The organism is Tessaracoccus caeni (genome assembly GCF_029211185.1).
Lineage (GTDB): Bacteria > Actinomycetota > Actinomycetes > Propionibacteriales > Propionibacteriaceae > Arachnia > Arachnia caeni.
Genome location: NZ_JARGDO010000016.1, coordinates 1 through 57,671, shown reverse-complemented (window position 1 = coordinate 57,671; position 57,671 = coordinate 1). Strand labels below are relative to the sequence as shown.

Here is a 57,671-nt window from a genome sequence, read left to right as displayed (position 1 = left end):
AGAAGGTGGCCCACACCGTCGCGGTGCGCAACGTCGACCGCACGGTGGGCACCACGCTGGGCCACGAGGTGACCAAGGCCACCGAGGGACGCGGTCTGGAGCCGGGCACCATCGAGTTCACCATGCACGGCACCGGCGGCCAGAGCTTCGGCGCCTTCCTGCCGCGCGGCGTCACGCTGCGCCTGATCGGCGACTCGAACGACTACTTCGGCAAGGGCCTCTCGGGCGGACGCCTGATCGTCGCCCCGCCGCCGGAGGCCTCGTTCGACGCGTCCGAGCAGATCGTGGCCGGAAACGTGATCGGCTACGGCGCGACGTCGGGGCAGCTGTTCCTGCGCGGTCGCGTCGGCGAGCGGTTCTGCGTGCGCAACTCGGGCGCCACCGCGGTGGTCGAGGGTGTGGGCGACCACGGCTGCGAGTACATGACCGGCGGCGAGGTGCTGGTGCTCGGACGCACCGGGCGCAACTTCGCGGCGGGCATGTCGGGCGGCACCGCCTGGGTGCTCGACCTCAACCCCAAGCGCCTCAACACCGAGCTGGTGGATGCGCTGCGTCCGACGGCCAAGGATCTCAACCGGATCCGCGAGCTGCTCACGGAGCACAGCTACGAGACCGGATCGCCGGTTGCGAGCAGCCTGCTGCAGCTGAGCGACGAGGAACTGGCCGTGCGGTTCACCTCCGTGGTGCCGCGCGACTACGCCCGGATCATGACGGTGGCCGCCCAGTCGGCCGCCGAGGGCCTGAGCGACGAAGAGATGACCAAGATGATGATGGAGGCGGCTCATGGCTGATCCGAAGGGCTTCATGACCACCCCTCGCAAGGTCGCCGACCGGCGGCCCGTCGAGGAGCGGGTGGAGGACTGGCGCGAGGTCTACCCCGGCACCCCCGGGCGCGCCCTGCTGCCGATCATCACCAAGCAGGCCGGACGCTGCATGGACTGCGGCATCCCGTTCTGCCATAACGGCTGCCCACTGGGCAACCTGATCCCCGAGTGGAACGACCTGGTGTGGCGCGACGAATGGCAGCCGGCGCTGGAGCGTCTGCACGCCACCAACAACTTCCCCGAGTTCACCGGGCGGCTGTGCCCGGCGCCCTGCGAGACGGCCTGCGTCGTCGGCATCAACCGGGATCCGGTGACCATCAAGAACGTCGAGGTGTCGATCATCGACAAGGCGTGGGATGACTCCCGCGTCGTGCCGCAGCAGCCGGCGTGGCATACCGCTAAGACGGTGGCCGTGATCGGCTCGGGTCCGTCGGGCCTGGCGGTGGCTCAGCAGCTCACGCGGGCCGGCCACACGGTTGTCGTCTACGAGCGGGCCGACGCCATCGGCGGCCTGCTGCGCTACGGCATCCCCGAGTTCAAGATGGAGAAGGCCGTTCTCAACCGCCGCCTGAAGCAGATGGTGCTGGAGGGAACCCAGTTCAAGACCGGCGTCAACATCGGCGTCGACATCACAGGCCCCGAGCTGTTGGACATGTACGAGGCCGTGGTGCTGGCCATCGGCTCGACGATGCCCCGCGACCTCCCGGCGCCCGGGCGTGACGAGCTGGGCGGCATCCATCAGGCCATGGAGTACCTGCCGCAGGCCAACCGCGTCGCCGTCGGCCAGGACGTCGAGAACCAGATCCTGGCGACCGACAAGGACGTCGTGATCATCGGCGGCGGCGACACCGGCGCCGACTGCCTGGGCACCGCGATCCGTCAGGGAGCGCGCTCGATCACCCAGCTCGAGATCATGCCGATGCCGCCGGAGGCTCGCCCCACCGGGCAGCCGTGGCCCACCTACCCGATGACCTTCAAGGTCACCTCGGCCCACGAGGAGGGCGGCGACCGCGTCTACGCGGTCTCGACCGTGCGCTTCGTCGGCGACGACGAGGGCAACGTCGCGGGCCTGGACATCGTCGAGGTGAAGTTCGACGCCGGCCGCTTCGTCCCCCAGGAGGGCACCGAGCGCTACATCCCCGCGCAGCTGGTGCTGCTGGCCATGGGCTTCACCGGCCCTCAGCAGGCCGGCTTGGTGGAGCAGCTGGGTGTTGAGCTCGACCCCCGCGGCAACATCGCGCGCGACGAGAACTACGCCACCAGTGTGCCGAAGGTCTTCGCCTGTGGCGACGCCGGCCGTGGTCAGTCGCTGATCGTGTGGGCCATCGCCGAGGGTCGCAGTTGCGGGAAGGGAGTCGACGAGTTCCTCTCCGGCTCCTCCAAGCTGCCGCGCCCGATCGGCCCGGAGGTCCGCCAACTCCTGGTGTGACGACGCTCCTCGGCTGGGCCGCACGTCGACGACCGTGAGTGTCAGCGGAGGCGTTCCACCTCGCGACGGTAGGCATCTGGGGCGACGCCGGCGATGGCGTGGAAGTCCTTCGTCAGGTGCGAGTGATCGGTGTAGCCGAGGTCGGCGGCGATGGAGGCCACGTCGGCGTCCATCCTGGTGACGAGCGTCCGGGCCACCTCCTGCAGTCGGATGCGCCGGCTGATCCACTTAGGACCATGGCCGAGGGTCGAGGCGAGGGCCCGCTGGATCGTGCGTTCGCTGCAGTGGAATCGCTGGGCGAGGGAGGGGCCGGTCTTGTGATGCAGCTGGGTTCTCATCTCATCCAGCACGTCGTTGGCGAGCAGGCCGGCGGGCGTGGGTGGGTGCTCCGCCAGCAGCCGTTCGATCAGCCTGTTGGCCGCGTCGGCCCTGTCGGAGGCACCCGACTCTGCTGCCACGGCGCTCATGAGGGCGTGCAGTCGAGCGTCCAGCGTGGTGGTCAACGGCATCGTGCGATTCGCGACCGAGGTGACGACGAGATCGCTGAGCACGGCCAGCCCTGCCGGTCGGAGGCGGATCGCGAACACGTCGCCGGTGCCTCGGATGGTGCGGCGCCAAGCCCGATCCTGCACACCAGTCACGACGAGCGGCGCCGGCACCGTGCCGGCTTCGGCGGTCAGTGTGACTGCGGGCAGGTCGATGATCCGCTGATCCAGCTGTTCGGAATCGTCGAGCGCCCACGACACGTGCCAGTACTGATCGACCACGGCGGACACCGTCGGGGCGGGGTCGATCCAGCCCGCCGCGAACCGGACCAGACGATCAGGGTGCAGCACGCCGGAGCGCTCGTCGACCGCGATCGGCCTCGCCTCGTCGGCTGAGTGCACATCGATCATGGGATCAGTCTTCCTGGCTTGTCGCCTTTTTCCTATCGTCGCTCATGGTCGGTCACAAGACTGGGCGCATGGAAAACCTGCACCACGTCGTCAGCGCCACAGGCGTCGAAAGAACTTGAGAGGCGCGGAACATGTTCGACGTCATCGCCCACGTCAGCTGGCTCGGGGTCGCCCTCGCGGCGCTGGCCTACTACATTCTCGGGGCCATCTGGTTCACGCCGCTGTTCGGCAAGACCTGGGATCGCGCCATCGGCCATGAGGTCTCCGGTGCTCGCCGGTTCGGTGCCGACTACTACATCGTCCCGCTGGTGAGCGCGGTGCTGGTCTCTGTCGCCCTCGGGGTGCTTCTCGCCGTCGCCGCTCCGGCCAGCATGAGCGAGGCCCTCATCGTCGGGGTCATCGTGGGCGGCGGCGTCGCGCTACCGGTGTCGATGAACAACGCGCTGACTCCTCATACCCCTCACCCTTACGTCTTCGGTGCCGTCACCGGCGGCTACCACATGGTCGGCATCGTCGTCGTGGCTGCGGTCCTCGGTGGGTTCATGACATAGAGATCCCGCGGATAGGTGGTACCTATGGCGGCACACCGAGCGGCGACCTGGCTTCGTCATTGAACTCATCGGCATATCCAGAGATCCCACTAGGATTCGGGTCATGAGCGAGTATCCGGAGCTGGAGGCCTACCGTCGTGGCCCGAAGGGCGACATCGACCGCTTCCTCGGTCTCTGGATCGAACTGATCGTCGCGGGTAAGCAGGCGCGGACGCGAGGCGGAATGAAAAGAGCAGGTCGTACGGTGTCCGGCTTCTTGGGGCAGAAGCCCGTGAAGGCCGTTCTCGACGCGGGTGCGCACGACGTGATCGACGAGCACCTCCGTGACTCCGCCCGCGTGTACTTCGAGACCTGCCAGAGCGACAGCCAGTACAGCGCCGTCCTCTTCGGCACCAAGCGGCTGAGCGCGGAACAGGTCCGTGCGAAGGCAGCGGCAGAGGCCGCCGGGGCGATCGGCCTCCTGGGGGACAGCGGCGTGCTCGAAGGCGTCGCCGCGCGCCTACCGCGACTGCTCGTCGACGGCTACCTCTCCGCCTTCGATTCCGACGACGCAGCATCCCTGCTCCGAGCTGCGATCAGCCGCTCGGACTCGGCCAGCAAGGTCGCCGACCTGCTCTGGTGAAGGTGTGTATCGCTGGAATGATCAACGCCAGATTCATTCGATGCGGAGCGGCAGGTGGATGCGAGAAAGGCGGCCAACGACTGCCGGACCTGAAGCCGTACTCCAGGCGATCGTGAAGTGAATCAGCCGGGCGTCCGACGGACGCTCGCGTGGGCATTCGCGATGACAGCGCGAGCCTCGTCGGGAACGAGGGGCTCATCCTGCAATTCGTCTAGCGGTAGCCAGCACGGCTGGTAGCTGTTTTCAGTGGACTGCTGGGCAGATTCCGGACCTCCAACGACCAGTTGGCCCGGCTGAGCCTGGACGAGGAAGTAGTGGGCGGTTCTGTCGGGGTGCTGGATGGTGGTCAGGTGTCGGGAGACGACTCCGGTGAGGCTGGTCTCTTCGTACAACTCGCGCACGACCGCCGCTGCGGGCAGTTCGCCGTTCTCGACCCCGCCACCGGGCAGCACGGTATACGTCCGGCCGTCCTTGTAACGTCGCATGACGAGGACCGAATCCCCAGCAAAACAGATAGCGACTGCGCGGTCTTTTGACATCTCTTGCCTCCTGTCGTGGGCCGGTGATCTTGAACCGTGTATACCCGCAGTGTCACGTGCAGGCCTTTTGCCTCCGGTTAGGCGGAGCCGGTGGCGTTGGGGCCGATTTTGGTCTGGGGCCGAGATTGCGTCGCGGCGGTTGGAACGCGGCCGGAAAGGAGATTACTCCGCAAGTGCAGCGCGAAGATCGACGGCGAGTTGGGCGGCTGCCTCGTTCTCGACGCGACGGGTGGAGACGCTCTCCACGTTCAGGGCCACCGGCATGCCGATCCGGCGACCGTACTGGATCATGTCGTGGGCGATCGTCTTCGCCTGTTCCACGGAGGTGTCGAGGGTGTCATCGGCGCGGCGAAGGTCGCGCTGCACCCAGTGCGGAACCTGCACGCCGAGCCAGTCGAGGAACTCGAGCGTCTTGACGGAGCCGCACACCGAATGCGTGAACACCACCGGCCTGGGCGCCACGTCGCGTCGTTCGCATTCGTCGATGTAGTCGGCCAGCAGGTTCTTGGCGGCATTGGCGTCGTAGAGGATCTGGCTGACGAAGAACGAGACCCCGGCGTCCTGTTTCGCGAGCATCCGGAGGTGCTCGTCGCCCTTGGCGGTGTGCCGCTCGGGGATCAGCACGGCCCCGGTGAGCAGATCTGGTCGCAGCTCGTTGCGCAGCTCGTAGGCGCGTCGCAGCGTCGTCGCTCCCACCTGCTGGCTCGACGATGCCCCCACCAGCACGGTCAAAACCCGGTCGGCGTCCTGCGACTGCAACCACGCGGTGAGTTCAGCCTCGGTGTACTTGCCGACGGCGCGGTAGATCACGGTCGGTTTCTGCCACTCGGTGAGGTGCCGGTCCAGGTAGTCGGAGGGGTCGAGCGTCGCCAGGAAGGGGAACGGGCGCGTCTCGGGATTCCGGTCCTGCTCCTCGGCGATGTCGTAGAGCACCACCCCGTCGGGATCGATGTTCCGAAGTCGGGCGAGCGTCGTCGCAGTGGTTCGGGCGAGACGGTCGGCGGGCGTCGACATCTTGGGCGGGGTGATGCCGAAGAGAAGGAAACCGCCTTGTCCCGCGCGAACTCGTTGCACCACATCCATGCGCAGGACTGTAGCGAGGCCGGCCAGCGGGGGCGAACCGTTGCCACTGCCGTTCGTGATCAGCGCAATCCAGAGCCGCGAAACCCCCTACATTCCGAGCCTTATCAGGACGATTCCACCGACCGTGACAAGGGTGGCGACGATGCCTACCGCTCCGGGTTTCTCGCGGAAGAAGATCATCCCGGCGATCCCGGCCATCAGCACCCCCGTCTCGCGCAGCGCCGACACCAAGGCCAGGGGAGCAACGGACTGCGCCCACACGACGATCGTGTAGGCGGCCAGAGACAACAGCCCGCCGACCATCCCGATGCGCGCGTGGCGTCGAATGCCACGGAGGTGTGCGCGACGGTCGCGCGCCAGCAGCAGGCAACTGAGGGGGATCGCGACGCCCTGCAGCAGAAACAGCCACGCGGCATAGCCGAGCGCCGTTCCCGCCACCCGCACGCCGACGCCGTCGACGAAGGAATAGCCGGTCACGCAGGCGCCCACGGCGAGCGCCAGCAGCAACCCTGTGCGCGTGCTGCGGGGGTGGCGGAGGAAGGCGAGCGCGAGGAGGGCGCCGATGACCAGCACCACTCCGATCATCTGAAGCGCGTGCAGCCGTTCCCCGAGCACGGTGAGGGAGAGCACGGTCACACCCAGGACGGCCAGCCCTCGGGTGAGGGGATAAGCGACGCTGAAGTCGGTGCGCGCGTAGGCGGCGGTGAGCAGCAAGAGATAGAGGCTCTGCAGGAAGGCCGAGGCGATCAGCGCGGGCCACGACGCCGGCTCCGGCACCGGCAGGATCACGCAGCCGATCGCTCCGGCGACCAGATAGGCCAGCCCGATGAGGGCCGACGACACCAGCCGATCAGGGATCGCCTTGGCGATCACGTTCCAGGCCGCGTGCATCAGGGCCGATGCGAGCACGGCCAAAAGGACTGCTCCGCTCATGTGCGACGGGGAAGCCGTGGCGCTGGATCAGTGGGATGCGGATGCGTCTCAGGCACCTGGCAAGAATAGACCTCACGCAGTGAGGTGGGCGTGAGCGACAGCCGTGGTCGACGACGTGCGACGGTTGTTGTGACGACCCTCGTGGTGTCAGGGTTCCGCAGCTGCGCCGACATCTTCACCTTCTTCGAACTCAACCGGTCGTTGATTGAGTAGGGCGTCGTTCATCTCGATTGACTCTGATGCGACCGGCTTCCGGGCCGTAACGAGTCGAGAACTCGTATCGGGCTAGGATCGAGAGGTGAAGACTCCCAGCAGGAAGCGCCCTCGCCCGCAGGCGCTGGCTGTTGCGCCGAGTTCCGAAGATCTGGCCGCCTGGGCCGCGACCGTCCGTTACGTCGGTTCACCAGAGCACAAAACCTATCCATCGTTTGCCGGACGTCCAAAGCTCCGCTCGGATGCCACTCCTTGTCCCACGGAGTACAAGGATGCGGACATGATCTGTGGCTGGCTACGAAACGCGATCCTTCAGGGCAACGTCAGCGCTTTTCGAGATCAAGAGTGCTTTCCTCGCTATGTCTGGGCGAAGCTGGATGGAACCTGGTTTGAGGCGCGACTGGTGAACGCTACGGCGGGTACTTACAAGGGCTATCCGGTCACGGAGGCCAGCATTCCTCGCGAACTACGGGAGCGGTTGTCATGACACTCACCATCACCTGCGATTGGGAGTCTGCCTCCGGTGTTCGTGCCCCTGAGCTACGGGCCACCTGGGGCAGGCTGCGGATCATGATCGGCGACGAGATCGTCACTCTCGTGAAAGAACTGGAGTCTCCTTCGCAGATCCGGGAGAGCATCGACGCTGCGGCCTATCCTCTGGCGGAATGGCTTGCTTTGAACTGGTGGGATCTAGAGACAGCCTCCCATCTGCCGACGTATGGCGGCCTGAACCTCAGTGGTGCGGGTGAGGGCTTCCCGTGGCCGTCCATGACCTTGCGGTCGGATAGACAGCAAATGTGGATTCAGTCGCCAAGACGAAACGATCCGAATCAGCGCGTGCGCGTGCTCGGTTCGGTCGACGCGGTGCTTGACGCTGATGAGGTTCGCCACGCGTTGAGCCGATTCATCGACGCCACCGTGCGTCGGCTTGAGGACTGCAACGTCACCGACACCCTCCTGCAAGAGGAATGGGCCTCGATCCAGTCAAGCGACACCGATGAGCGAGAGTTCGCGATTGTCGCTGCCTCGTGGGGTTTCGACCCTTACAACATCAGCGACGATGACGCGCGCGCCTTGCTTTCGGCGGCTGACACGTTGGGGGATGGCGCGTTGCTTGCCGATCTGTCGCGTGCCGTGCCGATCTCTGAGCTCGGTTCGGCAGACCGGTGGGTGAGAGACGCACTCGAGCGCACGGCCCCGACGCGCTTGCCGAAGGGTCTGGGAGTTCCACTCCTTGAGCCCCTGGCTGATGTGTCTGGCTCCGCCCCGTGGAGGGAAGGCTACGAGAGAGCACGTCGGCTCAGACACGCACTTGATCTCACACCGGAGCGTCCGGTCGCGATCGAAGAACTTGTCGGCCTCGCCAGTGCGACGACCGAGCCTCCGGTCAACGTCGAGGCGCTCGTCAGGATTGACGGAGATGCGATGGGAGCGGTTGTGGGACCGGGCATCGGGCCAGCCACCCCGAGAGGTCGGTTCGTCGGCGCGCGCACGCTGGCCCGCCGCATCACCGCACCGCAGACCAGCTCTTCTCTGCTGACGCGTGGTAGCCGGTATACCGACAAGTTTGAGCGGGCGTTCGCCGCCGAGTTCCTCGCTCCGGCCGAAGGCATCGAGAAGCTGCTCCGGGGCGACTACAGCGAATCAGCACAGGCGCAGGTTGCAGAAACCCTCGGCGTGAACCAGCTTGTCGTTGCACATCAAGTGGAGAACCAACTCGCCGCGTGACTCGAGGCGGGGCGACGCAGACACGTTCGTGATCGGCTGAGGCCGACATCGTGATCAGGGAGCGATCTGGCCCACGTGTGCGTAGCCGCGATTGAGGCCATTTTGCGGTTACGCTCGTGTCATGCCCATCACCAATCCGATGCCACTGAGGGACGTCGAGAACCAGCTGTCCGAGGTTGTCGATCAGGTTGCCCGGGAGCGGGATCGTGTCGTGATCACTCGCCATGGCCGACCTGCTGCGGTCGTCATGAGCGTCGACGAGTTGGAGTCGTTGGGAGAGACTCTCGACATCGCTGGGCCTGACGATCTCACGCAGCAGATCCAGGACAGCCTTCGAGAGTTGGCGGTTGGTGAGGCTGAGACCCTGAGCAAGGAAGAGTTGCTGGCCGAGTTTGCGCGATGAGCGACACCCCGCACGAGATCGCGTGGACCCCGACGGCGAAGCGCGCCTTGAGACGTCTGCCGGAAAGGGTGGCGGCAGCCGCGATCGAGTTCATCTACGGTCCGCTGGCCAGTAGTCAGCAGCGCGTGGGTAAACCGCTTCGACGTGAGTTCGAGGGCTTGCATAGTGCTCGACGTGGCGACTACCGCATTCTCTATCAAGTAGGCGACGACGTGACGATAGTCGCGATCGGATCACCGGGCGGACGCCTAGCGCTCATAGTGGTGATGGCCGCACCCTCTCGGCGGACGGGTGGATATCAGTTTCGCGTGTGCCACAAGTAGCGCGTCCCGTGACATGTTCCGAACCGGGCCACCCAAGAAGAACTGGTCCGCCTCGCCAGTGCGACAACGGAGTCTCCGGGTACCACTGAGGTGCTTGCGCGGATCGATGGAGACGCGATGGGAGTGGTTGTGGGACCGGGCATCGGGCCAGGCACTCCGCGCGGGCGACATCGTCGGCGCGCGAACCCTTGCCCGGCGGATCACCCCTTCCCATACCAGCTCTTGTCTGCTTGCGCGTGGCGGTCGATATACCGACAAGTTTGAGCGGGCCTTCGCCGCCGCGTTCCTCGCTCCGGCCGAAGATATAGAAAGGCTCCCGAAGGCAGACTTTAGGGAAGCATCGCGGGCGCGTGTCCCTGAACTCTCCGTCCGAACCGGCTTGTCATCGCGCCTCAGGCGGGAATGCAATTCGCCGCACCTGAGTTCACACCAGCGGCCGGGTTCTGGGTATTGATCCGGTGAAGGTGCTAGTCAAGGCTGTTTGTGTGGGGAGTTCGGGGCACTAAAAACCTCTGTAGGATCGGGGCCATGAGCCCGTTCCTGCGGAAGGTGAAGACCGCTTCCGGGGCCACGGCCGTGCAGATCGTGGAGAAGAAGCACGGTCAACGCAGGATCGTGGAGCACCTGGGCTCGGCCCATACCGATGCCCAGCTGGCGGCGCTGATGCATGCCGGTAGGGTCAAGCTGGCGGCCAACCAGCCGGAGCTGGACTTCGATGCCGGGACTGGTGGCCGTCCCCGGGCTGGTGTGGCGGTGGTGGAGGGCAAGTCCTCGCAGCTGCTGGTCGACGTGATCCGCGGCTCGTGGGAGCTGCTCGGGTTCGGTGTCGTGAAGGACGAGGCGTTCTTCCAGCTGGTGCTGGCACGGTTGGTGGAGCCGACCTCGAAACTCGACAGCCTGCGCGTGATCGAAGAGCTTGGCCTGGAGCCGTTGCATCACAACAGCTACTACAAAGCTTTGAAACGGTGTGTAACCAAGGACTACCGGGCCCTGGTCCAGACGGCCTGCTTCGAACACGTGTGGTCCGGTGCCGGTGGCGACGTGAGCCTGTTGATGTATGACGTGACCACCCTGTATTTCGAGGCCGAGCACGCCGACGACCTCCGTAAGGTCGGCTTCTCGAAGGAACGTCGCGTGGATCCACAGATCGTGGTTGGGCTGCTGGTGGACCGCACCGGGTTCCCGTTGGAGATCGCCTGCTTCGAAGGGTCCAAAGCGGAGACGTTGACGATCCTGCCGATCGTGACCGCCTTCCAGGAACGCAACCGGGTCGCTGACATGGTCGTGGTTGCTGACGCCGGGATGCTGTCGAACAAGAACCTGGAAGCCATCAACGGGGCCGGGTTGCGGTTCATCGTCGGCTCGAGGGTCACGAAAGCACCCCACGACCTAGCCAAACACTTCCACTGGCACGGCGACGCCTTTGCTGACGGACAAATCATCGACACCATCACGATGCGCCGCCAGAAGCCAGACCTGGAACGGGTCAAGACCCGCCGCGAGCCAGTCTGGAACCCTGCCCAACACCCCGACGCTTGGCGGGCCATCTGGCAATACTCTCGGAAACGAGCCGTCCGGGACGGACACACGCTCACAGCGCAGGAGAACCGGGCCCTGGACATCATCGAAGGCCGATCACCTGTCAAGAAGGCCCGGTTCGTGAAGACCAGCGGCCAGACCACCAGCCTCGATGTCGCTTCGTTGGAACGGGCCCGCGCCTTGGTCGGGTTGAAGGGCTACGTCACCAACATCACCGCCGAGGTCATGCCCGCAACTGAGGTGATCGCCAGCTATCACGACCTCTGGCACGTGGAGCAGTCGTTCCGGATGTCGAAGACCGATCTGGCAGCCAGGCCGATTTTCCACCGCACCCTGGATGCGATCGAGGCCCACCTCACGATCGTGTTCACCGCCCTGGCGATCGCCCGTGACCTCCAAGCCCGATCGGGGTGGAGCATCCGCAAGATCATCAAGACCCTCCGCCCGCTCCAACACGTCACCATCCGTATCGGCGACCAACACATACAAGCCGAACCCGCAATCCCCGACACGACCGCCAAGATGCTTAGAACTCTGGGGCACTAAAAGTGTGAAACTCAGGTTTGAGCGGGCCTTCGCCGCCGCGTTCCTCGCTCCGGCCGAAGATATAGAAAGGCTCCCGAAGGCAGACTTTAGGGAAGCATCGCGGGCGCGTGTCCCTGAACTCTCCGTCCGAACCGGCTTGTCATCGCGCCTCAGGCGGGAATGCAATTCGCCGCATGACAGGCTGCGGCCAGGTGGCAACTACGTCGCTTAGCGCACGCGCGGATTTGTGTCCTAAGGTATATCCGGACAACCCGGTCTCTCGATCGGGTCGTCCCTCTACATGGACGCTCGAATCTCAGCGACCAACACGCTTGGCCAGCGGATCATCGCCAACATCGTGCACTGATTCTTATAGCATCCATGCGGCTACGGAACTATACGAAAGTCGCGTTTGATCCTTGGGGAGAGGCGTGGCGACCGCGCGTGCACCGGGAATAGCCAGTAACAAACAATCCCATTATGCCCACTGTTGGCTAGTAGTCAGGCAAGACTATTGGGCGAGTTCTGACCCTGGGCGTAACGCCCACGACGTTGTCCATGAGTTTGCTTAACAGTCGCTTCGGCTTAGTTTAGTTGAGTGACGATCCGGATGATTCCGGGTAGCTCGGCGACGTGGCGTCGGTAGCCTTTGGAAATCCGGTTAATTCTCGTGTGAAACTGTCGATGTCTATTTGCGTTACGCACAGTTAGATATGAATGCTCGCCCGTGACGAGTGCCCTCGGTGTGCGGCTAGCGACTGGTAAAGCGTCAAGACATTCCGAGCTTTGGTCAGGAGTGGTGACAAACTAGGTCAGTTGCTGCGCGTGCCTAGAAGTTGCTAGGGGGTGGATTGATGAGAACTATCGTCTCGATGGATAAATGGTGCGATCAGGGTTGCCAGCTGTATAGTGACACCGACCCCCAACATTATCCATCCGCCGGTGAGCAGTCTGATCGTGGCATTCTCGTCGGTTAGATAATTCACGCCGAAACCGATTAGAACTGCTCCGATCATGTTGATTGCCGATGTGAAAACCTGCAGGCGGCGAACAGACTCAAGCCGTGTCCTTAACGCTACCTCGCGTTCGTTTGCAGCGGCTAAGTTGACTTTTATGACGAGGTGTTCAGCCCGCAGTCCATCGAGTTCTGAACTCATAGATGCCGCGACCTCTTGAAATAGCTGGGCGGTGTCGCGTGAGGGACGCGTGGTCATCATGTTGTAAGACGAGAGGGCCGCAGCCAGCGGCTTGGGCTCGGTGCGTCCTAGTGGTGGCACTCTTTGGTGAGGGTCACGACTCATGACCAGCTCCATAGCGCGCGGCTGCGGAGCGCGGCTCGGTAGATGTAGGGTGATTCGCTAGTACTGTCAGTGCTGCGACAGGGTCGCCCGCACGACTTAACCAATGGGCGAGTTCCTGGCGTGTAGAACGTACATCCGGGTGATCATTGCCAAGTATCTGTTGTTGGTCTTGAAGAACTTGCTTAAAAAGGTTGAGAGCAGTTCGCAAGTCGCCGCTTTCCGCCAACCAAGAAGCAAGCGCGCTTTGAGTTGCTAGCGTAGCTGGGTGTTTGGGGCCCCATGTCCTCTGTCGGGCTTGAAGGTTCTCTTTGAGTAGCCGCACCGCGGCAGGAGCGTTGCCGCCTAGTCCCTGCAGGTTGGCAAAGTTCGCGAGTGTTGTCAATGTGTCCGGGTGATCTGGGCCGAGGATCCGCAATTGTTGGGAAATCACTTGTTCGGTGAGGTCTGCTGCAGTGTTAACATCCCCCTTTTTGGCAAGAACCTGGGCAATATTGGCTTGGGTAGTAATTGTGTCAGAATGGTCTGGCCCGAGAATGGAAATCTGGTCTTCTAAAACCCGGGTGAATATGGCTTGGGCCTCGTCAAGTTGACCTAAGACTGCTTTCCATGATGCGATGTTGTTGAGAGTGGCGAGAGTTGCAGGGTTGCTTTGGCCAAGAAGTCTTTGCTGGGAATCAAGAACCTGTTCAAAAAGACTGAGTGCGGTGTCGATTTCGCCGATTTCGGCCATGAACTGCGCAAAATTACCCTGGGTTGCGAGAGTGTCGGTATGATCGTGTCCAAGTATTCGTTGTTGATTATCAAGGACGCTGATGAAGTGCTTTGAGGCGTTCCCAATGTCCCCTGTCTCTGCCTCAATACGGGCGATGTTGGCTCTAGTGATAAGAGTGTCTGGGTGATTGGGCCCTAAGAGCTTGGATTGTGTATCCAGAAGGCGCTTCAACTCGTCTAGCGCCTCTTTTGGGTGCCCGGTATAAATCATGTCTTGCGCGGACCGCGCCGGTGTCACTAATTGATCGAGAATTTCCTCTGGTGAGGAATCTCCTGATCTCAGGAGTGTTGCAACCGTGTTCATTGCGAGGGGGTGCCCCTGTGTTTCATAAGCAAGTGTTGTTAGGGTGCTGGGGTCAACTGTTCGTTCATCAGGTACCGCCTGCTGTAGAAACAAAAGGGCGTCTGAAATCGGTATCCTGCTGATGGATAGGCTGCGGACGTTTGGTTTGCCTTCGATATTTGGAATTTTTGACCTGGTAACTATGAGAATATGACCATGTTCGCTTGCTTCTGGTAGCCAACGTTCGTTATTTGGCTCAGATGCCCAAGGTGCAGTGTCGTCGAAAACCAGGAGCCAACTTTCCAGGGAGTCGTGATCGCGCAGTCGGTCAAGAAATTGTAAGGCCAGTTGCTCGCGGGTGGAATTGGTGCTGGCGATCTCAGTAGAGTGCGCATCGCCGCTTAAAGTCAACTCGGCCTTATAGTACGCATCTATTACCGAGTCGAGGCTGTGTGCGCTAATCCACAGGTTTAGAGCGAAATCTGGTGCTAACTCTTCGTATATGGTGGCGGCGATGGTGGTTTTTCCGATGCCGCCAGGTCCTGTAAGCACAACTATTGGTCTTATCATGGGCTGATGCTGGTCCTCTTGTGTCCAGATCTCAAGTATCTGACGTTGCTCTGAGCGATCAACAAGCGGGCGGGGCGGGGAAGGTGCGTAACCCATTCGAATGGGTTTCTGAATCTGGTCCAACGGACGCTCCTTCATTAGAGTGATCATGATCTTATTACTGGCCGACGAAGGGGGCGATCGGGTCAGTAGGTGCGATATAGTTAGAATTCCAGAAAGGTAGAGTTAGTCGAGTGTTGGAGAGTTGCGTTCTGTCGAGAGTGCGCCAGTAGTGTGTTGATTAGGATGATGAGCGCCAGGTTTTGTTGGTTTGCTGCAGGAGACCCCTGGTTGATTTAGGGAAGTTGCGCCATGGTGGCGGACGCGAGGGCAGTCGGCGACACGGTCGGCCCGCAGTGCGGCGCGAGAAATTCTCGTCCATGGCTAGAGAGTAGTGGGGGCGAGGTGAACCGGGTGGTCGATCGGACAAGTCGGTGGGCGTCAACCAGTCTGCTCTCCGGGCGGGTAGAGTGGCCAGGCAGTTGACCGGACCTTAAGGAGTGGCGTTGTCGGACTCGTTCGTGCACCTTCACACTCACACCGAGTTCTCGATGCTCGACGGGGCTGCCCGCGTCGACGACCTCTTCAGAGGTGCCGAGAAGATGGGCATGCCGGCGATCGCGATGACCGACCACGGCAACCTGTTCGGCGCCTACGAGTTCTACAAGACGTCCAAGAAGTACGACGTCAAGCCGATCATTGGGCTGGAGGCCTACCTCACGCCGGGCACGCATCGCAGCGAGCGCAAGCGTGTCCAGTTCGGCGACGGCACCGGCGACGACGTGGCCTCCAAGGGCGCCTACACCCACATGACGATGTGGGCGGCCAACCCCGAGGGCATGCACAACCTGTTCCGGCTCTCCACCCGCAGCTCGCTGGAGGGGTTCTTCTACAAGCCGCGCGCCGACCGGGAGCTGCTGAACCAGTACGGCAACGGCCTGATCGCGACGACCGGGTGCCCGTCGGGCGAGGTGCAGACCTACCTGCGGCTCGGCCAATACGACAACGCGGTACGGGCGGCCGCCGAGTTCCAGGACATCTTCGGCAAGGGCAACTTCTACGTCGAACTGATGGATCACGACCTCGACATCGAGACCAAGGTCCGCAAGGATCTGCTGCGCCTGGCCAAGGATCTCAACCTCCCACTGGTGGCCACCAACGACCTGCACTACGTGCACGCGCACGACGCCGACTCCCACGACACGCTGCTGTGCGTCTCGGCGGGATCGCGCAAGGCCGAGACCAACCGGTTCAAGTTCAACGGCGCGGGCTACTACTTGAAGTCGCCCGAGGAGATGCGCTTCCTGTTCAAGGAGCTGCCCGAGGCCTGCGACAACACACTGGCGATCGCCGAGCGGATCGAAACCTCCTTCGAGGAGGGCATCGGCACCTACATGCCCCGGTTCGACTGCCCCGAGGGCGAGACCGAGGACTCCTGGTTCCACAAGGAGGTCGAGCGCGGCCTGGCGCAGCGCTACCCGGGCGGGCAGAGCCAAGAGGTACGCGACCGCGCCGAGTTCGAGACCGGCATCATCAGCCAGATGGGCTTCTCCGGCTACTTCCTGGTGGTCGCCGACTTCATCAACTGGGCCAAGCGCAACGGCATCCGCGTGGGCCCGGGCCGAGGCTCCGGCGCGGGCTCGATCTGCGCCTACGCGCTGCGCATCACCGACCTCGACCCCATCGAGCACGGCCTGCTTTTCGAGAGGTTCCTCAACCCCGAGCGCGTCTCGATGCCCGACTTCGACATCGACTTCGACGATCGTCGCCGTTCCGAGGTGATCGACTACGTCTCGCGCAAGTACGGCAACGACAAGGTGGCCCAGATCGTCACCTACGGCTCCATCAAGGCCAAGGCCGCCGTCAAGGACTCCGCCCGAGTCCTGGACATGCCGTTCGCGGTCGGCGAGCAGATCACCAAGGCGATGCCGCCGGACGTGATGGGCAAGGGCGTGCCGCTGCCGGAGCTGTTCAACCCCGAGCACAAGCGCTACGCCGAGGCCCAGGAGTTCCGCGAGCTCTACAACTCCAGCGCCGACGTGAAGACCGTCGTCGACACCGCCATGGGCATCGAGGGCCTGAAGCGCCAGTGGGGCGTGCACGCGGCCGGCGTGATCATGAGTTGGAAGCCCCTGGTCGACGTGATCCCGCTGATGAAGCGCGAGGCCGACGGCGCCATCATCACCCAGTTCGACTACCCGGGCTGCGAGTCGCTGGGCCTGATCAAGATGGACTTCCTGGGCCTGCGCAACCTCACCGTGATCGACGACGCGGTGCGCAACATCAAGGCCAACCAGGGCGTCGACGTCGACCTCGAGTCCCTGGAACTGACCGACCCCAAGACCTACGAGCTGCTGCAGGCCGGTGACACGCTGGGCGTGTTCCAGCTCGACGGCGGCCCCATGCGGGCGCTGCTGCGCTCGATGCAGCCCGACTGCTTCGACGACATCTCCGCCGTCGGCGCGCTCTACCGACCAGGACCGATGGGTGCCGACTCGCACAACAAGTACGCGCGCCGCAAGACCGGCCGAGAGCAGGTGGAGCCGATCCATCCCGAGCTGGCCGAGGCGCTGGAGCCCATCCTCGGCGAGACCTACGGCCTGATCGTCTACCAAGAGCAGGTGATGGCGATCGCCCAGCAGCTGGCCGGCTACTCGCTGGGCGGCGCAGACCTGCTGCGACGGGCCATGGGCAAGAAGAAGAAGTCGGAGCTCGACAAGCAGTACGAGTTGTTCTCCGGCGGCATGCTCGAGCGCGGTTACTCGAAGGCTGCCATCCAGACGCTCTGGGACATCCTGCTGCCCTTCGCCGACTACGCCTTCAACAAGGCGCACTCCGCGGCCTATGGCGTGGTTTCCTACTGGACGGCGTATCTCAAGGCCAACTACCCCGTCGAGTACATGGCGGCGCTGCTGCAGTCAGTGCGCGACGACAAGGACAAGTCCTCGATCTACCTGGCGGAATGCCGCCGGATGGGCATCCACGTGCTGCCGCCCGACGTGAACTCGTCGGCCACGGCGTTCACCCCCGTCGGTACCGACATCCGCTTCGGCATGGGCGCGGTGCGCAACGTGGGCGACAAGGTGGTGATCGCCTGGATCGAGGAGCGCGAGAAGAAGGGCCCCGCCAAGGACTTCAACGACTTCCTCGACAAGGCCCCGCTGCCGATCTGCAACAAGCGCGTCATCGAGTCGCTGATCAAGGCCGGCGGCTTCGACGAGCTGGGCCACACCCGGCGCTCGCTGATGGACGTCTTCGAGGGTGCTGTCGATTCGATCATCGACCTGAAGCGCAATGCCGAGAACGGGCAGGACGACCTGTTCGGCTTTGGGTTCGGCGACGAAGAGGAGTCGTCGTCGCACATCGAGATCCCCGAACTCGACGAGTGGGACAAGCGCACCAAGCTGGCGTTCGAGCGCGAGATGCTGGGCCTCTACGTCTCCGATCATCCGCTGAACGGCCTAGAGCATGTGCTCACCCAGCACGGCGAACGCCAGATCTCAGCCGTGGTGGCCGAGGACGGCTTCCGTGGCCAGACGACGGTGTGCGGGCTGATCACGTCGGTGAACCGGCGGGTGAACAAGAAGGGCGCCATCTACGCGCAGATCATGGTGGAGGATCTCACCAACTCGATCGAGGTGACGGTGTTCCCGCGCGTCTACGACCGGGTCGCCATGCACCTGGCGCCCGACACCATCGTGACCGTCGACGGCGTGGTCGAGGACGGCGACGGCCGCGGCCGGATGCGCGCGCAGAACGTCACCACCCCGCACCTGAGCGCCGAGGGCGCCGTCGGACCGGTCCTGGTGACGCTGCCGGAGGTGCGCTGCACCCCTGGAGTGGTGGACAAGCTGAAGAGCGTGCTGTCGCAGTACCCCGGAGCGGCTGAGGTGCATCTCCAGCTGCGCTCGCCCGAGCGTCTCACCACCTACCGGCTGGGCGCCGGCTACCGCGTGGAGCTGGGCTCGCCGCTGTTCGCCGACCTGAAGGCGCTGCTCGGGCCGTCCTGCGTCGGAATGGTGTCCAGCGAATGAGCACCGTCACCCCGGTGGTGCTGCCGTCGAGCAACCCGCGCGACGAGGTGTGGGGCCGCCTCAGCATCCGCGTGATCGTCTACCTCGCGAGCAGCGCGGTGGCGGGCATCGTCGCGGGCTTGGTGTGGTTCCTGCTGGCGCCGCGACCCACCTACTCGATCTCCGAGGCGCTGCGAGCCACGATTCCTGAGCGCGAGCTGGCCGCGATGGTGGGGGCCGACGTCTACTTCGTCGTCCTGTCCGCCGCCTTCGGCCTGGTGCTCGGGATCCAGGCCTGGGTGTGGTTCTCGCACGAACACCTGACAAGCGTGTTCATGGCGCTCGGCGGCGGGCTGATCGCCGCCCTGGTGGCGTGGCGGTTCGGCCTGTTGATCGACGGCGCGGGCTTCGCGTCCCGGCTGTCCGCCGCGGAGCCGGGCGACCTGGTGCGCACCGATCTTCAACTGCGCGCGCTCGCGGCGCTCGTCTGCGGTCCGTTCTTCGCGGTGCTGCCGGTGATGATCGCCTCCGCCTTCCTTCCCGAGAAGCCCGTGCGACGCGGACGCGCCGGTGAGGTACGGGATAGAGGTCTCGCTGAGAAGTAGACTCTTGCGACGTGCCTAGAGTTGTTGATCTGACAGGGGTGAGCGGCGACTACCGCCGTCACCTGCCGCGCGCCGCATTCGACGTCGAGGCCGCGCTCCATGCCGTGCGCCCGGTGGTCGAGGACGTGGCGGCTCGGGGCGAAGAAGCGGTCCGCGAGTACTGCGAGCGCTTCGACGGCGTGGTCCCGCAACATCTCCGGGTTCCGGCCGAGGTGCTGGAGCGCGCCGAAGCCCAGTTGGATCCGCAGCTGCGCGCGGCCTTCGAGGAGTCCATTCGCCGTCGCCGGCTGGTGGCCGAGACGCTGGAGCGCGACGTCGACCCGGCCGCCGCCCAGTTGGCCCCCGGTGCCCGCGTCGGGGTGCGCAACATCCCTGTCGAACGCGTCGGCTTGTATGTACCCGGCGGCCTGGCGCCGCTGGCCTCGTCGGTGATCATGAACGTGGTGCCGGCCCAGGTGGCGGGCGTGACGTCGATCGCCGTCGCTTCGCCTCCGCAGAAGGACTTCGGCGGCTACCCGCACCCCAGCATTCTCGCGCTGTGCCGGCTGCTCGGCGTCGACGAGGTGTACGCGGTGGGCGGCGCGCAGGCGATCGCCCTGTTCGCGCACGGTGCCGAGGGCCTGTGCGAGCCGGTGTCACTGATCACCGGTCCCGGCAACATCTACGTGGTGGCGGCCAAGCGCCTGGTCCGCGGTCTGGTGGGCATCGACTCCGAAGCCGGTCCCACCGAGATCGCGATCCTCGCCGACGGCACCGCCGATCCACGCTTCGTCGCCGCCGACCTGATCTCCCAGGCCGAGCACGACCCGATGGCGGCCTCTGTGCTGATCACCGACTCGACGGCGCTCGTCGCGGAGGTGGAGGCCGAGTTGGAGGCCCAGATCGCGGTCACCAAGCACGCCGACCGGATCCGCACGTCGCTGGGCGGCGAGCAGTCGGCCGTGGTGCTGGTGCGCGACGTGGAGCAGGGCATCGCCGTGGCCAACGCCTACGGTGCGGAGCACCTGGAGATCCAGACCGCCGACGCCCCGGCGGTCGCGGCGCGGATCCGCAATGCGGGCGCCATCTTCGTCGGCGACTACTCGCCGGTGTCGCTCGGCGACTACTCGGCCGGCTCCACCCACGTCCTGCCGACGGCGGGCTGCGCCTGCCACTCGTCGGGCCTGACGGTGCGCAGCTTCATCAAGACCGTGCACGTCATCGACTACACCGAACAGGGCCTGCTCGACCTGGCCGACTCCGTCGAGCGGTTCGCGCTCGCCGAAGACCTGCCCGGGCACGCCAACGCGATCACGGTGCGGAGGCCCCGATGAGCAAGATCACCCTCGACGAGCTGCCGCTGCGCACCGACCTGATCGGCGAGGAACCCTACGGCGCGCCGCAGCTCGACGTGCCCGTGACCCTCAACGTCAACGAGAACCCGTACCCGCCCAGCCCGGCGATCGCCGCGGAGATGGCCGAGGCGATCACGGGGGCGGCGGCCACCTTGAACCGTTACCCCGATCGCGAGGCGCTCAGCCTGCGCTCGGATCTCGCGGCCTACCTGGGGGAGGGGCTCACCGCCGACAACATCTGGGCGGCCAACGGCTCCAACGAGATCATGTCGCACCTGCTCACCGCCTTCGGCGGGCCGGGGCGCACGGTGCTGGCCTTCACGCCCACCTACTCGATGTACCCGGAGTACGCGCGCAACACCGTCACCGGCTACGTGACGGCGCCGCGCCGCGACGACTACACCGTCGACGCGGAGCTGGCGCTGGATGCGATCGCCGAGCACAAGCCGACGGTGGTGCTGATCACCACGCCCAACAACCCGACGGGCACCTCGACGTCGCTCGCGGTGATCGACGAGATCTGCACGCGGGCCGCCGATAGCGGCGCGCTGATCGTCGTCGACGAGGCCTACCAGGAGTTCTCCACCAAGCCCTCGGCCGTCACGCTGCTCGCGAAGCACCCGCGCTTGATCGTCTCGCGCACCATGTCCAAGGCCTTCGCCTTGGCGGGCGGACGCCTCGGCTACCTGGCTGCCGCGCCCGCCGTGGTGGACGCGTGCCGGATCGTCCGGTTGCCGTATCACCTGAGCGCCCAGACCCAGGCGGTGGCCAGGGTCGCGCTGCGGCATGCCGACGAACTGCTGGCCCGGGTGGCCGAACTGGGGGCCAGCGCCCGCGAGTTCCAGGCCTGGGCGCGTGATCGCGGCTACGACGTGGTGCCTTCGGACGCCAACTTCGTCCTCTTCGGCCGTTTCGACGACCGGCACGCCGTCTGGCAGGCGCTGCTCGACCGCGGCGTGCTGATCCGCGAGACCGGCCCCGCCGGATACCTGCGCGCCAGCGCCGGCACGCCCGCCGAAATGCAGGCCCTCAAGGACGCCCTCGACGAGATCGACCCTCTCAAGGAGAACAAGGCATGAACCGCACCGCCACCATCACCCGCTCCACCAGCGAGTCGACGATCACCGTCAGCCTCGACCTGGACGGCACCGGCACTTCGACCATCAACACCGGCGTGGGCTTCTACGACCACATGCTGACGGCTCTGTCGAAGCACTCCATGATCGATCTGACCGTGGAGGCCGACGGCGACCTGCACATCGACGGCCACCACACCGTCGAGGACACCATGATCGTGATCGGCCAGGCGCTGAAGCAGGCGCTGGGCGACAAGCGGGGCATCCGTCGCTACGGGTACGCCGTGGTGCCGCTCGACGAGGCGGTCGCGTCCTGCGTGGTGGACGTCGCCGGCCGGCCGTACGTGACCTGCCAGGGCGAGCCCGACGGGCAGGCCTACGCGCTGATCGGCGGCAGCGGGGTGCCCTACGCGGGCTCGATGACCTATCACGTGTTCGAGTCGCTGGCCCTCAACGCGGGGCTCTGCCTGCACGTGAATCTGCTGTCGGGGCGCGATCCGCACCACATCGTCGAGGCCGAGTTCAAGGCGCTGGCCCGGGCGCTGCGCGAAGCCGTCGAGATCGATCCCCGCCAGGCGGGGATCCCCAGCACGAAGGGCGCCCTGTGAGCCCGAAGGTCGGCCTGTTCGACTACGGATCGGGCAACCTGCACTCCGCGGCGCGCGCCTTTGAGAACGCAGGTGCCGATCTGGTGGTGACCGGCGACCTCGACGAGCTGCGCCGCCAGGACGCGCTCGTGGTGCCCGGCGTCGGCGCCTTCGCGGCCTGCATGACGGCGCTGCGCGAGGCCGGGGGAGAGGATCTGATCCGCGAGTGGGTGGACGGCGGGCGTCCGCTGTTCGGCATCTGCGTCGGCCATCAGGTGCTGTTCGAAGGCGGCAACGAGCACGGCCTGCACACCGACGGCGTGGGCCTGTATCCCGGCCAGGTGGACAAGCTGGGCATCGAACGACTGCCGCACATGGGCTGGAACACCGTCGAGGTGCCTCCGGGCTCGGCGCTCTTCGCCGGCCTGGACGGACGTCGGTTCTACTTCGTGCACAGCTACGCCGCGCGCCCGTGGGACGGCGACGCCCTCCAGGCCACCTGCACCGAGGAGGGCGAGACCTTTGTCGCCGCCGTCGAGTCAGGCCCCGTGGTCTCGACGCAGTTCCACCCGGAGAAGTCCGGCGCCTCCGGCGCCCGCCTGATCAGTAACTGGATCGCCACCCTCTGATCAGCACCGCTCCGGCGGTCACGCATACCAGGCCGATCGCCAGCAACAGGCCCGTGTGTTCGCCGGACCCCGTGGAGGGCAGATCCGGATCGGGCGTCTGGCTCGGCGAGGGGCTGGGGCTGGGGGTCGGATCCGGGCTGGATGTGGGCGTGGGAGATGGCTCAGGGCTCGGTGTGGGTTCTGGAGATGGTGTCGGCTCCGGCGAAGGCGTCGGCTCCGGAGAGGGTGTGGGCTCCGGCGTGGGGCTCGGCTCCTGGGTCACGATCCCCTTCGCGACGACCTGACAGGTGCGCTGCTCGCCCAGTGCCAGCGACACGTCGCCACCGAGGCAGGCCTCGCCGAGCGTGATGGTGTAGCCATCGGGACCGTCGACGGTGAAACCGTGCGTTCCCGCGGGGAGTACGACCGCGCGGCCGAACTCCGACGCGGTGCCGTTCACCACGAGGGAGAAGTCCGACTCGTCCGCAGGCTCGTCGGGGACGCCATCGCTATGGTCGATCGTCAAGAGTACGGTCAACGATCCTGGCTGATCGTCATAGGTGACGACGCAGGCTCGTTCGTCGCCGCTGCCGATGGCCACTGATCCATCGGCCGCGCAGTCGCCACTGAGCGTGCGGAGGTAGCCCGGGATGGCGGGCGCACCCACGGCGTAGTCACCCGGTTCCAGCTCGTGAGCGGTTCCGGACGTGTCGCCCTGATCGGAGGAGACCAGCAAAGAGCCCCGGGTGAGTTGGATCGTCACGTCGGAGGGCCGCGCGCTGCCGCCGTCGTCGTTGGTCACGACGGTACGGACGGTGAGCGCGCCCGGCTCGGCGACCGGCGGGATCGGCGTGGCCACGGCCTCACAGGTGACATGCTCGTCGAGGCCCAGTGCGACCTCGCCGGACGCGCACCGGCCCAGCAGAGCCACCCGGTAGTCGGCGCGCCCGGCGAGCGCGATGGTGTGCGCGCCGGCCGGCAGCGTGATCGCGGTTCCGAGGCTCGCCTCCACGCCGTTCACGGTCACCGCGAAGTCGTCGGGTGTGGCCGGATCGTCGGGTTCGTAGCCGCTGTGGTCGACGGTGAGCGAGACGGTCACCGATCCGGGGATGTCGTCGTAGGTGACGGTGCATGCGCGCTCGTCTCCGTCGGCCAACTCCACGCTGCCGTCTGCCACGCAGTCGCCGGCGATGCTGCGGGCGTAGCCGGGAAGGGCGGTTCCGCTCAGGGTGTAGCTGCCGGGGGCGAGCTCGTAGAGTTCGCCGGTCTCGTTTCCTGGCCCGCCCGCGATGACGCCCGTGGCGTCCGCGACCTGGATGGTGGTGTCGGCCACCGTCAGGGCGCCGCCGTCGTCATTGATCACGACGGCGCGTACCGTCAGCTCGGCGGTCGGCTCCGCGGCGGGCTGATCGTCGTAGACGACGGTGCAGCTGCGCTCGGCATCTTCCTCGACGGTCACCGCGCCGTCCATCGCGCAGTCGCCGCCGATCGTGCGGGAGTAGCCCGGAAGACCGGTGGCGCTGACGGCATAGCCGCCGGGCGCAAGGTCGTAGCTGGCCCCGGTCGCCGATCCCGGATCGCTCTCCACCGCTCCGGTGGCATCGGAGACGGTGATCGTGGCGTCCGAGGGCTGGGCGGTGCCGCCGTCATCGTTGATCACCGTGGTGACCACGGTGAGCGTGCCCTTCACCGGGGGCGCGACCGGGTCGTCGTCGTAGAGCACGGTGCAGGTGAGCTCGTCCTCCGCCTCCAGATCCACCGTGCCGTCGACGGCGCAGTCGCCGCCGATCGTGACGGTGTAGCCCGGCAGGGCGCTGCTCGTCACGGTGTAGCTGCCGGCCGAGAGGTCGTGGCTGGTGCCCGAGACGGTTCCCTGGGCGCTCGCGAGCACACCACCGCCGTCGGAGACGGTGATGGTGGCATCCGAAGGCTGGGCGATGCCGCCGTCGTCATTGGTGACGTTCGTGACCACCGTGAGTGATCCGGTACGGACCGGCGGGGCCACCACGGTATCGACGTCGGAGGCGACGTTGTTGGTGGGCGTGAGGTCGCTGCCGTTGGCACCGTCATCGAAGGCCTCGGCGGTCACCTCCAGGGTGTTGCCGACGTCGACCGATTCATCGACGCGCACCACGAACTCCCGCGTGGTGCTGCCCGCGCCGGCCACCTCGAACAGCGGCCAGGTGAGGGTGTCTCCCGACGCCGTGGCGTCGCCGGCGTCGACGACGGTCACGCCGGCCGGGAGGGTGACCTGCAGCTCCACTCCAGTGGCCTTGATCGGGCCGACGTTGTTGACGGTGACGGTGTAGGTCACCTCGTCGGCCGAGGACACCTCGGTCCGGCCGTCGTCGATGGCCACCGTGAGGTCAGGCCGCTCGACCAGCGCCGTGGCGCAGCTGTCCAGCAGGCTCTGCAACACGGGCTGCGGGTCGGCGGCGAACTCGCCGATCGGGAAGAAGGCCCCGCCGCTGTTCGTGGCCAGGTTCTGATAGGCCTGGGTGGAACTGTTCACGGTGATGATGGAGAACAGGATGGCGCCGTTGTCGGCCAACGCCTGCGCTGCGTCCTCGTTGCTGGCCTGATAGCGCTGATCGGGCTCGTCGCCCACCAGGACCACGCAGCGTCCGGCGCTGGCCCGCAGACCGACCTGGGGCCCGAGAGCATCGATGATGGCGTTGATGCCGGGCTCGGTGCCACCACCGGTGGTGAGGGCAGCGGCCGCGGCGGCGACATCGTCGAGATCATCGGTGGCGGGCACGATGATGCGGGGCAGGAAGCCGGGCCGGCCGTCGACCGTCGGGAAGCCGCCGCCGAAGCCCATCACGGCGATCTGGTAGTCGAGCTGCGTGGCCAGCTGGTTGGCGATGGTGACGACGTTGTCGCGGATCCGGGCCTGCACGCCACCCATCGAGCCGGACTCGTCGATGGTGAACACGATGTCGCCCGGCGGGCGCTGCACCGCGGGGATGGTCGCACTGTCGCTGCTGGGCAGGAAGGTGCCGGAGCCGGCGAACTCGGCGCTCAGCGCGCGTCCGCTGCCGATCGGAAGGGTGACCAGCGCCTGGCCGTTGCTGTCGGTGGTGACGGTGCGGGTTTCGCCGTCGAGGGCGATCGTGATGCGTTCGCCGGCGATCGCGCCGAAGGTCACAGCCTCCCAGAGCTTGACCTGCACGGCCACGGTGGAGCCGTTGTCCGAGCCGGGAACCCGGTAGGCGTTGAGGTAGGTGGGTGCCTTCTCCGCGACGATTGAGGCTGCATCGCTGGTGGAGCCCCCGTCCTTGTCGGAGACCGTCAACGTAGCGGTGTACTCGCCGACGGCGTACTCGTGGCTCACCCTGGCCGAACTGGAGGTGCACGGCTGGATCGTCTGGGTGGGGCTGCCGTCGCCGAAGTCCCACACGCAGGTCAGGCTCTGCCGGTCGACGGATCCGGGATCGCCGACCGAGGGGGCGGGCGTCCACACGGCTCCCACCTGGCCGGACGGGAGCGTGCGCACGTAGGCACGGAAGTCGGTGCCGGCGGCGACGGTGGGGGCAAGGTTGTCGACGGTCACGGTCTGGGTGCTGCTGCGTGTGAAGCCGAAGGAGTCGGTGAGGGTGAGCGTCACGTCGTAGCGACCGTCATCGGCGAAGGTATGACGGGGCGACAGCGTTCCGGCGGTGGTCTGCGAGTCGCCCCAATCCCATGTCCGATCCACGATCGCGCGGTCGTCAAGGGAGGCCGGCGTCAGATCGGAGAAGCTGAGGCTCTGGCCTTCGGCCCCGGTCGCGGGCGTGCTGAAGTCCGGTTCCTTGAGTTGCGGGACGACGCGCTGCAGCAGGGTCTTCGTGGCGGTCAGACCGTCGCCATCGGTCACGGTCAGGCGCACGGTGTAGTCGCCGGGGGCGGCGTAGGTATGCGTCGGATTCTGCTCGGCGGAGGTGGCGCCGTCGCCGAACTCCCACCGCCATGACGCGATGTCGCCGTCGGCGTCGGTGGAGCGATCCGTGAAGCGCACCTCGGCGCCGCCGATCTGCCCGGTCAGGGCCTGCAACCGGGTGGTCTCGGTGTAGCCGGCGTTGCCGCGGTTCGTGAGGATGTCGTAGCGCAGGTGGCGCGCGGCCGGCGTCGCCGGCATGTCCAACTGCTGCAGCGCGGCGTCGTTGGTGAGCTCGTGTTCGAGCACGGTCGTGAATCCACCCGGGCCGGCCCCGGTGTTCGAGATCCCGAATCGAACCTTCGCGGGCCGGGCGTTGCCGACGCTGGTCGGCTGGACGGCGACGGCTTCCAACTGCCATTGCCCGTGCAGGTCGATCACGGCCCACTGATTGGTGGGCGTGCCGGATGCGGTGCGCCACCCCCGCTCGCCGCTGGGGTAGTCCGTGTCGATCATCTCCTCCGGGGCCAGAGAACTCGTGTAGCTGCTCGACAGCACCGCTCGGCCGCCGTGCTCGACGCGCGCCACGTCGCCGAGCCCGGTGGCAGGGAGGGGGCTGAACGCCGCGATCGGCGGTCCGGAGGCGGCGAGGGTGACGCTGTGGACGTCGGAGACCACGCCGTGGAGGTCGGTCACTCGCAGCGCCACGACGCTCGCCGCGCCGAAGGCGTGCTGGGGGTTCCGCTGCGTCGAATCAACCGTGAAGCTCACGCCGTCGTAGTCGAAGTCCCACTCCCAGGAGGCGATGCCGTCGGCGTCGGTGGACGTGTCGGTGAAGGCGACGGGGTTGCCGATCACCACCGGGGTGGGCGCGTAGCCGAAGGAGGCCACTGGCCGGTCGGTGGCGGTGATGGTGCGCGTGACCGTATCGCTCAGGTCGTCGCCGTCGGTGACTGTGAGGCGCACCTGATGGGCGCCGCCGGCGGCGAAGGTGTGTGTGGTCTCGGCCTCGGTGGAGTCGATGGTGCCGTCGCCGTCGAAGTCCCAGCCCAGCGAGGCCAGCGGGCCGTCGGGGTCGGAGGAGGTGCTGGTGAATGTGACCTCCTCGCCGAGAATCGCCACCTCCGGGTCGACGTCGAAGCTGGCGGTGGGCGGGCCCGTGTCGGCAGTAGCGGGGTTGCAGTCGTCGTCGATGCCGTTGCCTGGAGTCTCGGTCCGCCCGGGGTGGACGTCGGGGTCGGCGTCGTTGCAGTCGACGTTGGCCCGCCAGCCGTCGCCGTCGGCATCCGGGTGCACCGGGAGCGCCACCCACCGGGTGGTGGCGGAGCGCGATTTCCCGTCCGAGGTGTGGGCGAAGATCGCGATCGCCCGTCCCTCGTCCGCGGGGGAGGCCGTATAGGTGTAGCTGGTTCCCGTGGCGACGGCCTTGTCCGCGGCGAACCATTGGGTGGTCAGGGTGTCGTTGTCGGGATCGGTGGGGGAGACGGTGAAGGTCCGGGACTGTCCGAACTCCACCTCCACCAGGGTGTCGGCGGCCGGATCCGGCACGCCGTTGGCCGGCGGACGGTTGTTCGTGGTGATCTGGGGCTGGGCGAAGGCCACCACATGGCGACCGGCGGCGTCGGTTCCTCGTACGCCGACGAGGGCGCGGCCCGGCGTGGTGAACGTGTGGTCGACAGGGGTGCCGGTGGCATCGTCGAAGGCCCCGTCGCCGTCGAGATCCCACTCGAGCGTCGCGCACCCGGTGCAGACCACGCTCAGCTGACGCTCCGCACCGGCGGGGATCGTGGCGGTGACGCGGAGCGAGGTCAGGCGTGGATACGCCGTCGCTCCTTCCCCGGCCACCACAGCGGTCAGCTCGGCGATGATCGCGTTCATCGCGTTGCCCAGATCCGCGTAGGCGGCGGCCATCTGGTTGTTCACATCCGTCTGCGTGGCGAAGTAGCTCGAGAAGGTGGTGGGGATCACGTCGGGGTCGATCTCCTCCAGCATGGCCTCGACGAAGGCGTCGAGTTGCGTCGGGGTGGCTCCGAGATTGCGCAGGACGCGCTCGTCGTCGGCGCTCATGCCGTTGGCCTCGACCTCCGACATCACCGCGCGCAACCGGGTGAGGCCGGTGTTGAGGTTGATGCCGCTGCTGCTCGCCGCCGAACTGACGGTATTGAGGGCGCTGCTCTCGTTGGCGAGTGCGCTGCTCAGCAGCCCGGCGTAGGACTGGATGTCGTAGGCGTGCATCAGGGCCGCGGCGGTGTCGTCGGCCAGTGCGGCGCCCTGATACTTCTCGAGGGAGCCGAGGAAGGCCGCCGAAAGGACGTTGACCTGGTCGACGTGCTCCGCCCACTCCGCCACCGCGTGCCACAGGGGACTGTCGCTGGGCGGGGGCGTGAAGGTGGTGCGTGCCGCGGGCACGCTGGGGTCGGCGAAGTTCGGATCTGGCGGATCGGCGGCGATCCCGCGGTAGTGGGAAGCCCTGTCCACGATCACCTTCACCACGTCGGCCTGCAGCTTGATCAGGTCGCGCGGACTCACCGTCGGGCACCAGGGACTGACGGGACTATCCGGAATCTCCGGGAGGAAGCTGCACACATAGGTGAGGTAGAAGCCTTGCAGGTTCGTGGCGTCGCTCGCCATCGAGTACGCGGTGGTGAGGGTGAAGAAGATGGCGTACGCCTTGGCTGCGTCGAGCCAGTGCTCGGCCTGGGCGGTGGCGCTCGACTTCAGCTGTTGGATCCGAGGATCAGGAAGAACGGGGACATCCGTCGGGATCACCACCTCGAAGGCATTCGGCAAGATGGTGTCGGAACCGTCGAAGACCCGGTTCTGGCAGGTGTCTTCGATGATGTCGTAGCTGCCAGGGCCGAGCGTGCCGCTGGGGGCGGTGATGCCGATCAACTCGCTGATCACGCCCGACCCGAGACCGGTTCCCTGCACGGTGTTGGGCGAACCCGAGACGTCGCTCAATGTGCCTCCCGCCCCCACGCTGCCGCTGGGCACCACGTAGATGTCGGAGGTGGTCCAGAACGTGTCGCAGTCGCGGGTGAGGGTGCCGAAGTCGATCACCACGTACTGATTGGGGCCGAAGGTGTGTCCGTTGAGGCCGAAGCTGGTCGCGTTGGCGTGCGCGGTCACGGTGGTGAGCAGCCCCGAGCTCAGCGCGAGGGCAAGACTGAGCACGATCGCCCATCCTCGGCGAATCCGGCTTCCGTGACGATCATTGGATGTCCTGGGCACGGTTGTTCCTCCCACACCCCGGGTTCCGCGTGAGTGCGATTCAGTGTCGGCCTCACTGCCCGCGGTTCCCGGCAGGCTAACCCGTCATGCGGCCCACCTGAGTCGGTCTCACGGAATGCTTGGCCAGCTTTGGTCACGAGGCGGAGAAACCTCTGGACCTTCCGCCACCTCGCCGCGGATCTGAGCGGGGGAGCACCTGCGTCATGCTCGACGGGGCGCCCGCGGAGGAGATCCGCGGGCGCCCCGTCTCGGCGCACCGGCAATCAGAAAAGCGGCTCCCTATCGGGACACGGCAGCCACGGCCTCGTCCAGGGCGCGTCGTCGTGCCAGCCACTCCTGGTTGGTCACCCAGCCGTCGGCGTAGTCCAGATCGCCGTCGGGGTCGATCAGGCGCAGCACGCGCTCGCGTCCCAGGATCTGCTCGGCCTGCTGTGCGGCCGCGATGTCGGCCATCGCGCCGGCCATCAGGCGGTGCCGCTGAGACTCCCAGGTGGTGAAGTCCGGTCCGGGGTACACGATGAAGGCGTCTCCGCCGGGGAAGGCGCCTCCGGCGGAGGTGTCGGCGAAGGGGTTGGCGGGACGGGAGGACAGCTCTGTGGCGTAGAAGTTGAACGCCCAGTGCAGCAGCCCCTCGGCGCCCGCCTTGTACATCTGCCAGCCGATCGCCCGGGTGCGCACCCCATCCTGGGCGATGAACCGGTTGGAGACGCCGACGCACTGCGCCACGCAGTAGTACACCCAGCTCGGCTCGATGCCGTGCTCCCGGAACGCAGGCACGGCGTCGTTGGCGACGACGGGAGTGCCGACCAGGTCGTTGTACTCGGGATGGGACAGCGCGTCGATCACGATGCAGCCCTCGAGCGACTCCCACACGGCGGTGCGCGCGGTGGAGTAGCCCTCCAGGTGTTCCAGGATCGGCTCATCCGAGAGGTGGTAGAGCGTGTTCTCCCTGCCCACCCGGGCGTCGAAATACTCCTTCAAGAAGGGCACCAGCTGAAGTAGGAATTCCTGGTAGGCCGGATCGGAGGCCGGCGTGTCCCACCCGAACATCTGGCGGCTCACACCGTCGACGCTCACATGGATCTGCGGTGCGGCCTTGGCCCCCCACTGCGTGAACAGGTGGGGCAGTTCCACCTGACGGATGCCGGCGCGCTCCAGGGTCTGCATCCACCGGTCGAGGCGCGGGGTCTCGAACCGGTAGACGCCATCCTCCAGCGAGATGTCCAGCAGCTGGGCCGTCGGACGGGTTGCTCCGACGGCGGTGTCCAGCGGCGGCGTGAACACCGGCGTCAGCAGCGCGGTGGTACCCATCCGGGCGGCGGAGACCATCTGGGACTCGATCGCAGTCCACAGCTCCTCGCTCCACATCTCGACGCCGTAGTACGCAGCGAGGAAATCGCTGTGGAACCACTGGGCGAAGCTGACGCGAGCCGGCTCGAGGGGGCGCGGGACGGTGAGCACGTCGAGCTCTTGATCCATCAGCAGCTCGTCGTTCACCCACGCCCGAAGCCGGACGTCAGAACAGGGGAGCGGCAGATCCACCCACACCGAGTGCCAGCCGATGTGATTGGGCATCACCTGGATCCGACCCGGAGCCGATGTGGCGAGAGGACGCAGCACGTCGGGGAGCATCGCCGCCTCCGTGGCGATGTAGCCCTCGCTCGCACCGTCGAAGCACGGCAGCTGGGTGGGGACCAGATCGACGGCGAAGAACTCGGCCTGGTCGCAGCCGTCGATCTCGATCCGCAAAGTGCTGCGCAGCCGGGTCGGCATGGTGCGCTGCGGACGCCAGGCCACCTGGAAGGAGACCGTCTCGCCCTGCCACCCGCTGAGACCGGACAGGGGAGCGGTGGGCTGCCACGACGGGGTGACCTTGGTGAGCGAGTCGACGAGGACAAGGCGGGGAGATTCGAGAGACACGGATCATCCTTTCATGCCGGAGGCGGTGACGCCCTCGACGAATTGACGCTGCAGGAACACGTAGACCAGGAACGGCACGAGGAAGGCGATCGTCGTGCCGGCCATCACCATCCCATACTGGGTCTGGAAAGAGCCCTTGAGCTGGGAGACGGCGAGGGTCAGGGTGACGTTCTCGCCCGACTGCTGGGAGACCAACGGCCACAGGAAGTCGTTCCAGGTGGTCAGGAAGGTGAACACCGTCAGCGCGATCAGGACCGGCTTGATCGCGGGCACGATGATCGACCAGAAGATCCGCAGGTCATGGGCACCGTCGATCCGTGCCGCCTCCAGCAGGCTCGGCGGGATGGACGTCATGAACTGGCGCATCAGGAACACCCCGAACGCGTTGACCACAGGCAGCGCCAGCGACAGATAGCCGCCGAGGATCCCCATCTCGCGGAACATGATGAACATCGGGATCATGGTCACCTGCGCGGGCACCATCATCGTCGCCAGGTAGAGGCTGAACACGGCCCCGCTGCCAGGGAACGGCTTGAACGCGAACGCGAAGGCCGCCAACGAGCAGACGACGTTGTTCAGCACCACCGCGATCACCACCACGACGATGGACGTCGTCAGCGCCGACCCGAAGTCATGCACCGTGAACAGCTTCACGAAGTTGGCCAGCGTCACCTTGTCGAAGTCGACGGTGAAGCGCAGCGTGGTGGTCTCCTGGATGGCTGTGATCACCATCAGCACGAACGGCAGCACCGCCAGTGCGAGCAGGACCGCGATCACCAGGTAGAGCACCGTCATGCCGATCTTGCGTCCCATCACTTGTCACCCCTTCCGAGGAGCAGGCGCTGCACGATCGAGATCAGCAGCACGACGACGAGCAGCACCATGGCGATCGCCGAGGCATAGCCCATCTGGAACGACTGGAAGCCGGCCGAGTAGATGGCCATCACGAGGGTCGTGGTGGCGCCACCCGGTCCGCCTCCGGTCATGGCGTAGACCAGGTCGAAGGCCTGGAAGGACCAGATGGTGGCCAACACCGTGCACAACAGGACCACCGGACGCAGCCCTGGCAGCGTGATGTGGAAGAACTGCTGGATCGCGGTGGCCCCGTCGACCCGAGCGGCCTCGAACTGCTCCGCGGGAATGTCCAGCACGCCGGCGTAGAACAGCACAAGGAAGTATCCGATGTTCTTCCAGACGCTCACCAGAGCGACGCACACCAGCGCCAGCCACGGACGGCCGAGGAAGTTCACCTCGTCCATCCCCATCGCGGTCAGCATGGTGTTGAAGAAGCCGGTCTTGGGGGCCAGCATGAACTGCCACACCGTGCCGATCAGGATCATCGACGCCACCACGGGCACGAACAGCACCGAGCGCACCACCTGCGAGAAGCCGTGCCCCGAGTAGCGCGCCAGCACCTCGGCCAGCACCATCGGGATGAACATCTGCAGGGGCACCGAGATCAGGGTGAAGATCGCGGTGTTCTTGAGCGCCGACCAGAAGTTGGCATCGGCGATGAGCCGCTCGTAGTTCGCCGCCCCGGTGAAGATCGGGTCGCCCAGCACGTCGTAGTTGGTGAACGACAGGTAGGCGGAGTACACGATCGGGGCGAGCGCGATCAGGCAGAGGATCGCGAGCGACGGCAGGACGTAGAGGGCGCCGCCCCAGCGGTTGAGGCCGGAGCGGCGCCCCCTGCTATGCGTGGCGGTCACGCTCACTGGACGCCTTGGGACAAAGCGGTGTTGCCCTCGGCCGCGGCGTCGGCCAGAGCCTGCTCGGGCGTCTTGCTGCCGCCCAGCATCTGCTGCAGGTTGGAGTACAGCGTGTTGTAGGCCGCCGGCCCGTTCGCCACCACCGGCAGCGGGTAGAGCATGTCGGTGTTCTCCGTGTAGATGGCCAGCATCTCCTCGGGGTAGTTGCTCTGCTCGTCGCGGCCGATCGGCGGGAAGTTGGTCTTCGCATGGAACTTGGTCATCTGCGGACCCTCCGTGATGAAGCTCATCAGCTTGTAGCAGGCCTCCTGGTCGGAGCATCCCTTCAGCATCACCAGCGAGTCGAGGGCGATGAAGGTGCCCTGCTGCTGATCGGTCAGCGAGATCACGAAGCCGTAGTCGATGCCCGCGTTGTCGAAGTAGGGGGCGTCGGCCTCGGAGGCGATGTACATCGCGACGTCGCCACTCTCGAAGGTCTTGCGGGCGACCTCCGTGGTGAGGCCGGTGACCGAGTCACCGATGACGCCCTCGTCCTTCAGCCGCTTCAGGTACTCCGCGGCCTTCAGCATCTCCGGGCTGTCGAACTTGGTGGCGGAGCCGTCGGCCTCGAACAGCTGGCCGCCGGCCTGCCAGACGAACGGGAAGAACTGCGCGTTCATGGAGCCGCGGTTGGGGTCGCCCCAGGGCATGGCCAGCGGCTCGATGCCGGCTTCACGAAGGGCGAGGGACACCTCGACCAGATCGTCCCAGTTCGCCGGCGGCTCGGTGATGCCGGCCTTGGCGAAGAGCTCCTTGTTGTAGAACAGCACGCGCGCGCCGCCCACGACGAAGGGCATCATCATCTGCGAGCCGTTGATCTCGCCCCGGTCGAGGAAGATCAGGTTCTCGCGCTGCGCGTCGGTGACCTTGTCGTCGAGCGCCACGATCTGATCCTTGGCGATGTAGTCGCCGATCATCTCGGTGTACATGTAGCCGACGTCCGGGCCCTGGCCGGACGAGACGCCCGTCAGGTACTTCGTCTCAAACGCGTCCCAGGGGACGATCGTGACGTTGACGTCGATGCCGTTGTCCTCCTCGAAGGGCTTCAGGATGTCCTCCCAGAGCTCGGCGTCGACGTTGTCCACCGCGAGCGGCGGCAACCAGATGTCGAGGGCCGAGGCGTCTCCGCCCTTGTCGTCGCCGGAACCACCGCAGCCCGTCGCGAGCAGCGCGACCGCGGCGAGACCGGCTGCCACTGACTTCCACTTCTTCATGTGCAACTCCATCGTGTGCAATCGCCACCTCTCTGATGGTCGATGGCGACAGTATTGCAGATATAAAAGGGGGTTTCGCAAGGGGTCTGTAAAAGTCGCGTTACGGACCGCTACCATGTCGCCATGGCGCGGAGCAGCACCCATTCGTCGTTGGCCGGGATACGGGAGGCCAACACGCGCACTGTCGTCGACGCCGTTTTCGCGGACGAGAGCTCGGTGGCGCTCAGCGAACTCGTGGATCTGACGGGGCTGTCGCGCCCGACCCTCACGCAGACCCTTCGGCTCATGACGGCCATCGGTCTGGTGACCCACGGCTCGGATCGGCCGGCCTCGGGGATCGGGCGCCCGCTCAGCGTCTACCGTCCGCTGCCCGAGCATCATGAGCTCTGCGTGGTCGTGGTGGGCTTCCACTGGGTCGAGGTGGCCGTGGCCGACGTGTTCGGGCGGGTGATCCTGACCGAGCGCGAAGACCTCGTCACGGGCGTCCCGCTCGCGCAGCAGGTGGCGGCCGTCCTCGAGCGCACGATCGACGGTCGTCGCACGACGACGATGGGAGCCGTGATCGCGGTGATGGGCATCGTGCACCAGGGCGGCGTGGTGCACTCGAGCCGGCATCCGGAGCTCGGCGATCCCGCGACGATCGAGGCCATCCGCGCGCCCATCCTGTCTCGCTGGCCGGAGGCCGACATCGTGGTGCGCAACGACGCCAAGCTCGCCGCCGAGTGGATGTACCGCCGGGCGTCCGCGTCGGGTGCCGAAGTCGGCCTGGTGCTGGCCGTGCACATGAACGTCTCGGTGGGCTGCGGCATCGTGATCGAGGGGCAGATCCTCGAGGGCGCCCACGGTGCGGCCGGCGAGGTGTACCTCGAATCCGACAACAAGTTCCACGAGGCGGAACGCGCGCTGTGGACCGGAATCGAGCGGCTCGGTCGCTCCGTTCATCAGATCTATCGCGACGCGGGTCAGGGCGATCCGGAGGCTCAAGAGGTCACTACGCAGATGGCCACCTGCGTCGCCCACGGGCTGCGTCCCATCGTGTTGGCCCTCGACCCCGACACGGTGCTCGTGGGAGGGCCGCTCGCCCAGGCCGGACAGAGCCTGCGAGACGTGTTCGAGAAGGAGATCCGGGAGGTCAGTCTGACCGCCCCGAAAGTGCTGCTCAGCCCCGACTCCGAGACCGCCGTGCGCGACGGCGCGATGATGGTGGCGATCGACCGGATGCGCGACCGTCTGGTGGAGCAACTGGTCTCGCGCGCCGGCGCGTCGCCGACGCGTCGCAGAGAAACATAAGGAAGCCGCGCGAGGTCTCCTGGGTATCCACCGGGGTCGGATAAGGTATGGCCTCGTGAACGCATTGGAGTTGTTGCCCGCCGTCGACGTGCAGGGCGGCCAGGCCGTCCAGCTGGTGCAAGGCATAGCCGGCACGCAGAAGGAGTTCGGCGACCCGCTCACCGCAGCGCTTCGCTGGCGCGACGAGGGCGCCGAGTGGCTGCATATGGTCGACCTCGATGCCGCCTTCGGCCGCGGCTCCAATGCCGAGGTACTGGCCCGGATGATCGCCGAGGTGGGCATCAACGTCGAACTCACCGGAGGCATCCGCGACGATGCGTCGCTGGAGCGCGCGCTGTCCACCGGCTGCCGCCGCGTCAACATCGGCACCGCCGCCCTGGAGAACCCGGAATGGTGCGAGCAGGCGCTGCGTCGCCATGGCGACCGGATCGCGATCGCCATCGACGTGCGGGACGGCAAGGTGGCCGGCCGCGGCTGGACCACCGAGGGCGGACCCTGGGAAGAGACCGTCGACCGCCTCGCCGCAGCCGGCTGCCAGCGCTTCGTCGTGACCGACGTCGCCTCCGACGGCATGCTCTCGGGTCCGAACTACGAGCTGCTCCGCAAGGTCTGCGACCGCGGCGACGCCAAGGTGGTGGCCTCCGGCGGGATCTCTCAGCTCGACGATCTGGCGGCGCTGCGGGAGCTGGTTCCCCTGGGCGTCGAGGGCGCGATCATCGGCACCGCATTGTATGTTGGCAACTTCACCCTCGCAGACGCGCTGCGGGTGGCCAGAGGGGAGTCCGCGCATGGTTAAGCCACCGGCATCGACGTTCGGTCAGGCCCGCACGCTGCACACGCCGCCGCTGCTGGAAGGCAGGATCGCGGATCTGCTGGCCGGCAAGAAGATCGCCATGACCGGCGTCACCGGCTTCATCGGCGAACAGATGCTGTGGCGCTTCCTCAGCGACTGCCCCGACACCAAGACCGCTGTCTTGGTGCGACGCAAGGGCTCGCTCACCGCCGAGCGGCGGGTGCAGGGACTGCTCGCTAAGAAGATCTTCAAGGGCATCGTCGAGGCGTCCGGTGGCGTCGAGAAGCTGATGGCCGAGCGCGTCCAGGTGATCGAGGGCGATCTGCCGCAGGTGCCAGAGCTGCCCCGCGACATCGACGTGCTGGTGCACTGCGCCGGCGACGTGTCCTTCGACCCGCCCATCGACCAGGCCTTCATGACCAACGTGGTGGGCACCAAGGCGCTGCTCAGCCGCTTCCTGGAGTCCTGCTCCGACGCGGACGGCAACCTGGAGCGGATCCCGCACTACGTGCACATCTCGACGGCCTACACGGCGGGTCGGCGTCGCGGCGCGATCCCCGAGGCCGCGCACATCCACGACGTCGACTACGACAAGGAGGCCGCGTCGGCGCTGGCCATGAAGGAGCACGTCGAGGCGCGCTCCCGCAGCTCCGAGCAGCTCACCATCCTGCGCAAGCAGGCGGAGAAGCTGCACCGCCAGGCGGGCTACCTCACCACCTCCGAGGACACCGAGCGCCGTCGCCAGGAATGGGTCAAGGCCGAGCTGGTGGCCGCGGGCACCGAGCGCGCGCGCTCGCTGGGCTGGACCGACGTCTACACCTTCGCCAAGGCGATGGGCGAGCGCGTGGTGGCCGACATGGGCAAGGACATCCAGATCTCCGTGGTACGCCCCGCCATCGTCGAGTCGTCGTTGCTTGCCCCCTTCCCAGGGTGGATCGAGGGCTTCAAGATGGCCGACCCGATCATCCTGGCCTACGGTCGCGGCCAGCTTCCCGAGTTCCCGGCCTCGCCCGACGCCGTGATCGACATCATCCCCTGCGATTTCGTCGTCAACGCCATCGTCGCGGTGTGTGCGACGCAGCCCAAGGTCGGCGAGCCCGAGTTCTACCACTGCAGCTCCGGAGCGCGGAATCCGCTGACCTTCCGCGGCATCTACGAGCACATCCGGGCCTACTTCGAGAATCACCCCTATGTGTCCGGTCAAGGCTCGACGCCGCTGTCCACCTGGAACTTCCCCGGTGCGGAACCCGTGGAGCGGCTGATGAAGCTGGGCGGCGTCGCCACCCGGGTCGCCAACCGGGCGCTCACCTTCGCGCCGCGCAGCACGCTGACCCGCAACGTCGCGACGCAGATCGACAAGACCGACAAGCAGCTCGAGTTCCTCAACAAGTACCTGACGCTGTACGGCGAGTATCTGCAGTCCGAGTTGCACTTCGTCGACGACTGCACGCTCGCGCTGCACCACTCGCTGCACGAGGACGACAAGGAGAAGTTCGGCTTCGACTCGGGCTCCTTCGACTGGACGCACTACCTGCAAGAGGTGCACGTGCCGGCGATCACCGACCCGGTGCGCCGGCTGGAGGCGGCTCGCAAGCGACGCAAGGCCAGCGCCACCACCTTCAAGCGGCTGCGGCCCGCCGAGCCCGGCACCGTTCTTGCGGCCTTCGACCTGGACGGCACCGTGATGGCCACCAACGTGGTGGAGACCTATCTCTGGGCTCGCCTGCCAGAACTCAGCCCGCTCGGCCGGGTGCGGGAGCTGGCCACCGTGATCGGGAAGCTGCCCACCTACCTTGGTGCGGAGCGTCGGGATCGCGGTGTCTTCCTCCGCTCCATCTACCGACGTTACGCCGGTGCCGACCTGGCTGCCCTGGAGGACTACGTCGACGAGCGCCTGGCGCCCCTGATCCTCGACCGGATGTCGCCGGAGGCGATTCGCCGCATCCGCGAGCACCGCGACGCGGGGCACACCACCATCCTGATCACCGGCGTGATCCGGCCGCTCACGCGCCCGTTCGAGGGCTTGTTCGACACCATCGTCGCGGCCGACCTCGCCACCGACGATCAGGGCCTGTGCACGGGCTTCCTGAGTGGGCCGCCGATGGTCGGCGAGTCGCGCTCCGCGTGGCTCAACCACTACGCCAAGCTGCACGAGATCGACCTCTCGCAGTCCTATGGCTACGCCGACAGCCACGTGGACCTGCCCATGCTGCGCGCCGTCGGCAACCCCGTCGCCGTGAGCCCCGACGTGCCGCTGATGCGCGCCGCCCGGCAGAGCGGCTGGTCCATCGTCGAATGGTCCTCCATGTCCCCGATCCCGCGCTGGAAGATGCCCGCCATCTAGGCGGCGCCGCCCCAAAAGAAAGACTGAGGAGATCAATGTCTCGTCCCGGTTTCGTCCTCGAGGTGGACGACAAGACCCCGGCGCTGCTGACCATGGCAGGCGCCGGCATCCGGCTGGAGCGCTTCGGCCTGGGCACCAAGGTGATCTATCCCGCCGACGCCGTCGCCTCGGCCAACCCGGTGGATCTGATCGACGCCGCGCTGGATGCGCCGCTCGGGATCGAGCCGCTCGCGGGGGTGCTCGCGCCGTCCACGACGCTCACCATCGTCGTGCTGGAGGAGCCGCAGCTGCAGCCCCGCATGCGTTTCGACGTGCGGCGCAGCATCGTCGAGCGGGTGCTGGAACTGGCCGCCCGGGCGGGCGTCGAGGACGTGCAGATCGTCATCGCCAACGGCCTGGCCAAGCGATGGAGCGTGCCTGAGATCACGCGTGCGCTGGGGGAGCGGGTCGCCACCTCCTTCCTCCCCGACGGGCTCATCACCAGCCACGACGCCACGGCTGACGATCTGGTCGAGATCGGCGAGGTCGACGGCGTCTCGGTGAGGCTGAACCGTCGCGTCGCCGAGTCGGATCTGGTGGTCAGCGTCGGCGCGCGGGCGTCGAGCCGTGACGGTTCCGCCTTCGCCACCGGACTGGTCGACGTGGCCACGCTGCGCGCCGTCGGTGCGCCGGGTGCCTCCCGCGCCGTCGCCGACCAGGTGGCGGGCGTCGTCGAGACGGCGGTCAACCGGTTCGCCGTAGAGGCGGTTCTGGGCCAGCCGCTTCCCGTGCCGTCGCTGCGGTTCGCCGCCAAGCGCGAGTGGGAGTGGCGGATCGGCGATCAGCTGGCCTTCGCCGGCGCGCGGCAGCTGGTCGCAGCGCTGCCAAGGCAGGGCACCCAGCAGCTCTACGGTCAGCAGATCGCCGACTACGCGGTGCTCGACGTGATCGGCGGCGCGGCGGAGCAGGTCGTCTCCCAGGCCCGGGAGGCGTGGCGCGTCGCGAACGCCGTGGAGGTCAAGGGACAGGCCGACGTGCTGGTCACCTCCGTGTGGGGCGCCACCTTCGACGAAGGCGATCCCGATGGCTCGCCGATCGGCGCCGCCAACCGGGCCCTGGTGCAGCTCGCCGGCTGCCACGACGATAAGCCGCTGGCGCGGGAGGGCGCGTCGTTGATCGCCTTCCACCCGCTGGCGCCGCGCTTCTCGAACCGTCGCCAGGCCGCCGCGTCCGACTTCTTCGCGACGGTGCTGCCCGCCACCACCGATCCCGACGAGATCCGGGCCTCCTTCGAGGACAAGGCCTGCTCGGACGAGTGGTACCTCGATCTCTACCGCAAGGACTTCTCCGACCACCCGCTGCAGACCTTCCAGACCTGGTATCGCATCGCCGAGGCCGGCAAGAACCTCGGCCAGGTGATCTGGGTGGGCGGCAACCGGCGCACGGCGGCGCTGCTCGGCCATCGCGCGGCCTCCACCTACGCCGATGCGCTGGAGATCGCCTCCGACTCGGTCGGCTCGCACCCCGCGATCACCTACCTGCGTGGCCCCGGACAGGTGCTGGGCGTGGTGCGATGATGGCGCGCGAACTCAGCACCTGGGCGCTGGACCGGCCCAAGCGACGCGGTCCGCGCGTGACGCTGCCCGGAGACCTCGTCCGCTTCGCCCGCTCCGGATGGGGCGGTCGCACCAAGCCTCCTACCGGAGCGCCGCCGCGCGAGTCGCGCGACCTTCGGGTGAGCCTTTCCGATGTGCTCGCCCCGCACATCACGGGCTGGCTGAACCTACGCGTCGACTTCGAGGTGGTCGGCGCCGACGCGCTCACCGGCCTCCAGACGCCGTTCGTCTTCGGCGTGAACCACTGCGGACAGCTGGGCTACCAGATCCTCCGCATGTCCTTGCCCGGGCGGCTCCGCCCGCGGCTGCAGCAGCCCAGCCGTGCGCTGAGCAAGGGCAAGAACGCCGTCGTGATGTCGGAGCACCCGTCGGGCGGCCGGCTCGTCGGCGAGTTCGACTCGGAGGCCGCGTCGCTGGCCAGCCAGCACAACGTGGCGCTCGTGCCCGTCGGCCTGGTCGGCACGGTGGGCCTGCGGGAGATCCTGCGACTCGCCCTCAGCACCAAGCCCAAGGTCTCGATCCGGTTCGGCGCCCCCATCTACGTGCGCGGCCGCAACCTCGCCGACGCCACCGAGCTGCTGGGCTCCCGCGTCGAGCGGCTCGTCACCGAGGGCGATCTGTCCTGGTGGGACGTCGAGCGTCGGCGCAGCGTCACGGAGCCCGACGAACCCGAGGTGGCGCCTCGCTGGCAGCGGCTGTGGCGTCAGGGCGCGCCACGCCCCGTCGAAAAGGGCAGCCGTATCTGGAGCCGGTAGAGTGTGCGTGGCAATTCGAGAGTGATGATCTGAAGGGAGCCCTGTGTCCGGACACTCCAAATGGGCGACGACCAAGCACAAGAAGGCTGTTATCGACGCCAAGCGCGGCAAGCTGTTCGCCAAGCTGATCAAGAACGTCGAGGTGGCTGCGAGGCTCGGCGGCGGCGATCCCTCAGGCAATCCGACGCTGTTCGACGCCATCCAGAAGGCGAAGAAGTCCTCGGTGCCCAACGACAACATCGACCGCGCCGTGAAGCGCGGTTCCGGTGCGGAGTCCGGGGGCGCCGACTACGAGACCATCATGTACGAGGCCTATGGCGCGGCCGGCGTGGCCGTCCTGATCGAGTGCCTCACCGACAACCGCAATCGCTCGGCGTCCGACGTGCGCGTCGCCGTCACCCGCAACGGCGGCACCATGGCCGACGTCGGCTCGGTGCAGCGGCTGTTCTCCCGCAAGGGCGTCGTCATTGTGCCCAAGGCGCAGCCAAGCGGCGCGATCAGCGACGACGACGTGCTCGAGGCGGCCCTGGAGGCGGGCCTCGAAGAGGTCAACGACGACGGCGTCAACTGGGAAGCCGTGTGCGACCCCAACGACACCGTCGAGGTGCGCAAGGCCATCCAGGCCGCCGGGTACGACTACGACTCCGCCGAGGTGCAGTTCGTCGCCTCCTACGACACCGTGATCGACACCGTCGAGGCGGCGCAGAAGGTGTTCCGCATCATCGACGCGCTGGAAGACTCCGACGACGTGCAGAACGTCTACACCAACATCGATCTCACCCCCGAGGTGGAGGCCGCGCTGGAGGACGAGGACTAGCCGTCCCCTCCCCATGCGCGTCATCGGCATCGACCCCGGCCTGACCCGCTGCGGCATCGGCATCGTCGACGGCACAGTGGGCAAGCCGCCGCGCCTGATCGCCGTGGGTGTGGTGCGCACGCCCGCCGAGCTCGACGTCGCCAGACGCCTGGTGCGGCTGGAGGCCGGGCTGCAGGAATGGATCGACGAGCACCGCCCCGAGGCCGTGGCCATCGAGCGGGTCTTCGCCCAGCACAACCTGCATTCGGTGGCCGACACCATGCAGGCAGCCGGAGTAGCAGCGTTGGTAGGTGCCAGGGCCGGGCTGCCTGTGGCATTCCATACGCCCAGCGAAGTGAAGACGGCCGTCACGGGCTCGGGTCGCGCCGACAAGGCGCAGGTGGGGCTCATGGTGCAGCGCCTGCTCAAGCTGGAGGCGCCGGTCAAGCCCGCCGACGCCGCCGACGCGCTGGCCATCGCGATGTGCCACCTCTGGCGGGCCCCCGCCACCAACCGCTATGCCGCAGCGATCGCTGCAGCGAAGGGAAAGCGATGATCTCGCAGCTCACCGGAACCGTCGTCACCGCAGGCGCCACGTGGTTCGTCATCGACGTGCAGGGCGTCGGCTTCCGCGCCACCACCACGCCCGCCACCGCAGCGGCGCTGCGGCCGGGGGAGACCGTCACGGTGTTCACCAGCCTTGTGGTGCGCGAGGACTCGTTGTCGCTGTTCGCCTTCCAGGGCGTGGACGAGCGCGAGGCTTTCGAGCTGGTGCAGACGGCTTCCGGAGTCGGCCCGAAGCTTGCGGTGGCGATCGTCTCGACCCTTGGTGCGGCCGAGCTGCGCCGCGCGGTGCTGGCCGAGGATCTCAACCGACTGTGCGCGGTGCCCGGCATCGGCCGCAAGGGCGCGCAGAAACTGGTCCTAGAACTCAAGGACAAGGTGCTGGTGCTGACCGCCTCTGACGAAGAGCCGGTCACGCCGACCGTCGCCGAAGCCGAGGCCGAGCTGTGGCGCACGCAGGTGATCGACGGCCTGCAGAGCCTCGGCTGGTCGGCCCGCGACGCCGGTGCCGCCTGCGACGCCGTGGCGCCGCTCGTCGCGGAGGATCCTAACATCGGCGTCGCCAAGCTCATGCGCGCCGCGCTGAACACCCTGGCGAGGCGATGATGGAGCGGCCCATCGATCCCGAGGCCATGCCGGAGGAGCACGACTTCGAGGCGGCCCTGCGGCCTAAGCGGCTCGACGACTTCCACGGCCAGCCGCGCGTGCGCGACCAGCTGTCCCTGGTGCTGGCCGCCGCCCGTCATCGCGGCACGGCGCCCGATCACGTGCTGCTGTCCGGGCCCCCCGGACTGGGCAAGACGACGCTCGCCATGATCATCGCCAACGAGCTCGGCACCAAGCTGCGCATCTCGTCGGGTCCGGCCATTCAGCACGCCGGCGACCTGGCCGCCATCCTGTCCGGGCTGGACGAGCACGAGGTGCTCTTCCTCGACGAGATCCACCGGCTGTCCCGCCCCGCCGAGGAGCTGCTCTACCTGGCGATGGAGGACTTCCGCGTCGACGTGGTGGTGGGCAAGGGGCCAGGAGCCACCGCCATCCCGATCGAGCTGCCGCAGTTCACCCTGGTCGGCGCCACCACGCGAGCTGGCCTGCTACCGGGTCCGCTGCGCGATCGCTTCGGCTTCACCGCCAACCTCGACTTCTACCAGCCCGCAGACCTGGCCCGGATCGTCGCCACCTCGGCCGACAAGCTCGGCGTCCGACTGTCCCCAGCGGCGGCCGTCGAGGTGGCAGGACGGTCCCGTGGCACGCCCCGGATCGCCAACCGGCTGCTGCGCCGGGTTCGCGACTACGGCCAGGTGCACGGCCGCGACCTGCTCGACGTCGACGTCGCCCGCTTGGCGCTGGAACTCTACGAGGTGGACGAGCGCGGCCTCGACCGGCTGGACCGTCAGGTTCTCGAGGCCCTCTGCATCAAGTTCCATGGCGCCCCCGTCGGGCTCTCCACGCTGGCATTGAGCGTCGGCGAGGAGATCGACACCGTGGCGGAGGTCGCGGAGCCCTTCCTCATCCGTGAGGGCCTGATGCTGCGCACCCCCCGGGGCCGGGTGCCCACCGCCGCCGGCTACCGCCATCTCGGGCTAGCCGCGCCGGAGCCCGCCGCGCCGGGGCTGTTCGACGACCCCCTCACCTGATCGGCTATCCTGACGGATGGCCGACCACCAATTTCGATACGAATAGGTTTTGAGAACCATGGATATGCTCCTGATGATCGTCGCCTTCGGTGCGATCATGTACTTTCTGATGATCCGTCCCCAGCAGAAGCGGGCGAAGGAACACCAGGCTCTGATCGACTCGATCGAGGCCGGCACCCGCGTGCTGCTGACCAGCGGCATCTTCGCCACCGTCGTGCACGTGGGCGACCGCCAGCTGATCGTCGAACTGGCTCCCGGCACCGAGATCACCGTGCTGAAGGGCAACGTCGCTCGCGTCGTGGGTGACAGCGACGAGGAGTTCGTCTTCACCGACGAGCTGTCCGAGGAGAGCGCCGTCGAGGTCCAGGACGAGGCCGAGTCCGCCGAGCTGGATCGCTTCGACGAGATCGCCGCCAACTTCGATCGCGACGACGCACCCGAGGCGCCCGCGGCGCCGGCGGACGAGGTCGCCGGAACCCCCGAAGACGACACCAACACCAAGTAGTAGGGAATCTGACCCACCGTGGCTACACGCGCGCGTACGTCACGCCCAGGGAGGACGCTCGCCGTCTTCCTGGGCGTGATCGCTCTCCTTTATGTGATCATGGCGTCCACCAGCACGTGGACGCCGAAACTCGGCCTCGACCTGCGGGGCGGCATGACGATCACGCTGACCGCCACCAACGACGTCGTTCCGGCGGAGTCGCTGAGCTTGGCGCGAGGCATCATTCAGCAGCGCGTGGACAGCCTTGGTGTCGGTGAGGCATCCGTGACGACGGCGGGCGACCGCAACATCGTCGTCTCGGCCCCGAATATCAGCCGCGACGATCTGGTCGAGCTGGTCGGCGCCACGGCCCAGCTGTCCTTCCGTCCGGTGATCACCGCGACGGCTGCGGACGGCGTCGTCGATCCGGAGGCCGAGCCCAGCGACGAACCCACGGTGCCGGGCCTGCCCAAGCCCGAACCCACCGAGTCCGAGGACGACGCCGATGCGACGCCGAGCGGTGAGGACCAGATGCTGCCCGTCGCCGACGTGGTGGCCTACCAGCCCACCGAGGCCGATCTGGAGACGCTTGAGAACTTCAGCTGCGGTGACGAGGTCGTCGAGCGACTCGACGCGCCGACCGTGGCCTGCGACGAGGAGAACGCGCAGAAGTTCCTGCTCGGCCCGGTGGCCATCCAGGGGCAGAGCGTCACGACCGCCACCTCCGGCATCCAGCAGGGCGATCTGACATACTCCGTCTCGCTGCAGGTGGACTCCACCGGCGCTACGGCGCTGGACGAGCTGACCAGCTGGGCGTCCCAGGACTACCCCAACCGCACCTTCGCCATCGTGCTCGACGGCGTCGTGCGCTCCTATGCGTCGGCGCAGGCCCGCATCCCCACCGGCGAGGCGTCCATCAGCGGCGGCTTCACCGCGGATTCGGCGGCCTCGCTGGCCAACATTCTGAAGTTCGGCGCCCTGCCGCTCGACTTCGAGACCTCCCAGGTGGAGAGCGTCTCCCCGACGCTCGGCGGTGAGCAGCTGCGCGTCGGCGTCATCGCGGGCCTGCTGGGCCTCGGGGCGGTCGCCGTCTACTCCTTCGCCTACTACCGCGGGCTCGGCATCGTGGTGGTCGGTTCGCTCGCCGTCGCGGCCTCCGCCACCTACGGGGTGATGGTGCTGCTGGGCGAGGCGGTCGGCTTCGCGCTCAACCTGCCCGGCGTCGCGGGCGCGATCGTCGGTATCGCCGTGACCGCCGACTCGTTCATCATCTACTTCGAACGCATCCGCGACGAGATCCGCGACGGCCGCAGCCTGACCTCCTCCTTGAGCTCGGGCTGGAAGAAGGCCCGTGGCACCATCGTGATCTCCGACGCGGTGTCGCTGCTCTCCGCGGTCGTGCTGTTCTTCCTCGCCTTCGGCGGCGTGCGCGGCTTCGCGTTCACCTTGGGACTCACCACGGTGATCGACCTCGCGGTGTGTTTCTTCTTCACCGTGCCGCTGATGCACCTGCTGGGCAAGACCAAGTTCTTCGGCGAGGGCCACAAGCTCTCCGGCCTCGATCCCGAGCACATGGGCGTCAGTCGCGCTTCGCTGCTCGGCCGTCGTGGCCGTCGCCGTTCCGCCGTCGCCGTTCAGGAGGCATGAGATGGAAACCGCTCAGACCCCCAAGAAGCAGACGCTGGCGCACCGGCTCTACACCGGCCAGGTCTCTTACGACTTCGTCAAGCACACCAAGCTGTGGTTCACCGTCACCGGCGTGCTGCTCGCGATCACCGTGCTGATCCTCGTGTTCCGGGGCTTGACCCTCGGCATCGAGTTCACCGGTGGCACCGACTTCCAGGTGCCGATGACGGTCACCGAGACCACCGTCGACGAGGTGCGCGACGCCGTCCAAGAGTTCTCCGTGCCGGATCTGAACGCTCAGGTGTTCTCCATCGGCGAGGAGTCGGTGCGGATCCAGACCCGCATCCTGGCGGCCGATGAGACCGCGACGCTGCGCACCGAGATCGCCGACGTGGCGAGCGTGGCGCCCGACCAGGTCACCTACAACTCGATCGGCGCCTCGTGGGGCAAGGAGATCTCCCGGCAGGGCTTCGTCGCCCTGGTGGTGTTCCTCGGCCTGGTGATGCTGCTGATCGGCCTCTACTTCCGGAACTGGAAGATGTCGATCTCGGCGATCGCCGCGGTGCTGCACGACCTGCTGATCACCGTCGCGGTCTACGCCCTGGTCGGCTTCACGGTGACCCCGTCGACCGTGATCGGCGTGCTCACCATCCTCGGCTACTCCCTCTACGACACCGTCGTGGTGTTCGACAAGGTGCGCGAGAACACGAAGGGCCTGGAGGACGGCAACCACACCTATGGCTATGAGGCCAACCACGCGGCCAACCAGGTGATCATCCGGTCGCTGAACACCACGGTGATCGGCGTGCTGCCGGTGGCCGCGCTGTTCATCGCGGGCAGCTGGCTGCAGAGCGCGCCGCTGGCCGACCTCGGCCTGGCCTTGCTCGTCGGCATGATCGCCGGCGCCTACTCGTCGCTGTTCCTCGCGGTTCCGCTGCTGGTGTGGCTGAAGGAGCGCGAGCCCGCCATGGTCGCGCACCGTGAGAAGCTGGCACGCCGCGCGGCCCGCTCACAGCGTCGCGTGGAGCATCGCGACGACGTCGCGGAGGCCCCGATCGTGACCACCGTCTCCGTGCCGTCGGCCGAGTTCCTCGCCGAGCATGGCGAAAGCCGCGAAGAGCGGGAGCGTCGCCGTGCCAAGCAGACCCGGTCGGAGCGGAAGCGGCACTGATGAGCATCGACATCGGGGCCTTGGTCCGGGACTTCCCGGACTATCCGTTGCCCGGCGTGCTGTTCAAGGACATCACTCCGCTGTTGGCTTCGGCCGAGGGCTTTCGGGCCGCCATCGATCAATTGGTGGCGGGGGCGCCGGAGGGCGTCGACTACGTGGTGGGCATGGAGGCCCGGGGTTTCATCTTCGCGGCGCCCGTCGCGCTGGCATTGGGCGCCGGCTTCGTCCCGGTGCGCAAGCCGGGCAAGCTCCCGGGGGAGCTGTTCGAGGAGTCCTATCAGCTGGAGTATGGCTCCGAGACGCTCACCATGCGCACCGACGCGATTCGTCCGGGTTCTCGGGTGATGATCGTCGACGATGTGCTCGCCACCGGCGGAACGGTGGCGGCGACGGCCGCGTTGCTGCGCCAGGCTGGGGCCGAGCTGGCCCAGATCGCGGTGGTCGTGGAGCTCACCGAACTCTCCGGACGCGAGCGGCTCGCAGCGGCGGGTATCGACGCCTTCTCGGCTTTGCTGCAAGTATGAGCCATGGCTCCTTCGCGCCCGCCGGCCGGTGCACCCCACTCGCTGGTTAACCTCCCGCGGATCGCCCGCTCGCCCATCGCGGAGCTGGCGCGCAGGGCGCTGCTGGCGTTGTTGCTGCTTTTCGCCGCCACTTTGCTGGTGTACGTCGATCGGGCGGGCTATGTGGACAACGTCGCGGGCGACGGCGTCTCGTTCGTGGACGCGCTCTACTACGCGACGGTGACCCTCACCACGACGGGCTACGGTGACATCACGCCGATCACACAACAGGCGCGGCTGATCAACGTGATGGTGATGACGCCCATGCGCATCGGCTTCCTTGTGCTGTTGGTGGGCACCACCATCCAGGTGCTGGCCAATCAGGGAAGCCGCGCGATCCGGGACATGCAATGGAGGAAGAGGATGCGCAACCACGTCGTCGTCATCGGGTACGGCACCATGGGCCGAAGCGCCGTCAACACGCTGCGTCGGCACGGCGAGTCCGTGCAGAAGATCGTGGTGATCGACAACAACGAGACCGCCATCGAGGACGCGAGCATGGACGGCATCGCGTCCTTCCTCGGCGACGCCACGCGCCGCGACCTGCTGCGCCGGGCCGAGATCTCCAAGGCGCGCGAGGTGATCATCGCGCTCGGCCGCGACGACACCGCGATCCTCGCGACGCTGACCGTGCGGCAGCTGAACCCGTCGGCGGGCATCGTCGTCGCCGTGCGCCAGCACCAGAACGTGCCGTTGGTGAAACAGTCGGGGGCCACGTCGGTGGTGACGTCGTCGGAGACCGTCGGACGTCTGGTCGGGCTGTCGGCGATCGGTCCCGAGCTGGGCACCATCATCCAGGATCTGCTCACCGGCGGTGAGGGGCTCGAGGTGCATCAGCGGCTGGCCACGTCGGAGGAGGCCGGGCAGCCGCCGTCGGCGATCAAGAGCGAACGCGTGATCGGCTTGATCAGGCGCGGCACGCTGCGCCGCTTCTACGACTCGACGGCGGCGCGGATCGAGGTGGGCGACGAGCTGATCGTCGTGCGCAAGGCCAGCCAGACCCGCCGCGAGACGCTGCGCGACCTGAACTCCGACTAGCGGCGCCATGTTCAGCCGATGCCGACCTCTACCCGCGTATCATGGGCACGCAGAGTGGCTGACCTGGCTGACAAGGGAGGGGTACGGGCTTGATGGCTGAAAGCTATGGCGCGACGGCGTCGGGTTCCGGAGCGGCTGTTCCGCCGCCGCCACGCCTTCGGATGCGTCATCGGCTGGCACGCCTCGGCGCGGTGCAGCCGAAGTCGGCCGTGCTGGATCCGCTGTTCCGGATCGTGCGCACCAATCATCCCAAGGCCGACCTGGCGCTGATCGAGCGCGCCTATCGCACCGCCGAGCGCTACCACGAGGGCCAGACCCGCAAGACCGGCGACCCCTACATCACCCACCCCCTGTCCGTGACGACGATCCTGGCCGAGCTCGGCATGACCGAGCCGGTGCTGGCGGCCGCCTTGCTGCACGACACCGTCGAGGACACGCCGTACACGCTGGATCAGCTGCGCGTCGACTTCGGCGAAGAGATCGCCCACATGGTCGACGGCGTGACCAAGCTGGACAAGCTCACCTACGGAGAGACGGCGAAGGCCGAGACCATCCGCAAGATGATCATGGCCACCTCCGAAGAGGTGCGCGTGCTGGTCATCAAGCTGGCCGACCGGCTGCACAACATGCGCACCCTCGGCGCGATGAAGCCCGAGTCGCAGGCGCGGATCGCCACCGAGACCCTCAACATCTTCGCCCCGCTGGCCCACCGGCTGGGCATGAACACCATCAAGTGGGAGCTCGAGGATCTGTCCTTCCAGGTGCTGGAGCCCAAGTTCTACGCCGAGATCGTCGAGATGGTGGCCGGGCAGGCTCCTGGCCGCGATCGGTACCTGCGGCAGCTGATCTCCGAGTTCCAGGGCCTGCTCGCAGAGGCCAGGATCAAGGCGACGGTGTACGGCCGGCCCAAGCACTACTACTCGATCTACCAGAAGATGATCGTGCGCGGCCGCGACTTCAGGGACATCTACGACCTGATCGGGCTGCGGGTGCTCGTCGACGAGGTGCGCGACTGCTACGCGGTGCTCGGCGTGGCCCACGCCGCATGGAAGCCCATTCCGGGACGGTTCAAGGACTACATCGCCAACCCCAAGTTCAACATGTACCAGTCGCTGCACACGACGGTGCTGGGCGATCAGAACGAGCCGGTCGAGTTCCAGATCCGCACCCACGAGATGCATCGTCGCGCGGAGTACGGCGTCGCGGCGCACTGGAAGTACAAGGAAGACCTGCGTGCCGGCGTCTCGCCCGAGGACGCCGGTCTGAAGGCGATGCATCAGCTGGGCGTGATGTCGAAGGAGACGGAGGATCCCTCCGAGTTCCTCGACTCCGTCATGTTCGAGATCAATGCCGACGAGATCTATGTCTTCACGCCGAAGGGCGAGGTGATCGCGCTGCCCGTCGGCGCCACGCCCGTCGACTTCGCGTTCTCGGTGCACACCGAGGTGGGCTATCGCTGCATCGGCGCACGGGTGAACGGGCGCCTGGTGTCGCTCTCGACGAAGCTCCAGCAGGGCGACAAGGTGGAGGTGCTCACCTCCAAGTCCGAGCATGCAGGCCCCAGCCGCGACTGGCTCAGCTTCGTCGTCTCCAGCCGGGCTCGGCAGAAGATCAAGTCGTACTTCAGCCGCGAGCGGCGCGACGAGAGCATCGAGGCCGGCAAGGAGATCCTGGCCAAGGACATCCGCCGCACAGGCATGCCGCTGCAGCGGCTGCTGACGCTGGAGAACCTCACGGCGGTCGCCAATGAACTCGGACACAAGGATGTCCCCGCTCTGTACAACGCGATCGGCGAGGGGCACGTCGGGGCGCAGGGCGTCGTCGAGAAGCTGATCGCGCTGCACGGCGGCGAGGACGAGGCCGTCGACACGGTCAGCGAGGACGTCATCGTCGAGCGGCGGCCTCGTCGGGCATCCAAGGAAGCCAAGGTCTTGGTGGACGGCGACGACTCCGTGATCGCCAAGTTCGCCAAGTGCTGCTACCCGGTGCCGGGCGACCCGATCATCGGCTTCGTCACCCGTGGCGACGGCGTCTCGGTGCACCGAGCCGACTGCTCCAACGTGCCGGCGCTGCGCGAGCAGCCCGAGCGCCTGATCAAGGTGGAGTGGACCGAGCAGACCGAGGGCGCCTACCTGGTGACCATCCACATCGAAGGCATCGACCGCGCCAGGCTGCTGTCCGACGTCAGCTCCGCGCTGTCGGAGCAGCACATCGACATCCTGTCGGCCAACATCCGCACCAACAAGCAGCACGAGTTCAGCGGCCGGATCACCTTCGAATCGCCAGACCCCCGACACCTGCAGCACGTGATCAACGTGATGCGCAGGGTCCCCGGCGTCTACGACGTCTACCGCGTGAATGGTTAAATGTTACAAAAGCGTTTTCCAGAAAGACCGGAATTATTTATATTTGCTACCGGGCGATCCGTGGTGTAAATACTGTACTGTGACGTAATTCTGCTATCGGATGAACGGATAGCACAACCAGGAAGGTTCTAGTAATGGCGGCACCTCAAGACCACTCGCTTCTGACCGTGGATATCCGTTGCCCCGTGCATGGCCCGATTGACCTGACTGATGAAATGCCAACCAGGACGAAGATAATCCGGGAATTAGTGCTATCTTCTCAGGTTCAGCGCCTTAGACGAATCAAGCAACTAGGATTTGCGTCCTTTGAATTCTCGGGTGCAGATCACTCAAGATTCTCTCACGCCCTTGGCACGATGCATGTCATGCGCATGATTCTTGATTCGTCTAGTATGAACAAAAAATATCTTGACCAGCTCGCATCAAAAATTGATATTAAAGGCCGGAGTCGGCGTAAATACGCCCGCCAGCACATGCTGGTTGCGGCCTTGCTACAGGACTGCGGAGAGCTGCCTTACGCGTTCGCAACATCATCGTTGATTAAGCCAGATGATGATGTCCTAGGTGCGGTAAAGGCTCTGACCGGGGAAGATGCAACGAACTGGCCAACCAAGGCTGTGTTTACAGTAGCGTGTATCGAGCGACTGGGTGACGTCCTTAAGGACATGGACAGCCGAATTTTGTCCTATCTCATCACCGGTAGTTTGTGGAAGGAGCGGATACACGGGCTTGAGCCTGCGATGCATCTTCTTAATGGAGTACTCGATGCTGACAGAATTGATTATGTCAAGCGGGACGCTCATCATACAGGACACGGGCACCTGGATATTAAGGCAATAGTCGCGAGTATTCGCGATGTTGATGATAAGGGTGTCATATGTTCAGACCCTGCCAGTGTTGCTAGTCTTCTTGCTTTGAGGGCTCACCTTTACTCAACGGTCTACTATTCTGCACCGAACCGATTTAGAGTGATGTTGGTAAAGGAGCTACTGCACGCTATTGATGCTGCGGGGGGTGATATTAGGAAGGACGTATTTGGCGACTCCGGGCTGGTCTTCACAAGCGCCGGATTGCTGCAACTAGACGACCTTGAAATAGAAAAATTTGTAGCGAAGGCGAGAATTTCCTCATGTAAGCATAGGCTGTCAGAAAGAGCCGAGATCGCATTGTCCGTGCTCAGTGGAGAGTCAAATAACTATAAAGAGTTCTGGCTTTCAACTGAGGACGATTCACCTAATGGAGAGGAAGTCAGCCTTCCCCCTAGGGCTTTCGGCGAATACTTCCAGCAAACAAGACTTGCAGATGGCATTGGTGTGCGAATTAGGACGGAATCTGCTGGTGAAATTATTGACAAAGATTTGGGTGAAATGAATGGTCCCTATTCAAGGGTTCTCAAGGATTCTAAATCCCAACTCCCGATGCGCGGAGATGTCTTAGTTTATATGCCAGAGAATGGCACTATTTCATCCGACTATCGCAGAGCGTTGAAGGAGGGCTGGTTGGGGGCCGGTATCAAAGCGGGGCTTGTTGCTAAAGGGTCGGTTAGGGAAGTTGATACGCGAGCTTTTGATGGATTTGCTGGCCCGGCGATTTTTATCTCATACTGCCATGCGGATCTACCGCTCGTGGCGGCAATTACCGATGAATTATATCGGAGAAGACGTCGTTATGTACTACTAGCTGGCGCTTTTCAAGGCATCGGTGGTACCCCTGGCTATAATAGTAGGGAACTTGCCCGTCAGGGAGAGGCCTGTCTCATGATTACCTCGACTGCCTATCGAGATCGTGTTCGTGATGATCCCATGGGTGCGATAGTTTCAGAGTTGGGTGAAGTCGTGAAACTGAAGGCGGAAAGAAGGACTTATCCCGTTGTTGCGATAAGTGCCTGTGAATTTGTCGAAATGAACAATTTTCCGTGGCGGCTATTTGGTCTCGAGCAAACTCCATTCTTCGGTCGTCCCCTAAAGCCTGGCGATATTCAGAATATCGAACAGGCTGTTGGTGAGGCAATTAAGAAAATCGATGATGAGCTTGGGTGGACTGGGGCGTGACTCTAAATCATCGGATCGCTTTATGTGGCCCGCCGGGTTCTGGGAAGTCAACGGTTAGGAGGCTGTCGCAGCGTGTAGCGAACCAGTTCGGGTTTACAGTCCATCATTTGCGGTTGGCTGACCCCCTGTACGCGGCTCAGGAAGCGATATATCGTATTGCCGGGCGGTCACTACTTGATTCTGAGGTGCAAGATGGAAAACTCCTTAATCTATTAGGCGTAGAGATGCGGCGGATCAACCCGCAAGTCTTAGCCGATCACGCGAGGAGTAGCATTGTGCTTCTAGGACAGGCCGTGGATTCTGCACCGGGGGAGCATGTGATCGTTTGCGACGACGCTAGACCGCCAGATTTTTCGTTCTTATGTGAATTTGGGTTCAAACTGGTTAGAGTGGATGTGTTTCCTGAGAAGGCGGTCGATAGAAGAAGTAGACGAGGTGATATTTCCCTGGGTTCGCTTCATGACCCAAATGAGATCTGGCCAGAACAGCAGCAAACTTTTGCAGAGATCGACAATAATGGTTCTGTGGATGATCTTTTTCGATCGGTCCAAGCCTTTTGGTCTAGTGTGTTAAGTTAAGATGATACTGACTGGGTTAAAAATCAGGGAATCCGTCGAAAACGGTGACATTGTCATCGATCCATTTGATCATTCTATGATAAATCCCAACAGCTATAATTACCGACTGGGTGACACGCTTTTAGTTAGTCAGCAGAAAGAGTTCGATGCTAGTGCGACTCCTGGATGGGTTCCTGTCAGTATGCCCCAGGGTGGATACTTGCTGGAGGAAAGAAGACTTTATCTGGGTAGTACCTTTGAGATAATTGGGAGCCATAAATATGTTACCTCCCTTATTGGGAGATCCTCGATGGGTAGGCTCGGACTGTTTGTGCAAGTAACTGCAGATCTCGGACATCAAGGAGCTGTTCATCGGTGGACTCTGGAGCTTTACTGTGTGCAACCCATTTGGGTGTACCCTGGGATGAAAATTGGGCAAGTGAGCTTCTGGAAGGTCTCTGGTGCTTCGCAACTTTATGATGGGAATTATGGCCGCCACTTCTCTCCGGCGCCTAATGAGGGAGACCTGCGTAGATAGGGAGTTGGTGTGATTCTTACAGGCCCAAAGATATTGGAAGAGGTTGAAGCGGGCCGTATTGTCATTGAGCCATTCGATCCTGGGCAAATCAATCCAAATAGCTATGATTTTCGCTTGTCGGAAGAACTATTGTGCTATACAGACCGCATGCTGGATTCGGCGGTGTTGAACCCATCAGAAATGATCGAGTTTCCACCGGGCGGTCTTGTGTTACGTCCTGATCGTGTCTATCTCGGGTGTACTGTAGAAACAATGGGTAGTGAATTCTATGTTCCTATTATTCGAGGAAAGTCATCTTTGGCTAGATTGGGGCTTTTTATAAATATGACCGCCGATCTCATTGACCTTGGGTCCGTGAATCAATGGACACTTCAGTTTCATGCGATAGAGCCGCTGCGTATATACCCGAAGATGTTGATCGGGCAAGTAACATTCTGGATCCCTGAAGGTGAAAAGGTTCTCTACTCGGGAAAGTATCAAGGGTCGAGGGGGCCGCGCGCATCGCTATCTTATGAAGATTGTCCGTAGCGGGTGTGCGGAATCGTTGAAATAGGTTTGAGTCGAATACTCGATTTCCACATCACGTACTCTCCAGGAGGTAATCCAGTATTGTCTTAGTCGGCGCTCCAACCAGAATTGGGTCTCTTGATGCTCCACTCTGTTCTGGTTTGGAGGTCGCGGGCGATCGTGAGGGCGGTGAACACGATGGTGAGGTGCGCCTCGATGGAGTCACGGGTTTGGTGGTAGATCGGCCTGGCAGCAAGATCGTGCTTCGATATCCGGCACTGTTGCTCAACATGCCATAGGTCGTGGTAGCTGGAGATGTGAATCGTCCCGGGTTTTGTGGAGGCTCTGTTAGTTGGTTCCGACCTCGGTGAGGATCGGGTTCTTACGGTAGTGCTCTCCAGGCTGGGATGCCCAGTAGTTCGTTTCGAACTCGACGGGAGGGACGAGCGCGATCTCGCCGTGGAGGCGCCGATGGTTGTATCAGTCGACGTACTCGGCGACCGCGATCTCGATGTCTACCACTGACTTCCAGCCACCAGCAGGGCGCATGACCGCGTTACCGATGCACTCGGCCTTGAACAGCGAGTTCAACGCTTCGGCCATCGCGTTGTCATAGCTGTCCCCCTTGGGCCCGACAGACGCGACGGCCTCGGCCTCGGCGAGGCGTTCGGTATAGCGAACCGCTCGATATTGGGAACCGGCATCCGAGTGGTGCAGCAGCCCGTCCGGGGTGAACTCCATGCTGGTGCGTCGGCGGGTGAACAGGGCCTGTTCCAGCGCGGAGAGCACCAGCGGGGTTGTTTTCGAGGTCATGACGCGCCAGCCGAGGATCCGGCGGGAGTACACATCGGTGATGAAGCTGATGTAGCAGAACCTGGATGGTGTCCACACATAGGTGAAGTCCGCGACCCACCACTGATCAGGCCTAGACGGCCACGCCCAGCGTCGCCGAACGTGATCGGGATGCCGGGGCGCCCGATCATCACGGCTCGTGGTGACCGTTCGGCGTTTCCCGCGCCGGACACCATCGATGCCGGCGAGTTTCATCAACCGCTCCACCTGGTCACGGCCAATATCGATGCCGGCACGCAGAGCCCTTTTCCAGAGCTTCCGTCGCCCGTACAGACGCCGGTTCTTCTTCCACAGGGTGAACAAGACGTTGGCTAGGTAGGCGTCGTCGAGTTCCTGCTGAGTGGGTCCGAACCCGCGAGCAGAGTAGGCGTAGTACGTCGACGGGGCGATCCCGATACCATGCTCGTTCAGCACCGTCAGGATCGGCTCGACCCCGAACACCTCGGCGTGCTGCCGGATGTAGACAGGTCACTGTCCGAGTTTGCGGATCGCACTTACGCTGCCGCGAAAAACGCTGACGCGGTCTTCAGGATCTCGTTCGCCCGCTTCAACTGAGCGACCTCGCGTCGTAGCCGCACCACCTCGGCATCGAGTGACTCCCCGCCCACAGCAGGGGTGGTTCCCTCGCCCTGGTCCCGGCGGACCCAGTTCCACAGCGTCGACGCATTGATCCCGAGGAGCTCGCTGACCTCCTCGCGGGCCTTACGCTGTGACACCCCGCCCTCGGCGAGCCGGTCGGTATACATCCGAACCGCCCGAGCCTGGGTCTCGTCGTCGTACTTCTTCGTTGCTGGCATGATCCCTTTCCTTCCGTGTTAGATCATGCCCTCCGGCAACCCCAGGCCGGTTCAGGCCGATTCAACCTGACCCGAGGCCACGACAACCCCGTCGGCGCCTAACAACGCCCTCCGACCACACCAGGCCGATTCAGTAGCCCGGTTGGGCACTCAGACGGCGACCTGACCGGATCCTGGCTGACCGGGCCTACTCGTCGCGAGGGAACCGGTCATGGCTGGGCGAGCATCGGATCAAGGCCACGACCCTGAGTCCTGCTGATCAGGTGAGGCACCGGAAACGCCGGGGCCGGCGCGGGCGCCGATGTTGAGCCCCGCCGTGTGCAAGGATCGTCACGCGGTCGAATGCGGGATCAACAAGCTCAAACACCAACGAGCGTTCGCGACCTGTTACGACAAACTCGCTGTGCGCTACACCACCACCGTCTAGATCAGCGTTCTCAACAACTGGCGCAAACGGGCTCTTCGTACTTGCGGTGGGTGGGCGACACGCTGGGTGAGGGTGGTGTGCTGAGGTAGGGGTCGAGGCCCTCAGGATCAGGAGTTACCACACTCCCTGTTCCGAGGACCTCGACGATGAACCAGC

General features: G+C 65.5%; 45 protein-coding genes and 2 pseudogenes (1 of these 47 running past the window's edge). 34 read left to right on the top strand and 13 right to left on the bottom strand.

What is annotated here, in order from left to right; all coding sequences use genetic code 11:
• Positions 1 to 791, top strand: partial view of a glutamate synthase large subunit gene (gene gltB / locus P0D62_RS13880; RefSeq protein WP_275703143.1) — the 3' portion only. The gene continues 3,742 nt to the left of window position 1, outside the view; 791 of the gene's 4,533 nt are visible here — the last part of the coding sequence; its start codon lies off the left edge, out of view; its stop codon occupies positions 789 to 791.
• The gene (locus tag P0D62_RS13875) at positions 784 to 2,253 is read left to right on the top strand and encodes a glutamate synthase subunit beta (protein ID WP_275703142.1); all 1,470 of its coding nucleotides are present in this window, start codon (positions 784 to 786) and stop codon (positions 2,251 to 2,253) included. The genes gltB and P0D62_RS13875 overlap by 8 nt, the downstream gene beginning before the upstream one ends.
• A 41-nt stretch (positions 2,254 to 2,294) precedes the next feature.
• Here P0D62_RS13875 and P0D62_RS13870 read toward each other — a convergent pair whose 3' ends face one another.
• On the bottom strand, positions 2,295 to 3,149 hold the full coding sequence (locus tag P0D62_RS13870) for a helix-turn-helix domain-containing protein (protein ID WP_275703141.1): 855 nt from the start codon (positions 3,147 to 3,149) through the stop codon (positions 2,295 to 2,297).
• A 131-nt stretch (positions 3,150 to 3,280) separates the two neighbouring features.
• Between P0D62_RS13870 and P0D62_RS13865 the strand changes: the two genes are divergently transcribed.
• On the top strand, positions 3,281 to 3,700 hold the full coding sequence (locus P0D62_RS13865; RefSeq protein WP_275703140.1) for a DUF1761 domain-containing protein: 420 nt from the start codon (positions 3,281 to 3,283) through the stop codon (positions 3,698 to 3,700).
• 103 nt (positions 3,701 to 3,803) lie between these two features.
• Positions 3,804 to 4,322, top strand: coding sequence for a DUF6553 family protein (locus tag P0D62_RS13860; RefSeq protein ID WP_275703139.1), 519 nt, complete (start codon positions 3,804 to 3,806; stop codon positions 4,320 to 4,322).
• A gap of 122 nt (positions 4,323 to 4,444) precedes the next feature.
• Here the strand turns inward: P0D62_RS13860 and P0D62_RS13855 are convergent, their stop codons facing one another.
• From P0D62_RS13855 to P0D62_RS13845, 3 genes are all read right to left on the bottom strand, one after another.
• On the bottom strand, positions 4,445 to 4,861 hold the full coding sequence (locus tag P0D62_RS13855) for an NUDIX domain-containing protein (protein WP_275703138.1): 417 nt from the start codon (positions 4,859 to 4,861) through the stop codon (positions 4,445 to 4,447).
• A 162-nt stretch (positions 4,862 to 5,023) separates the two neighbouring features.
• Entirely contained in the window at positions 5,024 to 5,944 is a 921-nt protein-coding gene (locus P0D62_RS13850; protein WP_275703137.1) for a methylenetetrahydrofolate reductase, read from the bottom strand.
• Positions 5,945 to 6,031: 87 nt separating this feature from the next.
• Positions 6,032 to 6,877 carry an EamA family transporter gene (locus P0D62_RS13845; protein WP_275703136.1) on the bottom strand — a complete coding sequence of 282 codons (846 nt, stop codon included), beginning with the start codon at positions 6,875 to 6,877 and terminating at the stop codon, positions 6,032 to 6,034.
• Positions 6,878 to 7,175: 298 nt separating this feature from the next.
• Between P0D62_RS13845 and P0D62_RS13840 the strand changes: the two genes are divergently transcribed.
• The 5 genes from P0D62_RS13840 (at position 7,176) to P0D62_RS13820 (ending at position 11,629) form a co-directional block, all read left to right on the top strand.
• Positions 7,176 to 7,577 (top strand): hypothetical protein, encoded by a 402-nt coding sequence (locus P0D62_RS13840; RefSeq protein ID WP_275703135.1) that lies wholly within the window; start codon positions 7,176 to 7,178, stop codon positions 7,575 to 7,577.
• Positions 7,574 to 8,818 carry an ImmA/IrrE family metallo-endopeptidase gene (locus P0D62_RS13835; RefSeq protein WP_275703134.1) on the top strand — a complete coding sequence of 415 codons (1,245 nt, stop codon included), beginning with the start codon at positions 7,574 to 7,576 and terminating at the stop codon, positions 8,816 to 8,818. The genes P0D62_RS13840 and P0D62_RS13835 overlap by 4 nt, the downstream gene beginning before the upstream one ends.
• Positions 8,819 to 8,939: 121 nt before the next feature.
• The gene (locus tag P0D62_RS13830; RefSeq protein ID WP_275703133.1) at positions 8,940 to 9,221 is read left to right on the top strand and encodes a type II toxin-antitoxin system Phd/YefM family antitoxin; all 282 of its coding nucleotides are present in this window, start codon (positions 8,940 to 8,942) and stop codon (positions 9,219 to 9,221) included.
• Complete coding sequence (locus P0D62_RS13825) at positions 9,218 to 9,544, top strand: type II toxin-antitoxin system RelE family toxin (protein WP_275703132.1); 327 nt, start codon at positions 9,218 to 9,220, stop codon at positions 9,542 to 9,544. Before P0D62_RS13830 ends, P0D62_RS13825 begins: the two co-directional genes overlap by 4 nt.
• 528 nt (positions 9,545 to 10,072) lie before the next feature.
• Positions 10,073 to 11,629, top strand: a complete 1,557-nt coding sequence (locus tag P0D62_RS13820; protein WP_275703131.1) for an IS1634 family transposase — start codon at positions 10,073 to 10,075, stop codon at positions 11,627 to 11,629.
• Between the two features lie 818 nt (positions 11,630 to 12,447).
• On the opposite strand, the gene P0D62_RS13815 is transcribed toward P0D62_RS13820, so the two are convergent.
• Both P0D62_RS13815 and P0D62_RS13810 read right to left on the bottom strand, forming a co-directional pair.
• Positions 12,448 to 12,825 carry a hypothetical protein gene (locus P0D62_RS13815; protein WP_275703130.1) on the bottom strand — a complete coding sequence of 126 codons (378 nt, stop codon included), beginning with the start codon at positions 12,823 to 12,825 and terminating at the stop codon, positions 12,448 to 12,450.
• 73 nt (positions 12,826 to 12,898) lie between these two features.
• Positions 12,899 to 14,656: a tetratricopeptide repeat protein gene (locus tag P0D62_RS13810; RefSeq protein WP_275703129.1), complete on the bottom strand. Its 1,758-nt coding sequence runs from the start codon at positions 14,654 to 14,656 to the stop codon at positions 12,899 to 12,901.
• 422 nt (positions 14,657 to 15,078) lie between these two features.
• Here P0D62_RS13810 and dnaE point away from each other — a divergent pair, with 422 nt between their 5' ends.
• From dnaE to hisH, 6 genes are read left to right on the top strand one after another with little or no spacing between them, the layout of a single operon-like run.
• Positions 15,079 to 18,606, top strand: coding sequence for a DNA polymerase III subunit alpha (gene dnaE / locus P0D62_RS13805; RefSeq protein WP_275703128.1), 3,528 nt, complete (start codon positions 15,079 to 15,081; stop codon positions 18,604 to 18,606).
• Entirely contained in the window at positions 18,603 to 19,190 is a 588-nt protein-coding gene (locus P0D62_RS13800; RefSeq protein ID WP_275703127.1) for a hypothetical protein, read from the top strand. Before dnaE ends, P0D62_RS13800 begins: the two co-directional genes overlap by 4 nt.
• Positions 19,191 to 19,201: 11 nt before the next feature.
• Positions 19,202 to 20,503, top strand: a complete 1,302-nt coding sequence (gene hisD / locus P0D62_RS13795; protein WP_275703126.1) for a histidinol dehydrogenase — start codon at positions 19,202 to 19,204, stop codon at positions 20,501 to 20,503.
• Positions 20,500 to 21,603 (top strand): histidinol-phosphate transaminase, encoded by a 1,104-nt coding sequence (locus tag P0D62_RS13790; protein ID WP_275703125.1) that lies wholly within the window; start codon positions 20,500 to 20,502, stop codon positions 21,601 to 21,603. The genes hisD and P0D62_RS13790 overlap by 4 nt, the downstream gene beginning before the upstream one ends.
• Complete coding sequence (hisB, locus tag P0D62_RS13785; protein WP_275703124.1) at positions 21,600 to 22,208, top strand: imidazoleglycerol-phosphate dehydratase HisB; 609 nt, start codon at positions 21,600 to 21,602, stop codon at positions 22,206 to 22,208. Before P0D62_RS13790 ends, hisB begins: the two co-directional genes overlap by 4 nt.
• Complete coding sequence (hisH, locus tag P0D62_RS13780; RefSeq protein WP_275703123.1) at positions 22,205 to 22,816, top strand: imidazole glycerol phosphate synthase subunit HisH; 612 nt, start codon at positions 22,205 to 22,207, stop codon at positions 22,814 to 22,816. The genes hisB and hisH overlap by 4 nt, the downstream gene beginning before the upstream one ends.
• Here hisH and P0D62_RS13775 read toward each other — a convergent pair.
• From P0D62_RS13775 to P0D62_RS13755, 5 genes are all read right to left on the bottom strand, one after another.
• Positions 22,791 to 29,825, bottom strand: a complete 7,035-nt coding sequence (locus P0D62_RS13775; protein ID WP_275703122.1) for a PKD domain-containing protein — start codon at positions 29,823 to 29,825, stop codon at positions 22,791 to 22,793. The two genes, hisH and P0D62_RS13775, sit on opposite strands and share 26 nt — an antisense overlap.
• A 336-nt stretch (positions 29,826 to 30,161) precedes the next feature.
• The gene (locus P0D62_RS13770) at positions 30,162 to 31,802 is read right to left on the bottom strand and encodes a DUF4091 domain-containing protein (protein WP_275703121.1); all 1,641 of its coding nucleotides are present in this window, start codon (positions 31,800 to 31,802) and stop codon (positions 30,162 to 30,164) included.
• A 3-nt stretch (positions 31,803 to 31,805) separates the two neighbouring features.
• Entirely contained in the window at positions 31,806 to 32,615 is an 810-nt protein-coding gene (locus P0D62_RS13765) for a carbohydrate ABC transporter permease (protein ID WP_275703189.1), read from the bottom strand.
• The gene (locus P0D62_RS13760) at positions 32,615 to 33,511 is read right to left on the bottom strand and encodes a carbohydrate ABC transporter permease (protein WP_275703120.1); all 897 of its coding nucleotides are present in this window, start codon (positions 33,509 to 33,511) and stop codon (positions 32,615 to 32,617) included. Before P0D62_RS13760 ends, P0D62_RS13765 begins: the two co-directional genes overlap by 1 nt.
• Positions 33,512 to 33,513: 2 nt before the next feature.
• Positions 33,514 to 34,764 carry an ABC transporter substrate-binding protein gene (locus P0D62_RS13755; protein WP_275703119.1) on the bottom strand — a complete coding sequence of 417 codons (1,251 nt, stop codon included), beginning with the start codon at positions 34,762 to 34,764 and terminating at the stop codon, positions 33,514 to 33,516.
• A gap of 123 nt (positions 34,765 to 34,887) precedes the next feature.
• Between P0D62_RS13755 and P0D62_RS13750 the strand changes: the two genes are divergently transcribed.
• The 19 genes from P0D62_RS13750 to P0D62_RS13665 all read left to right on the top strand — a co-directional run bounded on the left by P0D62_RS13750 (position 34,888) and on the right by P0D62_RS13665 (position 55,460).
• Entirely contained in the window at positions 34,888 to 36,054 is a 1,167-nt protein-coding gene (locus tag P0D62_RS13750; protein WP_275703118.1) for an ROK family protein, read from the top strand.
• 55 nt (positions 36,055 to 36,109) lie between these two features.
• Complete coding sequence (gene priA / locus P0D62_RS13745; protein ID WP_275703117.1) at positions 36,110 to 36,850, top strand: bifunctional 1-(5-phosphoribosyl)-5-((5-phosphoribosylamino)methylideneamino)imidazole-4-carboxamide isomerase/phosphoribosylanthranilate isomerase PriA; 741 nt, start codon at positions 36,110 to 36,112, stop codon at positions 36,848 to 36,850.
• A complete protein-coding gene (locus P0D62_RS13740) occupies positions 36,843 to 39,191 on the top strand; it encodes an HAD-IB family hydrolase (protein WP_275703116.1) in 2,349 nt (782 codons plus the stop codon). The genes priA and P0D62_RS13740 overlap by 8 nt, the downstream gene beginning before the upstream one ends.
• A 35-nt stretch (positions 39,192 to 39,226) precedes the next feature.
• The gene (locus P0D62_RS13735; protein ID WP_275703115.1) at positions 39,227 to 40,747 is read left to right on the top strand and encodes a lactate racemase domain-containing protein; all 1,521 of its coding nucleotides are present in this window, start codon (positions 39,227 to 39,229) and stop codon (positions 40,745 to 40,747) included.
• Entirely contained in the window at positions 40,744 to 41,541 is a 798-nt protein-coding gene (locus P0D62_RS13730; protein WP_275703114.1) for a lysophospholipid acyltransferase family protein, read from the top strand. Before P0D62_RS13735 ends, P0D62_RS13730 begins: the two co-directional genes overlap by 4 nt.
• Before the next feature lie 43 nt (positions 41,542 to 41,584).
• A complete protein-coding gene (locus P0D62_RS13725) occupies positions 41,585 to 42,358 on the top strand; it encodes a YebC/PmpR family DNA-binding transcriptional regulator (RefSeq protein ID WP_275703113.1) in 774 nt (257 codons plus the stop codon).
• Between the two features lie 22 nt (positions 42,359 to 42,380).
• Complete coding sequence (ruvC, locus tag P0D62_RS13720; protein ID WP_275703188.1) at positions 42,381 to 42,893, top strand: crossover junction endodeoxyribonuclease RuvC; 513 nt, start codon at positions 42,381 to 42,383, stop codon at positions 42,891 to 42,893.
• Complete coding sequence (gene ruvA / locus P0D62_RS13715) at positions 42,890 to 43,507, top strand: Holliday junction branch migration protein RuvA (protein ID WP_275703112.1); 618 nt, start codon at positions 42,890 to 42,892, stop codon at positions 43,505 to 43,507. Before ruvC ends, ruvA begins: the two co-directional genes overlap by 4 nt.
• On the top strand, positions 43,504 to 44,538 hold the full coding sequence (gene ruvB, locus P0D62_RS13710; protein WP_275703111.1) for a Holliday junction branch migration DNA helicase RuvB: 1,035 nt from the start codon (positions 43,504 to 43,506) through the stop codon (positions 44,536 to 44,538). Before ruvA ends, ruvB begins: the two co-directional genes overlap by 4 nt.
• 58 nt (positions 44,539 to 44,596) lie before the next feature.
• Positions 44,597 to 45,043: a preprotein translocase subunit YajC gene (gene yajC / locus P0D62_RS13705; protein WP_275703110.1), complete on the top strand. Its 447-nt coding sequence runs from the start codon at positions 44,597 to 44,599 to the stop codon at positions 45,041 to 45,043.
• An 18-nt stretch (positions 45,044 to 45,061) separates the two neighbouring features.
• On the top strand, positions 45,062 to 46,669 hold the full coding sequence (gene secD, locus P0D62_RS13700; RefSeq protein WP_275703109.1) for a protein translocase subunit SecD: 1,608 nt from the start codon (positions 45,062 to 45,064) through the stop codon (positions 46,667 to 46,669).
• Position 46,670: 1 nt separating this feature from the next.
• Positions 46,671 to 47,819 carry a protein translocase subunit SecF gene (gene secF / locus P0D62_RS13695; RefSeq protein ID WP_275703108.1) on the top strand — a complete coding sequence of 383 codons (1,149 nt, stop codon included), beginning with the start codon at positions 46,671 to 46,673 and terminating at the stop codon, positions 47,817 to 47,819.
• Entirely contained in the window at positions 47,819 to 48,343 is a 525-nt protein-coding gene (locus tag P0D62_RS13690) for an adenine phosphoribosyltransferase (protein ID WP_275703107.1), read from the top strand. The genes secF and P0D62_RS13690 overlap by 1 nt, the downstream gene beginning before the upstream one ends.
• Before the next feature lie 3 nt (positions 48,344 to 48,346).
• Positions 48,347 to 49,420, top strand: a complete 1,074-nt coding sequence (locus P0D62_RS13685) for a potassium channel family protein (RefSeq protein ID WP_275703106.1) — start codon at positions 48,347 to 48,349, stop codon at positions 49,418 to 49,420.
• Positions 49,421 to 49,512: 92 nt separating this feature from the next.
• Positions 49,513 to 51,786 carry a RelA/SpoT family protein gene (locus P0D62_RS13680; protein ID WP_275703105.1) on the top strand — a complete coding sequence of 758 codons (2,274 nt, stop codon included), beginning with the start codon at positions 49,513 to 49,515 and terminating at the stop codon, positions 51,784 to 51,786.
• 134 nt (positions 51,787 to 51,920) lie between these two features.
• A complete protein-coding gene (locus tag P0D62_RS13675; protein ID WP_275703104.1) occupies positions 51,921 to 53,837 on the top strand; it encodes an HD domain-containing protein in 1,917 nt (638 codons plus the stop codon).
• Positions 53,838 to 53,950: 113 nt separating this feature from the next.
• Positions 53,951 to 54,415 carry a hypothetical protein gene (locus tag P0D62_RS13670; protein ID WP_275703103.1) on the top strand — a complete coding sequence of 155 codons (465 nt, stop codon included), beginning with the start codon at positions 53,951 to 53,953 and terminating at the stop codon, positions 54,413 to 54,415.
• 1 nt (position 54,416) lies between these two features.
• A complete protein-coding gene (locus P0D62_RS19200) occupies positions 54,417 to 54,932 on the top strand; it encodes a dCTP deaminase (protein WP_406708256.1) in 516 nt (171 codons plus the stop codon).
• Between the two features lie 9 nt (positions 54,933 to 54,941).
• Positions 54,942 to 55,460 (top strand): dCTP deaminase, encoded by a 519-nt coding sequence (locus P0D62_RS13665; RefSeq protein WP_275703102.1) that lies wholly within the window; start codon positions 54,942 to 54,944, stop codon positions 55,458 to 55,460.
• A 113-nt stretch (positions 55,461 to 55,573) separates the two neighbouring features.
• Here P0D62_RS13665 and P0D62_RS19265 read toward each other — a convergent pair.
• Together P0D62_RS19265 and P0D62_RS13660 are read right to left on the bottom strand one after the other, a co-directional pair.
• Positions 55,574 to 55,756 (bottom strand): annotated as a pseudogene (locus P0D62_RS19265) (IS1634 family transposase); the annotation flags it as partial.
• Between the two features lie 31 nt (positions 55,757 to 55,787).
• Positions 55,788 to 57,088 (bottom strand): annotated as a pseudogene (locus P0D62_RS13660) (IS3 family transposase).
• Between the last annotated feature and the right edge of the window lie 583 nt (positions 57,089 to 57,671).

Bases quoted from the DNA above. Each gene is read 5' to 3' on its own strand.
- P0D62_RS13875 (WP_275703142.1), top strand. From the start codon at position 784: ATGGCTGATCCGAAGGGCTTCATGACCACCCCTCGCAAGGTCGCCGAC.
- P0D62_RS13870 (WP_275703141.1), bottom strand. From the start codon at position 3,149: ATGATCGATGTGCACTCAGCCGACGAGGCGAGGCCGATCGCGGTCGAC.
- P0D62_RS13865 (WP_275703140.1), top strand. From the start codon at position 3,281: ATGTTCGACGTCATCGCCCACGTCAGCTGGCTCGGGGTCGCCCTCGCG.
- P0D62_RS13860 (WP_275703139.1), top strand. From the start codon at position 3,804: ATGAGCGAGTATCCGGAGCTGGAGGCCTACCGTCGTGGCCCGAAGGGC.
- P0D62_RS13855 (WP_275703138.1), bottom strand. From the start codon at position 4,861: ATGTCAAAAGACCGCGCAGTCGCTATCTGTTTTGCTGGGGATTCGGTC.
- P0D62_RS13850 (WP_275703137.1), bottom strand. From the start codon at position 5,944: ATGGATGTGGTGCAACGAGTTCGCGCGGGACAAGGCGGTTTCCTTCTC.
- P0D62_RS13845 (WP_275703136.1), bottom strand. From the start codon at position 6,877: ATGAGCGGAGCAGTCCTTTTGGCCGTGCTCGCATCGGCCCTGATGCAC.
- P0D62_RS13835 (WP_275703134.1), top strand. From the start codon at position 7,574: ATGACACTCACCATCACCTGCGATTGGGAGTCTGCCTCCGGTGTTCGT.
- P0D62_RS13830 (WP_275703133.1), top strand. From the start codon at position 8,940: ATGCCCATCACCAATCCGATGCCACTGAGGGACGTCGAGAACCAGCTG.
- P0D62_RS13825 (WP_275703132.1), top strand. From the start codon at position 9,218: ATGAGCGACACCCCGCACGAGATCGCGTGGACCCCGACGGCGAAGCGC.
- P0D62_RS13820 (WP_275703131.1), top strand. From the start codon at position 10,073: ATGAGCCCGTTCCTGCGGAAGGTGAAGACCGCTTCCGGGGCCACGGCC.
- P0D62_RS13815 (WP_275703130.1), bottom strand. From the start codon at position 12,825: ATGATGACCACGCGTCCCTCACGCGACACCGCCCAGCTATTTCAAGAG.
- P0D62_RS13800 (WP_275703127.1), top strand. From the start codon at position 18,603: ATGAGCACCGTCACCCCGGTGGTGCTGCCGTCGAGCAACCCGCGCGAC.
- P0D62_RS13790 (WP_275703125.1), top strand. From the start codon at position 20,500: ATGAGCAAGATCACCCTCGACGAGCTGCCGCTGCGCACCGACCTGATC.
- hisB (WP_275703124.1), top strand. From the start codon at position 21,600: ATGAACCGCACCGCCACCATCACCCGCTCCACCAGCGAGTCGACGATC.
- P0D62_RS13765 (WP_275703189.1), bottom strand. From the start codon at position 32,615: ATGGGACGCAAGATCGGCATGACGGTGCTCTACCTGGTGATCGCGGTC.
- P0D62_RS13755 (WP_275703119.1), bottom strand. From the start codon at position 34,764: ATGAAGAAGTGGAAGTCAGTGGCAGCCGGTCTCGCCGCGGTCGCGCTG.
- P0D62_RS13750 (WP_275703118.1), top strand. From the start codon at position 34,888: ATGGCGCGGAGCAGCACCCATTCGTCGTTGGCCGGGATACGGGAGGCC.
- P0D62_RS13740 (WP_275703116.1), top strand. From the start codon at position 36,843: ATGGTTAAGCCACCGGCATCGACGTTCGGTCAGGCCCGCACGCTGCAC.
- P0D62_RS13735 (WP_275703115.1), top strand. From the start codon at position 39,227: ATGTCTCGTCCCGGTTTCGTCCTCGAGGTGGACGACAAGACCCCGGCG.
- P0D62_RS13730 (WP_275703114.1), top strand. From the start codon at position 40,744: ATGATGGCGCGCGAACTCAGCACCTGGGCGCTGGACCGGCCCAAGCGA.
- ruvA (WP_275703112.1), top strand. From the start codon at position 42,890: ATGATCTCGCAGCTCACCGGAACCGTCGTCACCGCAGGCGCCACGTGG.
- ruvB (WP_275703111.1), top strand. From the start codon at position 43,504: ATGATGGAGCGGCCCATCGATCCCGAGGCCATGCCGGAGGAGCACGAC.
- yajC (WP_275703110.1), top strand. From the start codon at position 44,597: ATGGATATGCTCCTGATGATCGTCGCCTTCGGTGCGATCATGTACTTT.
- secF (WP_275703108.1), top strand. From the start codon at position 46,671: ATGGAAACCGCTCAGACCCCCAAGAAGCAGACGCTGGCGCACCGGCTC.
- P0D62_RS13690 (WP_275703107.1), top strand. From the start codon at position 47,819: ATGAGCATCGACATCGGGGCCTTGGTCCGGGACTTCCCGGACTATCCG.
- P0D62_RS13685 (WP_275703106.1), top strand. From the start codon at position 48,347: ATGGCTCCTTCGCGCCCGCCGGCCGGTGCACCCCACTCGCTGGTTAAC.
- P0D62_RS13680 (WP_275703105.1), top strand. From the start codon at position 49,513: ATGGCTGAAAGCTATGGCGCGACGGCGTCGGGTTCCGGAGCGGCTGTT.
- P0D62_RS13675 (WP_275703104.1), top strand. From the start codon at position 51,921: ATGGCGGCACCTCAAGACCACTCGCTTCTGACCGTGGATATCCGTTGC.
- P0D62_RS19200 (WP_406708256.1), top strand. From the start codon at position 54,417: ATGATACTGACTGGGTTAAAAATCAGGGAATCCGTCGAAAACGGTGAC.